The organism is Desulfosporosinus lacus DSM 15449 (genome assembly GCF_900129935.1).
GTDB lineage: Bacteria > Bacillota > Desulfitobacteriia > Desulfitobacteriales > Desulfitobacteriaceae > Desulfosporosinus > Desulfosporosinus lacus.
This window is the reverse complement of record NZ_FQXJ01000013.1, coordinates 1-57,671: the sequence shown is the minus strand read 5'-3', so window position 1 is coordinate 57,671 and position 57,671 is coordinate 1. Positions and strand designations below refer to the sequence as shown.

Annotated in this window: 54 protein-coding genes and 2 riboswitches (1 of these 56 running past the window's edge); of the genes, 37 read left to right on the top strand and 17 right to left on the bottom strand. The window is 40.4% G+C overall.

Going from position 1 to position 57,671, the window contains the following annotated elements:
• The 6 genes from BUB11_RS16880 to BUB11_RS16855 form a co-directional block, all read left to right on the top strand.
• Positions 1–243: the 3' end of an anaerobic carbon-monoxide dehydrogenase catalytic subunit gene (locus BUB11_RS16880; RefSeq protein ID WP_073030931.1), read on the top strand. 1,119 nt of this gene lie to the left of the window's left edge; only the last 243 of its 1,362 coding nucleotides appear in the window; its start codon lies off the left edge, out of view; the stop codon is at positions 241–243.
• A gap of 102 nt (positions 244–345) precedes the next feature.
• Positions 346–888, top strand: a complete 543-nt coding sequence (locus BUB11_RS16875; protein ID WP_073030930.1) for a hypothetical protein — start codon at positions 346–348, stop codon at positions 886–888.
• A gap of 15 nt (positions 889–903) precedes the next feature.
• On the top strand, positions 904–2,118 hold the full coding sequence (locus tag BUB11_RS16870) for an NAD(P)/FAD-dependent oxidoreductase (protein ID WP_073030929.1): 1,215 nt from the start codon (positions 904–906) through the stop codon (positions 2,116–2,118).
• Between the two features lie 54 nt (positions 2,119–2,172).
• Positions 2,173–3,843: a dihydroxy-acid dehydratase gene (gene ilvD, locus BUB11_RS16865; protein WP_084110349.1), complete on the top strand. Its 1,671-nt coding sequence runs from the start codon at positions 2,173–2,175 to the stop codon at positions 3,841–3,843.
• A 224-nt stretch (positions 3,844–4,067) separates the two neighbouring features.
• The gene (locus tag BUB11_RS16860) at positions 4,068–4,253 is read left to right on the top strand and encodes a 4Fe-4S binding protein (RefSeq protein WP_073030928.1); all 186 of its coding nucleotides are present in this window, start codon (positions 4,068–4,070) and stop codon (positions 4,251–4,253) included.
• 527 nt (positions 4,254–4,780) lie between these two features.
• Positions 4,781–5,839, top strand: a complete 1,059-nt coding sequence (locus BUB11_RS16855; protein WP_073030927.1) for an HD-GYP domain-containing protein — start codon at positions 4,781–4,783, stop codon at positions 5,837–5,839.
• Between the two features lie 118 nt (positions 5,840–5,957).
• On the opposite strand, the gene BUB11_RS16850 is transcribed toward BUB11_RS16855, so the two are convergent.
• The 7 genes from BUB11_RS16850 to BUB11_RS16825 form a co-directional block, all read right to left on the bottom strand.
• Positions 5,958–8,381: an HD domain-containing phosphohydrolase gene (locus tag BUB11_RS16850; RefSeq protein ID WP_143187642.1), complete on the bottom strand. Its 2,424-nt coding sequence runs from the start codon at positions 8,379–8,381 to the stop codon at positions 5,958–5,960.
• Between the two features lie 278 nt (positions 8,382–8,659).
• Entirely contained in the window at positions 8,660–8,845 is a 186-nt protein-coding gene (locus tag BUB11_RS16845; RefSeq protein ID WP_073030925.1) for a ferredoxin, read from the bottom strand.
• 265 nt (positions 8,846–9,110) lie between these two features.
• Complete coding sequence (aspD, locus tag BUB11_RS16840; RefSeq protein ID WP_073030924.1) at positions 9,111–10,769, bottom strand: aspartate 4-decarboxylase; 1,659 nt, start codon at positions 10,767–10,769, stop codon at positions 9,111–9,113.
• 306 nt (positions 10,770–11,075) lie between these two features.
• Positions 11,076–11,885, bottom strand: coding sequence for a GDSL-type esterase/lipase family protein (locus BUB11_RS16835; protein WP_084110348.1), 810 nt, complete (start codon positions 11,883–11,885; stop codon positions 11,076–11,078).
• A gap of 12 nt (positions 11,886–11,897) precedes the next feature.
• Positions 11,898–12,365 (bottom strand): hypothetical protein, encoded by a 468-nt coding sequence (locus BUB11_RS28335; RefSeq protein ID WP_242947582.1) that lies wholly within the window; start codon positions 12,363–12,365, stop codon positions 11,898–11,900.
• Positions 12,353–12,901: an ABC transporter permease gene (locus BUB11_RS28330; protein WP_242947581.1), complete on the bottom strand. Its 549-nt coding sequence runs from the start codon at positions 12,899–12,901 to the stop codon at positions 12,353–12,355. Before BUB11_RS28330 ends, BUB11_RS28335 begins: the two co-directional genes overlap by 13 nt.
• Positions 12,894–13,814, bottom strand: a complete 921-nt coding sequence (locus tag BUB11_RS16825; protein ID WP_073030923.1) for an ABC transporter ATP-binding protein — start codon at positions 13,812–13,814, stop codon at positions 12,894–12,896. Before BUB11_RS16825 ends, BUB11_RS28330 begins: the two co-directional genes overlap by 8 nt.
• 286 nt (positions 13,815–14,100) lie before the next feature.
• Between BUB11_RS16825 and BUB11_RS16820 the strand changes: the two genes are divergently transcribed.
• The 3 genes from BUB11_RS16820 to BUB11_RS16810 all read left to right on the top strand — a co-directional run bounded on the left by BUB11_RS16820 (position 14,101) and on the right by BUB11_RS16810 (position 15,827).
• Positions 14,101–14,427, top strand: coding sequence for a YnfA family protein (locus BUB11_RS16820; protein ID WP_073030922.1), 327 nt, complete (start codon positions 14,101–14,103; stop codon positions 14,425–14,427).
• A gap of 36 nt (positions 14,428–14,463) precedes the next feature.
• On the top strand, positions 14,464–15,411 hold the full coding sequence (locus BUB11_RS16815; RefSeq protein WP_073030921.1) for a ketopantoate reductase family protein: 948 nt from the start codon (positions 14,464–14,466) through the stop codon (positions 15,409–15,411).
• A gap of 230 nt (positions 15,412–15,641) precedes the next feature.
• Complete coding sequence (locus tag BUB11_RS16810) at positions 15,642–15,827, top strand: hypothetical protein (RefSeq protein ID WP_073030920.1); 186 nt, start codon at positions 15,642–15,644, stop codon at positions 15,825–15,827.
• Positions 15,828–15,954: 127 nt separating this feature from the next.
• Here BUB11_RS16810 and BUB11_RS16805 read toward each other — a convergent pair whose 3' ends face one another.
• Positions 15,955–16,761 (bottom strand): XdhC family protein, encoded by an 807-nt coding sequence (locus BUB11_RS16805; RefSeq protein ID WP_073030919.1) that lies wholly within the window; start codon positions 16,759–16,761, stop codon positions 15,955–15,957.
• A 313-nt stretch (positions 16,762–17,074) separates the two neighbouring features.
• On the opposite strand from BUB11_RS16805, the gene BUB11_RS16800 reads away from it, so the two are divergent.
• Positions 17,075–17,998: an arginine deiminase family protein gene (locus BUB11_RS16800; RefSeq protein ID WP_073031006.1), complete on the top strand. Its 924-nt coding sequence runs from the start codon at positions 17,075–17,077 to the stop codon at positions 17,996–17,998.
• A 360-nt stretch (positions 17,999–18,358) separates the two neighbouring features.
• The gene (locus BUB11_RS16795; RefSeq protein ID WP_073030918.1) at positions 18,359–19,378 is read left to right on the top strand and encodes a potassium channel family protein; all 1,020 of its coding nucleotides are present in this window, start codon (positions 18,359–18,361) and stop codon (positions 19,376–19,378) included.
• A 112-nt stretch (positions 19,379–19,490) separates the two neighbouring features.
• Here the strand turns inward: BUB11_RS16795 and BUB11_RS16790 are convergent, their stop codons facing one another.
• Positions 19,491–20,018, bottom strand: coding sequence for a gamma carbonic anhydrase family protein (locus tag BUB11_RS16790; RefSeq protein ID WP_073030917.1), 528 nt, complete (start codon positions 20,016–20,018; stop codon positions 19,491–19,493).
• 458 nt (positions 20,019–20,476) lie between these two features.
• On the opposite strand from BUB11_RS16790, the gene BUB11_RS16785 reads away from it, so the two are divergent.
• Positions 20,477–20,806, top strand: a complete 330-nt coding sequence (locus BUB11_RS16785; RefSeq protein ID WP_073030916.1) for a hypothetical protein — start codon at positions 20,477–20,479, stop codon at positions 20,804–20,806.
• Positions 20,807–20,933: 127 nt separating this feature from the next.
• On the opposite strand, the gene BUB11_RS16780 is transcribed toward BUB11_RS16785, so the two are convergent.
• Positions 20,934–21,260, bottom strand: coding sequence for a DUF1904 domain-containing protein (locus BUB11_RS16780; protein WP_073030915.1), 327 nt, complete (start codon positions 21,258–21,260; stop codon positions 20,934–20,936).
• Positions 21,261–21,502: 242 nt separating this feature from the next.
• Here BUB11_RS16780 and BUB11_RS16775 point away from each other — a divergent pair, with 242 nt between their 5' ends.
• From BUB11_RS16775 to BUB11_RS16740, 8 genes are all read left to right on the top strand, one after another.
• A complete protein-coding gene (locus BUB11_RS16775; RefSeq protein ID WP_073030914.1) occupies positions 21,503–21,910 on the top strand; it encodes a DUF2089 domain-containing protein in 408 nt (135 codons plus the stop codon).
• Between the two features lie 55 nt (positions 21,911–21,965).
• Complete coding sequence (locus tag BUB11_RS16770) at positions 21,966–22,397, top strand: SHOCT-like domain-containing protein (protein WP_073030913.1); 432 nt, start codon at positions 21,966–21,968, stop codon at positions 22,395–22,397.
• The gene (locus BUB11_RS16765) at positions 22,387–22,713 is read left to right on the top strand and encodes a hypothetical protein (protein ID WP_073030912.1); all 327 of its coding nucleotides are present in this window, start codon (positions 22,387–22,389) and stop codon (positions 22,711–22,713) included. The genes BUB11_RS16770 and BUB11_RS16765 overlap by 11 nt, the downstream gene beginning before the upstream one ends.
• A 14-nt stretch (positions 22,714–22,727) precedes the next feature.
• Positions 22,728–23,063, top strand: coding sequence for a phage holin family protein (locus tag BUB11_RS16760; RefSeq protein WP_073030911.1), 336 nt, complete (start codon positions 22,728–22,730; stop codon positions 23,061–23,063).
• A 207-nt stretch (positions 23,064–23,270) separates the two neighbouring features.
• Positions 23,271–24,581 (top strand): ABC1 kinase family protein, encoded by a 1,311-nt coding sequence (locus BUB11_RS16755; protein ID WP_073030910.1) that lies wholly within the window; start codon positions 23,271–23,273, stop codon positions 24,579–24,581.
• A 237-nt stretch (positions 24,582–24,818) separates the two neighbouring features.
• Positions 24,819–25,829, top strand: a complete 1,011-nt coding sequence (locus tag BUB11_RS16750) for a class I SAM-dependent methyltransferase (protein ID WP_073030909.1) — start codon at positions 24,819–24,821, stop codon at positions 25,827–25,829.
• Positions 25,807–26,772, top strand: coding sequence for an ABC transporter ATP-binding protein (locus tag BUB11_RS16745; RefSeq protein WP_345788586.1), 966 nt, complete (start codon positions 25,807–25,809; stop codon positions 26,770–26,772). Before BUB11_RS16750 ends, BUB11_RS16745 begins: the two co-directional genes overlap by 23 nt.
• Positions 26,773–26,823: 51 nt before the next feature.
• Positions 26,824–27,630: an ABC transporter permease subunit gene (locus BUB11_RS16740; RefSeq protein WP_073030907.1), complete on the top strand. Its 807-nt coding sequence runs from the start codon at positions 26,824–26,826 to the stop codon at positions 27,628–27,630.
• A gap of 94 nt (positions 27,631–27,724) precedes the next feature.
• On the opposite strand, the gene BUB11_RS16735 is transcribed toward BUB11_RS16740, so the two are convergent.
• Positions 27,725–28,906 (bottom strand): MFS transporter, encoded by a 1,182-nt coding sequence (locus tag BUB11_RS16735; RefSeq protein ID WP_073030906.1) that lies wholly within the window; start codon positions 28,904–28,906, stop codon positions 27,725–27,727.
• A 566-nt stretch (positions 28,907–29,472) separates the two neighbouring features.
• Here BUB11_RS16735 and BUB11_RS16730 point away from each other — a divergent pair.
• From BUB11_RS16730 to ilvN, 5 genes are all read left to right on the top strand, one after another.
• Positions 29,473–29,856 (top strand): (deoxy)nucleoside triphosphate pyrophosphohydrolase, encoded by a 384-nt coding sequence (locus BUB11_RS16730; RefSeq protein ID WP_073031005.1) that lies wholly within the window; start codon positions 29,473–29,475, stop codon positions 29,854–29,856.
• A 29-nt stretch (positions 29,857–29,885) separates the two neighbouring features.
• The gene (locus BUB11_RS16725; RefSeq protein WP_073030905.1) at positions 29,886–31,049 is read left to right on the top strand and encodes a benzoate/H(+) symporter BenE family transporter; all 1,164 of its coding nucleotides are present in this window, start codon (positions 29,886–29,888) and stop codon (positions 31,047–31,049) included.
• 80 nt (positions 31,050–31,129) lie between these two features.
• A complete protein-coding gene (locus BUB11_RS16720) occupies positions 31,130–31,684 on the top strand; it encodes a hypothetical protein (RefSeq protein ID WP_073030904.1) in 555 nt (184 codons plus the stop codon).
• Between the two features lie 99 nt (positions 31,685–31,783).
• Positions 31,784–33,484 carry a biosynthetic-type acetolactate synthase large subunit gene (gene ilvB / locus BUB11_RS16715; RefSeq protein WP_073030903.1) on the top strand — a complete coding sequence of 567 codons (1,701 nt, stop codon included), beginning with the start codon at positions 31,784–31,786 and terminating at the stop codon, positions 33,482–33,484.
• Positions 33,481–33,978 carry an acetolactate synthase small subunit gene (gene ilvN, locus BUB11_RS16710; protein WP_073030902.1) on the top strand — a complete coding sequence of 166 codons (498 nt, stop codon included), beginning with the start codon at positions 33,481–33,483 and terminating at the stop codon, positions 33,976–33,978. Before ilvB ends, ilvN begins: the two co-directional genes overlap by 4 nt.
• Before the next feature lie 221 nt (positions 33,979–34,199).
• On the opposite strand, the gene BUB11_RS16705 is transcribed toward ilvN, so the two are convergent.
• Together BUB11_RS16705 and BUB11_RS16700 are read right to left on the bottom strand one after the other, a co-directional pair.
• Positions 34,200–36,443 (bottom strand): N-acetylmuramoyl-L-alanine amidase, encoded by a 2,244-nt coding sequence (locus tag BUB11_RS16705; RefSeq protein WP_200797941.1) that lies wholly within the window; start codon positions 36,441–36,443, stop codon positions 34,200–34,202.
• Between the two features lie 227 nt (positions 36,444–36,670).
• On the bottom strand, positions 36,671–38,428 hold the full coding sequence (locus BUB11_RS16700; RefSeq protein WP_242947586.1) for an MASE3 domain-containing protein: 1,758 nt from the start codon (positions 38,426–38,428) through the stop codon (positions 36,671–36,673).
• A 307-nt stretch (positions 38,429–38,735) separates the two neighbouring features.
• A riboswitch (cobalamin riboswitch) is annotated at positions 38,736–38,911 on the top strand.
• 273 nt (positions 38,912–39,184) lie between these two features.
• Here BUB11_RS16700 and BUB11_RS16695 point away from each other — a divergent pair.
• The 3 genes from BUB11_RS16695 to BUB11_RS16685 all read left to right on the top strand — a co-directional run bounded on the left by BUB11_RS16695 (position 39,185) and on the right by BUB11_RS16685 (position 44,519).
• Positions 39,185–40,561 (top strand): UbiD family decarboxylase, encoded by a 1,377-nt coding sequence (locus BUB11_RS16695; RefSeq protein WP_242947580.1) that lies wholly within the window; start codon positions 39,185–39,187, stop codon positions 40,559–40,561.
• A 110-nt stretch (positions 40,562–40,671) separates the two neighbouring features.
• On the top strand, positions 40,672–42,774 hold the full coding sequence (locus BUB11_RS16690) for a hydantoinase/oxoprolinase family protein (RefSeq protein WP_073030900.1): 2,103 nt from the start codon (positions 40,672–40,674) through the stop codon (positions 42,772–42,774).
• A gap of 2 nt (positions 42,775–42,776) precedes the next feature.
• Positions 42,777–44,519 carry a hydantoinase B/oxoprolinase family protein gene (locus BUB11_RS16685; RefSeq protein WP_073030899.1) on the top strand — a complete coding sequence of 581 codons (1,743 nt, stop codon included), beginning with the start codon at positions 42,777–42,779 and terminating at the stop codon, positions 44,517–44,519.
• Here BUB11_RS16685 and BUB11_RS16680 read toward each other — a convergent pair.
• On the bottom strand, positions 44,507–45,352 hold the full coding sequence (locus BUB11_RS16680; protein ID WP_073030898.1) for a site-2 protease family protein: 846 nt from the start codon (positions 45,350–45,352) through the stop codon (positions 44,507–44,509). The two genes, BUB11_RS16685 and BUB11_RS16680, sit on opposite strands and share 13 nt — an antisense overlap.
• A gap of 683 nt (positions 45,353–46,035) precedes the next feature.
• Between BUB11_RS16680 and BUB11_RS16675 the strand changes: the two genes are divergently transcribed.
• The 4 genes from BUB11_RS16675 to aguB all read left to right on the top strand — a co-directional run bounded on the left by BUB11_RS16675 (position 46,036) and on the right by aguB (position 49,164).
• Entirely contained in the window at positions 46,036–46,323 is a 288-nt protein-coding gene (locus BUB11_RS16675) for a hypothetical protein (protein ID WP_073031002.1), read from the top strand.
• Positions 46,324–46,684: 361 nt separating this feature from the next.
• On the top strand, positions 46,685–46,819 hold the full coding sequence (locus BUB11_RS28820; RefSeq protein WP_282434015.1) for a hypothetical protein: 135 nt from the start codon (positions 46,685–46,687) through the stop codon (positions 46,817–46,819).
• 420 nt (positions 46,820–47,239) lie between these two features.
• The gene (locus BUB11_RS16670) at positions 47,240–48,283 is read left to right on the top strand and encodes an agmatine deiminase family protein (RefSeq protein ID WP_073030897.1); all 1,044 of its coding nucleotides are present in this window, start codon (positions 47,240–47,242) and stop codon (positions 48,281–48,283) included.
• Positions 48,280–49,164, top strand: coding sequence for an N-carbamoylputrescine amidase (gene aguB, locus BUB11_RS16665; protein ID WP_073030896.1), 885 nt, complete (start codon positions 48,280–48,282; stop codon positions 49,162–49,164). Before BUB11_RS16670 ends, aguB begins: the two co-directional genes overlap by 4 nt.
• Before the next feature lie 150 nt (positions 49,165–49,314).
• Here the strand turns inward: aguB and BUB11_RS16660 are convergent, their stop codons facing one another.
• Positions 49,315–49,653, bottom strand: coding sequence for a helix-turn-helix domain-containing protein (locus BUB11_RS16660; protein ID WP_073030895.1), 339 nt, complete (start codon positions 49,651–49,653; stop codon positions 49,315–49,317).
• A 183-nt stretch (positions 49,654–49,836) separates the two neighbouring features.
• Here BUB11_RS16660 and BUB11_RS16655 point away from each other — a divergent pair, with 183 nt between their 5' ends.
• The 3 genes from BUB11_RS16655 (at position 49,837) to mch (ending at position 52,462) form a co-directional block, all read left to right on the top strand.
• A complete protein-coding gene (locus BUB11_RS16655; RefSeq protein WP_073030894.1) occupies positions 49,837–50,214 on the top strand; it encodes a response regulator in 378 nt (125 codons plus the stop codon).
• An 89-nt stretch (positions 50,215–50,303) separates the two neighbouring features.
• Positions 50,304–51,389, top strand: coding sequence for an HD-GYP domain-containing protein (locus tag BUB11_RS16650; protein ID WP_073030893.1), 1,086 nt, complete (start codon positions 50,304–50,306; stop codon positions 51,387–51,389).
• 104 nt (positions 51,390–51,493) lie between these two features.
• Positions 51,494–52,462, top strand: coding sequence for a methenyltetrahydromethanopterin cyclohydrolase (gene mch / locus BUB11_RS16645; protein WP_073030892.1), 969 nt, complete (start codon positions 51,494–51,496; stop codon positions 52,460–52,462).
• Positions 52,463–52,565: 103 nt separating this feature from the next.
• Positions 52,566–52,713: riboswitch (cyclic di-AMP (ydaO/yuaA leader) on the top strand.
• 87 nt (positions 52,714–52,800) lie between these two features.
• Here mch and BUB11_RS16640 read toward each other — a convergent pair.
• On the bottom strand, positions 52,801–53,376 hold the full coding sequence (locus BUB11_RS16640; RefSeq protein WP_073030891.1) for a hypothetical protein: 576 nt from the start codon (positions 53,374–53,376) through the stop codon (positions 52,801–52,803).
• A gap of 267 nt (positions 53,377–53,643) precedes the next feature.
• Here BUB11_RS16640 and BUB11_RS16635 point away from each other — a divergent pair, with 267 nt between their 5' ends.
• Both BUB11_RS16635 and BUB11_RS16630 read left to right on the top strand, forming a co-directional pair.
• A complete protein-coding gene (locus BUB11_RS16635; protein WP_073030890.1) occupies positions 53,644–55,023 on the top strand; it encodes a citrate/2-methylcitrate synthase in 1,380 nt (459 codons plus the stop codon).
• A 219-nt stretch (positions 55,024–55,242) separates the two neighbouring features.
• Positions 55,243–56,982, top strand: a complete 1,740-nt coding sequence (locus BUB11_RS16630) for a methyl-accepting chemotaxis protein (RefSeq protein ID WP_073030889.1) — start codon at positions 55,243–55,245, stop codon at positions 56,980–56,982.
• Between the two features lie 550 nt (positions 56,983–57,532).
• Here the strand turns inward: BUB11_RS16630 and BUB11_RS29105 are convergent.
• The gene (locus BUB11_RS29105) at positions 57,533–57,655 is read right to left on the bottom strand and encodes a hypothetical protein (protein ID WP_282434017.1); all 123 of its coding nucleotides are present in this window, start codon (positions 57,653–57,655) and stop codon (positions 57,533–57,535) included.
• Positions 57,656–57,671: the final 16 nt, after the last annotated feature.

Sequence of the window (57,671 nt, the reverse complement as noted above, 5' to 3'; positions counted from 1 at the left end):
AAGCTAATTGACTTAGTAGAATCCATTGGGTCTCAAAAAATTGTTGCCCTTTTTCCAGAGCCAACCACCGCCCGGGATATTATAGCGGCTTTGACTTTGGCAGGAGCAGGGGTAAAGGTACTTACTGCGATTAATTTACCCTTAGAAGGCAGTGAAAATATGACAGAGGAAATAGGCAAGCTGATTACTTACTGCACTCCGTCAGATTATGTGAATCAGAGTTTGGCATTATTAGAATTATAATATGCCCTTCAACTTCGAATAGTGGTATAGCTAGGGTTCGATATCGCAGAGAAAGCTTAACCCATTGCAAGTCAAATCCAAGTGAAAGGAGCGGGTGATTAAATGCCGCATGCTGTGCATTGTCAAGGAACAAAGGGAAATTCGGCTCAGGCTTTGGTGAAATTTACTGTGACCGCTCAAGGTTTTAACGAGCAGGACTCCAAGCAAGCTTCATCTGAATTATTAAGGATACTCAGTAAGTACCGAACAAGTATGATTGGAGGAATAGATAATGATACCATCCAAGCTGATTTTACCGATAAGGAAGAGGTTGTCAAAGCAGTTAAAGAACTAAAGGTAGCAAACCTTGGGATAGCTGTCACGGTTACAGGGGTAGATGAACAAGAATACTCAGTTGGTGTCCGCGGTAAGCTCTCAAAACTTCCCGAAGCTGAAATCCTAGAAATAACCACGATGTGTGGACATGGAATGGTTTCTCAGCATTTGGCCCGACAGACGTTACTGGATATGAAGCGAGGGATTCTCAGTCCTCGCCAAGCGGCAGAACACCTGGCAACTCCCTGTATCTGCGGGGTATTCAATCCGAAGAGAGCCCAGCGATTACTTGAGGAACTGACTGAAATCTGGTACTACGATGAGTTCTAGGGGAGGGGGAGAGAATTGGTCTATCTAATAATCGGCAACGGTCCTGCCGGTGTAAGCGCTATTGAACGTATTAGACAGCTGGATGATCAGGGCAAGATTATTCTGGTCTCCAAGGAAAATAATCCGCCCTACAGCCGAATAATGACTCCGGAGTATATGACGGTTGAAGTTGAGGAAAAAGATCTTTTTTGGCGAGGGATTGATTTCTATACTGAGTATAATGTAGAGACATGTCTGGGCAGGGTGGTAAAAAGGATTCTGCCTGAGCAGAGTATGGTCGTGTTAGATAATCATGAAACGTTAATTTATGATCAGCTGTTGATTGCTCCAGGCTCCCGTCCTGTAGTTCCCTCATGGGTTAACTTCGATACTAAAGGGGTATTCACTCTCTGGGATAAACTCGATTCAGAAAAGATTAATTCTCACCTCTCGGAGGTTAAGAGAGCAGTCATTGTCGGGGGTGGATTGGTCGGTTTGCAGTCGGCTCGTGCTTTGACTGCCCAAGGAGTAAGTGTAACGATCATAGAAAAAATGGACCGTCTGATGCCGGTACAGCTTGATGAAACAGCAAGTTCGATGCTCGTAAGGTTAGTAGAACAAAATGGGATTGAAGTTCTGCTAAATACTGAAGTCATGTCTTTAGAAACAGCGAATGGAGGCATTGCTGCCGTTAGGACGAGAGAAAAAGAAATCCCTGCTGATATGGTCCTCTTTTGCATTGGCATAAGACCTAACCTGGAAATGGTTTCAAACACGTCCTTGGAATTAGAACAAGGACTTCTCGTCAATGAGTACATGCAAACTAATCTGGAAAATATCTATGCTGCAGGGGATGTCGCCCAAGCTTTTTGTCAGCAGAGCGGTAAGCAGAAGCTGAGAGCTTTGTGGCCGTGTGCTGTACAACAGGGTAAAGTCGCAGGAGCCAACATGGCTGGTGGTAGAGACAGCTATAAAGGAAGCATGGCCATGAATTCCTTCCAGTTGTTTGGGCTGTCAGTACTGTCATTGGGACAAATAGAAAGCACGGATGATGTAGAAGAAAAGATTCTTATGTATCCTGCTTCAGGGTCTTACCAAAAACTTTTGATTAAGGAAGGAAAGTTCCTAGGCTTGATCTTCGTGAGGGATATTCAGCAGGCTGGCATACTCTTTCCTAAAATAGGTCAGTTTTTGGAGCAGGGATATTGGGGGAGTATCTCTTTAGTCGAGGTAGAAAATATTCAAGTGTAGCAGGTAAAAAATTTAAATATTAAGTAAAATGAAAAGAGGATGTGGGGATCAAGTATGAAAGACTTCAGGAAAATGAGAACTTCGAAAGAGTTGTTCGACGGAATCAAAGGGGCCTATCCGCGAGCAATGTTTAAATCTGTCGGGTATACCAAGAAGGATTTAAGCAAACCGATTATCGGTGTAGTGAGTTCATTCTCAGAGTTTCATCCTGGAAGTTACCCTAACAAGGAATTGGCGCAATTTGTTAAAAGCGGTATCTGGGCGGCTGGTGGAACTCCAGTTGAATTTCATACGGTGGCAGTGTGTGATGCCATCGCTCAAGGAATGGGGATGCACTATTCCTTGGCGAGCAGAGAAGTTGTGGCAGCGGAAATCGAAGTCATGGTCGGCTCAAGCGGATTTGACGGATTAGTGTTCTTGCCTTCCTGTGACAAATCACCGGTTGGAATGCTTATGGCAGCTGCTCGTTTGAATATACCCACCATTTTCTTGCCTCCCGGTCCCATGCTTTCTCATCATGATGAGAAAGGTGAACAAAGGGTCATGTCAGATATCAAAGAGGCAATGGGAGCTTTCAAAAAAGGAATTATTGATGAAGCACTTTTCGAGTCGATTGAAACCGATACCTGTACCACAGTTGGTGTTTGTGGAATGATGGGTACAGGGAACACCATGGGTTGTTTAATTGAAGCCTTGGGTATGAGTCTGCCGGGAACTGCCACAACTCCCTCTGTCTATGCGGAAAAAAGGAGGCAGGCCAAAGAAACGGGCGAACGAATCGTAGAAATGGTCAAAGAAAATTTATTGCCTAAGCAGATACTCACCAAAGAAACCCTCGACAACGGAATACACTTCCTAATGGCGATTGGTGGCTCGACCAATCTGATTCTTCATCTGCCAGCCATTGCCCATGAAGCGGGTTTCGATTTAACTCTCGACCAAATAGACGCCATATCGGCAACGACACCGGTAGTTGCTAAATACAAACCATCAAGTAAATTTACACTTTGGGATTTTTATCAAGCGGGTGGTGTTGGAGCTATTCTTGGCATAATCTCAACATTGCTCCATCAAGAAGTTCTCACAGTGACTGGCCAATCGATTGCTTCCTATACTCGAGAAGTCAGGAATTGGGAGACGATCCGAACCTTAGATAACCCCTTTCAGCCTCAGGGCGGGATCGTCATTCTTAAAGGAAATCTGGCCCCTGACGGTGCAGTCATTAAAGTAAGTGGCATCAAAGATGCACCGAAGCATCAGATAGGTGTTGCTAAGGTGTTTGAATCTGAAGAAAACTTAATAGATCATATAATGAATAAGGAAATAAAACCGGGAGATGTCTTGGTGATTCGCTATGAAGGACCAGCCGGTGGTCCTGGAATGCGAGAAATGTCCATTCCAGCGGCTTTGCTGACGGGTATGGGTCTGGGTGACAGTGTGGCAATGATTACGGATGGACGGTTCTCAGGTGCGACGCGTGGATTCTGTATTGGTCACGTCTGTCCGGAGGCCTTTGTCGGTGGGCCGATTGCAATTGTCGAAGATGGCGACTTGATTGAGATTGATGTCGCTAACAAAATGCTTAATATCCAGTTAAGTGAGACTGCGATTGCTGAGCGACTGAGCAAACTTCCGTCCCCTAAACCCCCTGTAACTAAAGGGTATTTAGGATTATACAGTCGAAATGTAGGACAGGCTAATAAAGGAGCAATCTTAGAAAAATAGATATGTCAATTCACACCTATTTTATGAAAACTCTGCTTAAAACCAAGTTGATTTTTTTAGATTGATTAAAAAAGCCGTACATTTTTGTGCGGTTTTTCTTTTTCTGAATTGCAATTGCTCTTAGAGATTTCTGGGGTGCTATTGACAATTTGGGCCTGAAACTTTATACTTTCAATATACCCCATGGGGGTATGGTTAGTAATAATATAGAAGAAGGTGTATTTATGAATATCACAGTTAGAAAAAATAGATGTCCTCAAAACCATCCTTGTCCTTCGTTACGAGTTTGTCCAGCAGGTGCAATGAGTCAAAACGGATTTGAAGCCCCAATTATTGACCAGGAAAAATGCATTAGCTGCAAGAAATGTGTGAAATATTGTCCGATGGGAGCTATTCAAGCCACTGAATAAAGTAGCTCTATTTAACATGACAACGCCCGCAGAGATGTTCAGTTATTACTAAAGGGACTTATCGTTCCTGAACATCTCTGCCACTAATCTAGAAATTAGACCGTTTTGAGAAGGATTTCATGCCAAGAAGGTAGAAGATATATTATACCTATAGTTATCCTTACAAAGATTTACCTAAATGGAGGGCATATGTGGGGGAGATTGTTACCAAAGACAGTTATCAACTCATTGTCTCCACAGGATATGGAACTTGGGGTCCGCCGTAAAGAATTGGCACTAACCCCGAAATCATAGACTTAAACTCAAGTTCCAAAAAGCACGTTAGAAGTATTTTGCAATTACCAAAACCCGCAGGTGTGATAATGCGGTTTTTTTGTTAAGCGATAAAGAAACAATTAATATCAAAGTGGGTATAATTCTATCCAGAGTTAAAGGATATGAAGGATTTATGTCGAAATATTATAGGAATTAATATAACGTGTCGATAATTATAAATTAACATATAGTCAAAGAAGAGAGGCAACAAAGTGCGGGAAGTAAGTGTTCAGCGCCTTAAAGACGGGGATGTTCTAGCAAAAGAGATTTATTCCTCAAATGGTAAGATATTACTCGGTAAAGGCGTGGTACTCAAATCTCAGTTTATTAATCGACTGCGGCAATTGGATATTCATGGTATCTATATCGAGGATGATTTGACCAGTGACATTATTATTGAGGATGTTATTTCAGATCAGCACCGCTTTAATGCTATGTCAGCTATAGAAAAATCATGCAAAACTATTCAAACCGGAAAGAATCAAGAAATTAATATAAAAGAAGCAGTAAGTAATATCGTACAAGATATTCTCTTTCAAAAGGAAATAATGATTAGCCTTATGGACATGCGTAACATTGATAATCGAGTATACGCTCATTCCGTTAATGTCTGTGTATTATCTTGTGTTTTAGGCAAAGGACTGGGTTTGCCGGTAGACAAGCTTAATGATCTTGCTCAAGGTGCGTTGCTCCATGATGTAGGAATTGTGAATTTGCCTTCCGAGATTCTTAATAAAAGAGGTCCCCTAACGAATGACGAAAAAGAGCTGTATCAAAATCATACCACGGAGGGCTATGATATTGTCCGTAAAAAAGCACAAACTAGTATTATCATTGCGCATATGGCTTATCAACATCATGAATGGACAAATGGCAATGGCTATCCGCGAAAACTAAAGGGTGCCTCTATTCACCCTCTGGCAGAAATTGTTGCCGTAGCCGACTTCTATGATTGTCTTATCCATGGTTCACCTGGTATTCCTCGGGTTTTACCCCATGTAGCTTGTGAAATACTAATGGCTAATGCTGGGGTGCGTTTCCGCCATGAGTTGATTCACATCTTTTTACAATATATTGCGGCCTACCCTACAGGGTATACTGTTAAGCTTAATAATGGAGAAACCGGAGTCATTGTCGGTCAAAATAAAGGATTGCCTACTCGTCCAATCGTACGAGTTTTTGATGGGAAGGTAAATCTTAGTCAAGTAAAGGTTACCGAGTACAATCTTGTGCATGAGCGAACTCTTTTTATTGATTATATTATTGAATAGGATTTTCCAACTGCTGGTTTCGTTCTTAACTCTGAATACATGAAAAAAAGCCTAAAAGCTAACTCGAAGGAGTTAGCGTCTAGGCTTTTTTTTAGTTATTTGTATTTAGGATCAACTTTTAACATTCTGGCCTTGGTAAGGAATTCAATAGGTTCTGATCAACAGATGAATCCTCACTCAATATGGTCAAGAACTGTTCTACCATATCAGGATCGAACTGCTTTCCAGAACAGCTTTTGATTTCTAGTACGGCACTTTCAATGGTCATTGCCTCTTTGTATTGTCTGGCGTGAGTCATAACATCAAATGAATCTACAATTGCCAGAAGCCGAGATAATTTTGGGATTTCTTTGCCTTTCAGGCCTTGAGGATAACCGGTGCCATCATATCTTTCATGATGGGACAGAATTTCATTAGCTACGTGTGCTAAATCAGGTGTCGATACTGCGATGCGGTATCCAATTTCTGAATGAGTTTTCATTACTTCCCATTCGTCTGAGGTTAGTTTATCCGGTTTAAGCAGGATGTCTTCCGGTATTCCTATTTTACCGATATCATGAAGAAGACTTAGAAGAGCTACTTCATCAAGTTCATCTTGGGATAGGCCCATTCTTTTACCTATCTGGCTGCACATCTGTTCGATTCTCCTGGTATGTTCTTCAGTTTCGATGTGTTTTTCATGGAGGGATTGCTCAAGAGAACTCAATATTGAACTTTTCGCACTTCTGCTTTCCAGAAGCTTATTCCGATACATCCGTTCTTCCGCCAGCTTTATGACTGCTTTCATATCAGTGTGCAGACGATCTTTGTTAGCTCGCCCCCAGGAAAGACTGATTGGGGTCTGATAACCTGACATATTTGCACACTCTTTTTGTATTTTCTCAATTAAAATATCAACATAGTCAGAGTTGTTGTCTTTAATAAAAATAATAAATTCGTCCCCGCTCCACCTTGCAGGAATATCACCCGTGGAACAGCAATTCTTGAGAATCTCTCCGATCCCGCGCAAAAGGCGATCCCCTTCTTGGTGCCCAAACGTATCATTAATAAGTCTTAGTCCATTAATATCACCCATTATGATCCAACTGTTACATGAAGTACATTTATCTGCTTTTTCTAATAATACTTCTACAAAGGTTCTGTTTTTTAGAGTTGTCACCATATCCGTTTGGCTAAGGTAAAGGTTTTCTGCCTCATAGTTTTTGCGTTGGGTAATATCCGAGATGGTACCAATTAAGCGCTTTGGATTTTTGAAATCATCATATCGGACAATTTTCCCTCGACATTGAAGCCATAACCATTCTCCGGAGCTCTTTCTCACTCTGCATTCTACCATTAGTTTTTCATCGTTACCTTTAAAGCAATCACTCAAAGCAGCTCTAAAAAGAGTTTTGTCCTCTGGATGTATTATATTTATTACTTGATCATAATCCAGATAACCTTTATGGTTCATGTATCCTAAATATTTAAGCAAGTCAGGACTAATATTAAATTTATTCATTAATAGATCAGTGTCAAAATAGCCATCATTAGTTGCTTCCATGATTAATTTGAACCGTTCTTCATTAATTCTAATTTCTTTATAATGGTTGTCAAGCTCTTGCAACATTTCATTGGCACTCGAAGCGAGACTGGAGATTTCATCATTCCCTGGTAAAGAGATCGTTTTGGACATCAGTTTTTTGTTTCTTATACAATTCATAAATCCGTCAAGCTTTTCAATACGTCTAAAGACAGAGAACTCCAATATTCTTAAACATAAGATAGAAATAATTAAGAATGTCGCGATAAATGCAAAACTAGAGTAATTGATAATTGCCAATCCATCGCGATACATGATTCGATCAGTATCGAGCTTCAAAAAAATCTCGGTATTATTCTGGATATTATTTATTAGTGCATAACTAGTTACAGAATCTGTGGTCTTCTTGATGTACAGGATAGTATGATCAGAGGACAGCATAACATTGTCTTGTTGCAAAGCTTCCAGTATTTCGGGGTCTTGTGATGTATGAAAATTAATACCTACTTTTAAAACATCTTTAAGATAGTCAAGAAATTTTTGATCAATCAACTTGCAAAAAACGATTATCCCATTATTCGAGGCTTCTCGGTTAGACGAAGTAACAGGTGAAATAGAAATAAGTAAGGGTTGTCCAGAAACTATTAATAGTCCAGTCATAGGATCAGGGCTAAAGAGTAAATTTCTATAATAATCGGCATTTTTAAAAATCCTAAATAATTCTTTGTTAAATGAACTCTCTACCGATGCATCAATTCCATATGCCTTAGCAAAGACTGTATCCCCTGAAAGATTATAAAAACCCATATAATTTATATTCAAGGAAGTCAAAGTATTATCCTCTAGGTTAATATCAACATATTCGCTATTGGTGCCGTTAAGGAAGGAGTAGGTATCATCCCAATAGGCCCAGTCCATCACTGTACTTTCTAGGGAAGATTCTTCTCTTTGAATAACCGACATTGCTCGGTTGAAATTTTGGCTTACTATTGAGTTCTCGATTTTATCTGCATAATTCATAAAAAATAATCTAAGCAGAATGCCAGAACATAGAACTACAAGGAATAGACCTGAAATTGCAACCAGAGAAATTTTATGTCGGATCTTCAAATTGATCACCTCAAAACGCTTCTTATTTTTGCGATATTTGTCGGATAAATGATTAATGTTATGAATTATGTATATTATTTCTACATCTTGCTTTAAAAACCTCTTTTTCTAATACTCTATATTGCTCAAATTCAAGCAAAAGAAAAAACCCTGACTGAACTCAGGGTGAAGAGGTGGAGAATCATAGATTATTCTAAAATTATAGCTGTTGTTGGGCAACTTTTTAAGGCTGCTTTAGTCGATTCTTCAGCATCGTGAGGAACAGGATTTGTATAGGCTTCGGCAATCTCGTAGCTATTCATTCTAAATACTTGAGGACAAACAGCTTCACAGGCACCGCAGCCGATACAATCTGAATTTACAGAAGCAAACATTGATTTTGAACTCCTTTCCAGTACAGTTATTTGCTAATAAGGCTAGGATAACGTGCAACAGGCTCTGTCGTCAATCTGAATTTATCCAACTTTAAGACTTCCACCTCTAACCTAAGTCTCAAGAACAAGGGGGACACCCGGTCCATACGTTTCGCAAAGAAAATCAAGCTATCGAGCGGGTAGTCCAAGCAATTCGCCCTCTTCTGAAACGTTTAAAAAGTTTAAAACTTTTCTGAGCAAGATGTTGAGCGATTGTGATTCGGACCTAAGTTTTTGGCTTCTTTGAGTCCTTGGAAGCTCTCCAAGAAGTTGCATAGTCTTCAAATGTTTTTTGGACAGTTTCACCGATTATGCTATAAGCCTCGTTATTCAAATTGGCAAGAGATATACGAATGGACCACTTTGGACCGCCAAACCCGATGCCGTTAAGCAAAACAATTGAAGATTCCTTAGCCAAACGGAAAAGGAAGTCAGTGGGCTCATAGTTTTCTTCTAAATAGTCACAGAATTCCTTACCGTACTTAATTTTAGCCCACACCAATAAATCAATTTGACTGTAATAGGCAGCGTTGAATCTATCAGTGCTCAATTCAAGCCCAAAGCCCTCGTATAATAATTTTTGGCGATGGCGACAAATTTCCTGGGTCAACTCTTTGTAACGATTTTCATAGTCAAGCAACGCAAAAAGAGCAAATAGACCCATTTGCACTTGCTGGGGCGTGGATAAACCTGCTGTATGGTTTAGGGCGACTTGTCGACTGTCTGCAACCATACGATCAATAAAACGAAGTTTTTCAGGATGTAATGTGATAGTTCCATAACGTTCCGCTAATGCAGTTGCTTTATTGTGCGGGAGATCCTTTAACAATTGATCAAAGATATTGTCCTTATGAATAGCGATGACTCCAAGGCGCCAACCTGTAGCCCCAAAATACTTCGAGAATGAGTAAACCCCAAGGGTATTAAACGGTAATTCTGCCATCAGTGAACGGAAATTATCGACAAATGTTCCGTAAACATCATCTGTGATAATCATTAAGTTTGGATTGTGGTTTTTAACCATCTCTATGATATGCTTTTTCGAATCGTTTCGGATTGCCACTGAGGGGGGATTGCTTGGGTTAACAACATATAAGGCTTTTATACCTGGATTAGCAAGTTTATCGAGCTCTGATTTTGTATATTGCCAAGTGTGAACCCCTCTCTCGTCCATTTCCAGAGCATTAATTCGTATAATTTCAAAATTGTAGCGCGCTAAATGCGGAATCTCTAGATATGGGGTAAAGGTAGGTACCATGAGTGCAATCTTATCTCCAATTGACAGTAACTTATTGGCAAGCAGAGAGTCAAAAATATAACACATGGCAGCGGTCCCGCCTTCAACCGCGAAGAGGTCGTATTTTCCAGGTGGTGATTCGTTATTACACATTTCCTGAATGAGATAAGCGTGAATAATTTGTTCAAGGTGTGCCAGCATACGATCTGGAACCGGATAGTTATCGCCGATGATCCCATCCACTAGTTCATGAACCCAACCATCAGGGTCAAACCCCAGACTTATTGTTCCATAATCAATGCTTCTCTTGAGCAAATCGACTCCGGGAGCGTTGTGATGTTTTTCTAGGTAGTCTATAAGACGAGTTGCAATGCCTTTGTTATTTGGCATGCCAGCTAGGTCGATATCTTTCCATACGCAGCGGGTTTCCTCTATTGCAAATTGACCCAATGTAAAGAACGCTTCTCGCGGGGTTGCTGCAATCCAGTTTGGGTTGCCTCTCCCTGCATTTAACATTGACCAGATGCTTGTATCTCCGTGTTTATTAGCAAGGTTAATTAATTTGTCTTTGAGTTCAAAAGGACTTAGTTGCTCGTATGTGTGTTCCATCTCCGAATTGGGGTCACTATCGTTCTGAATAGTTATCATTCCTTCCAGATCTTAGTTTCAACCAGACAAGGTTGCTTGCGTATTCATTATTTATTCACTTTATGCTACTCTGTACTGTACTCAAAGGATTTATGCACATAAAAAATCATATCCCAGATGCATGGGTGCGTGAAATTCCCGAAAATACAAAGTGCAGTTATGAAGAGAGCTGGAGATGGGCAAGTGGTATGAAATGTTTTCCCTCATATTATAGTGTGAAACAGACATTTCAAGGAACTTAGCGACCATAAGTCAGGGAGGTAACAAACTTGTTTTTCAAGTCTGTCACCTCCCTTTGGTTTGAAACTATAATCCGGTGAGTATCGTTTCTACCGCTTTACTAATTCTATTGGAGAGCGCTTGATATCCTGCGGAATTTGGATGAAGACCATCCTGAGCGATATATTTCCCTACATTAAATTTCAGCAAGTCATGGGTTGGAATGAAGATTGCTTTTCCATCTTCATCAACGAGTTGTTGGGTATTATAGTTCCAGGTAGTTAAAAGTCTGGCATCTTCAAGACTGGTTGCTTTTTCATAAGGATTGTAAAGACCAAGAAAAATTATAATGGAATTTGGGTTGGTGTTTCTTAGTTCTTTAAACGTTAACTTTAAGCTGCTCTGGTAGTTGTCTAGTCTCACTTTGAATTCATCTTCTTTAGCAAGAGTGTTCAGGGATAGGATGCTTCGGATATCATTTCCGCCGATGGAGACTAAGATAATATCCGAATCTGCGATCAGTTTATCAAGTCGCTGGCTTTGGAGTTGCTCAAGAAGACCTATGCTTTCTAATCCGTCAATTCCTGCGTTATCCACGATGATTTCTTTGGAAGTGTTGTTTTTGAAATACTCCGGCAGATAACCAGAAAACCCTTTACTATTTTCATCTCCCGTCCCTTTAGCAACAGAGTCACCCAGGATCAGCAATTGAACGGAGTTGGGATTCTTGGACGAGAGCGTTGAACCCTCTGGTGTTTGAGTTCTTGGGGCTTCCGAAGATGGCTGAGGGCTGACCATAGTTGTGACGATGATTGCCTGATAGAAGCCGCTGGCTAAAACTATGAAACCTGCGCAGGCGATCACAAGAATAGAGTACCACATGCTTTTTTTAAACACCTTAATTTCTCCTTAGACCAGAATATCTTGTTTAGTAAAGTAGACAAAGCTGACGAGGATCGAAGCGATAGTCCATCCCAGCAGGACGGTGATTGAGAAAAGCATCGTCATCCCTTCGATGGGTTGGAACGATCCCGATAAATAATCCGTGAGCCGTAAATTGACCATGAACATGTAGCGTGTAATCTTCCAATCTGAGAGAAAGTAACTGATGAAATTACCCGCTACAAGGGTTGACATAATAATGCCAATCGAAGCAGCCGTACTTTTAACTAAGATTGAGATCATAAATGAGATACTGCCTACCACCACGGATACAAAATACGCTAAGGAATAAACCATAAGAGTATATCTCCACTGTGGGACATTAAGTACAGCGGAGGTATCTAATTTTCCTGCTACAAGTTTAAAACCTGTGGCCACCGGGGCTAGCCAACCTCCGAGACCAAAGAAGAGGCCTGAAATAATCACGGATAACACAAAAGCAAAAAAAGAACTACAATCTCCAAGATCATCAAGGTTAAATATTTGCTGAGCAGAATCTTCCACCTGGGAACGTTCCTGACGAGGAGAAGTTTTATCGTTCCGCTGGAGGATTCCCCAGACACCATATCTGCTGCCAACATAATAATCAGAAGAGGTAAGAACAAGAAAATCGATTGTTCCATGAATTTGGTTGTAAATTTTGCAGCAGATTGCTCCAGCGGGTTAATGTTATTGTCAAGGTTATACTGCAGTTGTTCAATTCTTACTCGGAGTGAAGATTTATCTTTCTCATCCCTGTAAGGGCTGTCAAGCCTGTTCTTCATATCGATTAACTGCTGGTCAGCCAGCTTGCGCCAGTCATCTGTTGCGCTAATTCCCATCCGTTGAGAGAGTTGGGCCTTTGTTCTTTCTGCAGTATGATTTTGCCCATAGGCAAAGATCGAGATCAGGACGACAAGAATTGCCATGACAAACATGAGTCGTTTCTTAGAAATCATTTTTAGGACTTCATTTTCAATTAGATTAAACAATTTGATCCCCCTCCGTAAGGCCTAAAAATAGATCTTCAAGGGTATTTTGTTTTGCTGTGCAATAGGTGAGTTCCAGACCTTCCCTAATGAAAAATCCATTAAGTTTTTCAAGGGGATGCCGACCAATTTTAGCGCTGATGGTATTCGTTTTTAACTGAGTCGCTTCGATCTGCCAATGGTCCCTAAGAATCGCGATTGCTTTCTCAGGATCATTTATCTGCCATTCGATCTTATCGTCATGTTGAATGATTTCCTGAATGGTAGCTGTTTTGATGACACTTCCTTGCTTAATAATAGAGACGATATCACACATTTGTTGGATTTCTAACAGTAAGTGACTTGATACAAAGACTGTCATACCTTCCTCATAGGCCAGTTTGCGGATCAAATTTCTGAACTCAGTGATTCCTGCGGGGTCGAGTCCATTGGTAGGTTCATCGAGAATCAGAAGCTTAGGCTTACCTATGATGGCCTGGGCGATCCCTAGACGTTGTCGCATACCCAAGGAATAGGTACTTACTTTATCATTGACTCGATGCTGGAGGCCTACCATTTCGACGACGTCTTTAATTCGTTGTTGACTGATCGTTTTATTCATGGCCGCAAATTGCAGCAAGTTTTCCATGCCAGTTAAGTATTTGTACATGTCAGGGCTCTCGATGATGCAGCCGACATTCGATAGGGCTTTCACAAAATCATGGGCTACGGAATAGCCGCAGATTCTTACTGATCCTTCCGTCGGTTTTATCAATCCGACAATCATGCGAATTGTTGTCGTTTTTCCCGCACCATTAGGACCTAGGAAACCATAAATTTGGGAGGGATAAAGAGTTAGGTTTACCCCTTTAACGATTTCCTTTCCTTTAATTGTTTTTCTCAAGTTAGTAAGTTCCAATACTGCAGTTTGCGGCATAAATTCTCCTTTTTTGATGCTGCTATTATTTGAAAGAAATCTTAGGTATGAACTATTTTCTTTTTATTATAAATAAAATCTTCTTAAATAGGAAGTTGAGGACTCTTATTCGAAAAATTAATTAAAATTGTGCACTGTGCCGAATGTATATGAGTGAATAGTGTTGTTGATTACTAATAAATAAAGCTATAATAATAAGAAACATGTTTCGGAAGCAGAAGCAGTCATTATAGCAAAGAACTTTAGTTTATATATGTGTCTGTGCAAAAGGGGGGATATTTGATTTATGCTTCAGGCTATTTTTTTGTTTATTCTAGCTGGTTTAGCCGAAATCGGAGGAGGCTATCTAGTATGGCTTTGGCTGAGAGAAGCTCGGCCCCTTTGGTATGGAATAGTGGGGGGACTCATCCTCGTTCTTTACGGTATCATCCCCACTTTACAAAAGTTCCCGAGCTTTGGGAGAGTTTATGCAGCCTATGGAGGGGTATTTATTATCTTAGCCGTTTTATGGGGATGGGGCGTTGATAAAAAAATTCCCGACAGCTATGATTGGTTAGGTGCTGCCATATGTATAGCAGGAGTCTCTGTCATGTTATGGGCTCCGCGACATTAATTATCCTGTTAAACAATGTAAGATTGGAGAAAAGAAATGAAAGTTTTAGTTATCGGTTTAGGGGCCTTGGGAACTGTGTATTCTTGCCTTTTGAGTTTAGCGGGCCACGAGGTGACGGGGCTAAGCAGACCAGCAAGTATTGAAAAGATCAAGTCAGATGGAGTGAAAGTTTCTGGAATCTGGGGAGAGCACAAGGCGAAGCTCTTTAACGCAGCATCTAAAGTCTCGGAACTTAAGCACCAGAAGTTTGATATTATAATTGTCACCGTAAAATCATTTGTTACAGAAGAGATAGCTCAAGAAATTGTTCCGCTAGTAGGAGATAACACCTACGTATTTCTCTTCCAGAATGGATATGGAAATTTTGAGACAGCCGCCAAATCTATTGCGGAGGACAAGCTTGTTTTAGGCCGAGTTATTTTTGGGGCAGAGACCTTAGCACTTGGAGAGTCTAAGGTGACTGTTATTGCCGATGATGTGATGATTGGTTCTCCCAAAAATCTCATTAACCCCGCGTTGCTTGAGGAGTTTGCCGAAATTTTTTGCAAAGCACTCATTCCTACAAAAGCATCTTTAGAAATCATGAACTATATTTGGGGAAAGATCATCTATAATTCAGCACTAAATTCCTTAGGAGCAATTTTTGAGGTGAGTTATGGAGAGTTAGCTGAAGAACCTGTTACTCAGGAACTCATGAATAAGATCATTAAAGAGATTTTTGATTTGCTTCAAGCAAGAAAGATTGCGATGTTTTGGCCTGATGCTCAAACTTATCTAACAAATTTTTATGACTACTTAATACCTCCAACCTATGCTCACCATTCCTCGATGCTTCAAGATATTCAGAGCGGTCGCCGAACTGAAATTGAGGCCCTGAATGGCGCAGTCGTAAAACTTGCTCATGAAGCAGGGGTCGAGGTTCCTGTAAACGAAGTCATAGTGGCTATGGTGAAAGCGAAAGAGTGCTTTAGTCTGCATTCTTGAGCTATACTTGCATCAAAACATCTTTATCCGTCCGTTCGAGAGAAAAAACAAAATTCCAGGCTTATCTAGATTTGAGCAATTATAAGAAGTAAAGTATAACCTAACATGTAAAGGGGAATATTTTCCAGACTAATTGTAAAAGCATCAATCGTATGGTATTAATAATGTAGTAACAAACAAGAGATAACAAGCCTCTGACTCGATAGAGAACTGAAGAAAGAGGGATTAAAATGACTTTTGTTTTAGTAGTACATGATGAAATTGCCAAAGATCACATTGGAGAATATGAATTTGAGACCTTGAAAGAAGCTAAAGAATTCGCAATTGATCTAATTACAATTGATGAGAGAAATAAAAAAAACTATAGCTATTCCATTATGGATATGGAAAATAATAACTACAAGATACGAGAATAATTGGATGGCGTTCTAAGTCCGGGCACAATGGGCTAATAATTGAGTAACAGTGTAAAACCCCTTTTATCCGTCTGTTTAGACGGATAAAAGGGGTTTTTTTTTCTTGCATCCCAAATTATTGTTTTGGTTAAGTACGAAGGAGATCTGGGTTACGAGCATATTTTATAGCCTGGATCTCAGCTAAGATAGCAAGGGCAATTTCTTCAGGCGTTTCTCCTCCAAGATTAAGCCCTATAGGGGTATGAATCTTGCTCAAGGCCTCCAGCGTCACTCCTTGCGCTTCAAGATGTTGGAAACAGTGGGCAACCTTTTTGCGGCTGCCGACCATTCCAAGATAACGGCTTGGTTTAGAGATGGTCGCAGCCAGAGCTGCTTCGTCTAACGCATGTTTATAGGTACAAATCACCATTGAAGTTTGTTCATTTGTTGAGTAGCGCTTGAGCTCAGTGACTATATCTCCAGATATTAACTCATCGGCATCTGGAAACCGTTCTCTAGTAAGCAGCTCGGGTCTGTCGTCTATGATCGTAATAAAATATCCTAAAACCTTAGCCAATTGATAAAGTGCGCGAGCAATATGGCCAGCCCCGGCAATCAGCAAGTGGTTGGCTTGTTTAAAAGCTCGAATGAATACTTCAATTTCACCGCCGCAAACCATTGCTAGCTGCTGGGGGTCACTGGAATTAATCTCAAGCTCATAACGTATTGTTTTTGAGACTCCTTGTTGAAGGCACTTGGCAGCTTCAATTGCTGCCTTGGATTCTGATACTCCGCCACCAATTGTGCCTCCGAGTAAGTGTCCATCACCATTGACCAGCATCATACTGCCAACTCCCCGTGGGCAGGAACCTTTTGTTTTAGTAATCATAACGAGAGCGACATCCTCACGCCGTTCAAGGGCCAGTGATAATCTTTGGATTACAAGGTTATTCAAATTCTACACCTCTCTAAAATCGATAGACGATTATTTATTACTATTGATTCCCTAGAATTTAAAAGTTGAGACTTTGTTGGTTAAAATTGTATGTATGATAAACGTTCTACTGTATAACCTTATGATGTATAATAGAAAGCTTCGTTAAAGGAGGTTTAGTTCTGAGTGAAATTATCGACTATTATAACTATTATATAGACATTTCAGAGAAACTATCAAGCATAACATGTCAGATCCAAAAGGTTAATAATAGGGTTAAAAAAGTAATTCTGAACCCTTACAACAGAAAGCTTAGGATAGGTGTTAAAGTATGATGAAAATAAATCCAGGGTTTGGAAATGAAAAATTGGCACGCTTAAAGAAAGTTTTACTGCATAACCCTGTCGAGTCACTATCTTCAATTACCCAATCGAATTATAAGTATCATTTGTTCAATAATGTTCCGCAGGTAGATCAGTATTTGAAGGAGCACGAACAATATACTCAATTGTTAAAAGTGCACGATGTAGAGGTGCTAGAAGTTAGGAACTTTGTCCGAGAAACAAAAGATTTATTGCCAAAACTTCCGAATTTAGCTTATCTCAATGATATTGCAGTGGTTACGAGCAAAGGGGCTATATTATCGAAAATGTGTCCAGGTACCAGAGCCGGCGAGGAAAGTGTAGTAAAGGAAGTCTTAACTAATCTTAATATCCCGATTTTCCATGAATTTGAAAATGAGGAAGAGTTTGAAGGTTGCTTGACTTTGTCTCCTCTAACATTGATCATTGTGGATACTGAACGACTTAAAGCTAGTACTATAGAAGGATTCTTTGCTAAAGCTTTGGAAATCTTCGAAGAAGTGATTTATATTAAGGCACCCCAGGTACGAAGATTCATGCATGCTGATATGATTTTTAATCGAATTAGTGAGGATTTAGCAATGTTTTTTCCTCCGGCTATTCTACAAACGTACCTGATTCGCAAACAAAAGCGTGTAGAAATTGATTTTCAGAAATATTTAGGTAAGAAGAATATCGAGCTTATAGAAATAACTGATGTCGAGCAACAAAATTGGGGTTGCAGTTTTGTTCCACTAGAACCAAAAGTCATTATTCATTATGATATAGCATTAAGTAATCAGACTAAAAAAAGATTGCAACAGTGTGGAGTCCAAATCATTGAATTTCACCCCCAAGCTCTATTAGCTGGAGGTGGAAGTTTGCGTTGTCTTACCTTAAGATTATGGCGTGCCTAGTTCAGGCTAAATTCTTAATAGTTTTGAGATGGTCATACAGGGGCGTGTACAGAAAAGAGGGGACAGTCGTGGCGTTTTAAAACATCACACCGATCCCCTCTTTTCTGTACCTGTTTCAGTAAATGGGTGGTTATTATATTAAACACTGGCAGTTAGCGCTGAATTAAAGGAGAAATAATAACTTGTGTAGAAGTTATAGTCCTAGTTTTTTGGGTTGAGAAATATCCACAGTACAAAGAGATGCAGATTTAATAAGATTGAGGCTTATCAATCTTTCGGTCTTTCTTAGATTGTAATAAAAAATAAGAAATTTCACCAACAGAATTGCAATCACAATTTATCTGAAAGGAGGAAAGCTCTTTGCACTTCGTTTTACTTCGCTTATCAATAAAATTATTGAAAATGAAGAATACAGCACTTGCGTTTGGATTTCTTGCTTTTGTACTGATGGTATCAACTTTTGCTTATTTAATTGAGCCTGAGACATTTGAGACTTGGTTTAATTCTCTGTATTTTGTTTTAACAACGATGTCGACTGTTGGTTATGGTGATTATTCTCCAAGTACATTTTCAGGAAAAGTGCTTACTATCTTTATTTATGTATTTGGCATTGGTTTGTTAAGTTTAGTAATTGGTAAGATTATTGATGCTGTTGCAGATTTTCATAGGAGAAGGGAGGCAGGCCAATTGAAGTTTCAAGGTAAGAACCACATTATCGTAATTAATTGGAGCAAAAAGGCACAATATGCCATAGAAGAAATTTTATCCACAGACTCGAATATTGAGGTAGTAATTATTGATGAGATTAACAAACATCCTTATGATAAACCCAAAGTCTATTTTATTAGTGGTGACCCAAGTTCCCTCGATATACTTGAACAAGCAGACATTAAGAATGCTCGTTCAGCAATCATTTTTGCCGATGCAAGAATTGATGAGCCTTCTCTTGTTGATGGAAAATCGTTACTTTTAGCTTCAACTATCGAGAGTTTAGCTCCGAATGTTCATACAACTGTTGAAATTATGATGGAAAAACATATTCAAAACTTCAAACATGTGAAGGTTAATGATTTCGTTCTCTCCCACGATGCTGTGTCAAGATTGGCTGTAAGGTCAGCACTTAATGAAGGAAGCTTGGATATTTTTACGCAATTATTAAGTAGTCAAAGAGGTGCTGATGTATATCAAACAACTGTAAGACCCGAGTGGAAAACATATGAGGATGCTTTTTTAGCACTTATTAAGCAAGGGGCCACCTTAATATCAAACAAGGGTGATATGACAATAAATACTAAGCTAAATGAACCCATTCCAACAGATGCGAAATTATTTGTGATATGTGACGATGAAGTATCCCAAAAGATTAACAACATGTTATGAAATTTTCCCAAGTATTAGATTGCGTCCGGAAGATATTGGCCGAAATTACTACAAGCCTTGCTATCAGGGTGAGTGGTCATTTAGCCCGTTCCTTCAGAGCCCTCAGAGCCAACTAATCCGGTATTCTCTGCATTCCAATTTTTAAGTATTTTGCAGCTAGATCGACATAAACCTGTTTTCCCCATGTCCACATTTTTATGTCTTTATCTTCTAGTTCTCTAACCACTTTGGCTGGATTACCGGCAACTACGACGTTTTCAGGGATAACCTGATTCTGTTTTACGACTGAACCCTCTGCTACAATAGATTTTGCACCAACTTTCGCTCCAAGACTGACAATTGCCCCCATTCCTATCACAGCCCAATCAGCTATGTCGTCAGAATGAATGATCGCTCCATGGCCAAACGTAACTCTGTTTCCAATTTTGCTTAACCCTTCGGGCCGAATGTGGATTATGACACCTTCTTCGACAGCAGTCTCTGAGCCAATTTCTATCCGGCCATAATCCCCGCGCAGAATTGCACCATGCCCAATATAACAGTTGTCTCCAATCTTTACATTTCCGATTACTATTGCAGTTTCGCTTACATATGTTCCCGTCCCTATTTTGGGAGTATGACCATCAAAAGCATAAATCAATTAATCCGCTCCTTATCAACGCGGCCTGCAGTTTTTTTCCAGGTCGCCTCTTTTTATACTAGACCTTCATGCCGCTAACGGCATCTTTACCGCATCATTGCCACTGTAAGGGTTCCCAGCCTGCCTGACGCCAAGCATTAGTAGTAATCATTTTGAATGAGCCAAATTTTAGGAATAATCTGACGCAATAATATTTTATCAAACTACTCATATTTTTTATGTCGTTTTATGGTGAAGCTGTTGCAGAGGTTTGTGTTACGAAAATATTGTGAGGACTGGAAAGAGAAGAAGAATTTTGCCAAAATTAGAAACGTGTTATAATAATAGAAAGGCATTCTAAATGAAGTTAGACATTTAGCGATGTTACTGGTAATACGTGTCTCTGGATTGGTATTAAAAAGAGTGAGAATTTGCCTTATTGATTAATCAACGTGACAAAGGAAGAGGAGATGACTGGAATGGGGTTATCGAAAGTCCAAGAGAAGTTTGAACAGCATAAAATCGACAAGAAATTGGCCAAAAGGCGATTGTGGATTGAGTACATAAAAGGAGCTGTGACGGCATTCATATTTTTAGTAGGATTAGCGCTCGTTACGAGTTTCATAAATGGTCATTTCGCTGTAAAGTATGGTTATATTTTCGATGAGCACCCTGGATACCGAAATCTAGTGCTTTTTCTTTGTATAGTTGCTTATATTATTATGTTTGTTTCCGGGTTCAAAAAGCTCGGACTGAGGATCATGGATAAAATTGATGAGCTTAAGGCAATTGTTGATGGCTTGGATTAAATGAATGAAATTACAACGCTAATCCCTTGGAAGAATCTAGAGTCGGCTTGCAAATCACATATAAGTCGACTTTTTTCGTTTTCTCGTTCCGAATGCAGGGTTCATTGTATACCTTTAACCTTAAAAATCAGTAATGCTTTCCATTTTCATAGTAGCGGGGTTTCTCCAAGATCGTGAACATAATATCGACGCTGGGGCAACCAGCTTCATTCATTAATTTGCTGATGGTTTGAGCCACTTGATCTTGAATCTCTTGCCCTCGGTCAAACCAAGCGATCTCGACAAAAGGATAACTCGTTGCAACTTCCCCATCTAGGACAAAGGTTGAGTGAATCATTTCAAGGGTAAAGTCGTTCCTTGGAGATTGTGTCACTATTGTCAGTTCATCGATTAGTCGAGTGCTTAGTTTCCGTATCATGTCTATCACGATTCCACGGATCTTAATTTGAGGCATCATAATCTCTCCATAATATTTGATGATTCATCGTAATGCAGCTAGTCTCTCCGGAGGCCAGCTGCATTATGATTACTCGAACGGTATGGTTAATTATACTGCATAGAGGACAAATCATCTATATATTAATAATGTTAATATACATATTAAATATATTGAATAAATAATTGACATAATTAATATATTGATTTATTATTTAATTGCAGAGAAGTGCAATAATACATGACGCAGAGGTGATATCTTTGTCTTATCAGATGCCCCATCAGTGTCCAGTGTGCAATCATGAAATGAAGATTAGTAAGCTTACTTGTACATACTGTCCTACTAAAATTGAAGGGGAGTTCAGTTCGTGTAAGTTTTGTCGGTTGCCTGCAGAACAGTTAGTTTTCATGGAGGCATTTATTAAGTGCCGAGGGAATATCAAAGAGGTGGAAAAAGAGTTGGGTATTTCTTATCCGACGGTACGCAGTCGCTTGGACAGTGTTATTGAGGCGCTTGGATACGGAGTGGATAAGGAAAAAGACACTGAGAATGGAAAAGGGAACTCCCCTGAGGAAAGTTTGCGCCGTCAGGAGATACTAGAGGCTCTTGAGCGGGGAGAAATATCGGCTCAAGAAGCTACACGACAGATGAGGGAAAGTAATAAGTAACACTTGAGTTATAGTTAGTTTTGAAAGTCCAATTGCGTTGAAAGGAGAGTTGTATATGAGTAGTGAAAAGATGAAAATTCTCGAGATGATTCAAGAAGGGAAGCTGACAGCCGCAGAAGGTATGGATTTACTTAAGGCAATTGAGGAGGGAAATTCCCATAAGGAGGCCTCGCATATCAAAAAAGACATATTGTCGGGAGGAGAACGCTTCTTGCGGGTTCGAGTAGTTGGTGAGAAAACATTGAAGGTGAATGTGAATGTCCCTTTAAGTCTGATACATTCTGCTTCCAAACTTGTGGTTTATGCAATGAGTTTTATTCCAGCAGACAAGCGCGCGGAGTTGGAGATGAAGGGCCTTGATTTACATGACATAGATGTGGAGGGACTTGCAAGTATAATTGAAGAAAGCCTAGATGGTAAAATCGTAGACGTGGAAGTTGCTGATCCAGTAGAGGGAAGAATCAAGGTGGAAGTGTATGTGGACTAAAACAGCCATGCTGTTAATAGTCCAAGTTAAAACTCAAAAGCATAGGGGATTAAGATTGCCGATACCTGTCTGGGTTGTAGATGAAGTCTTCATGGCTCTTACCAACTTAGCTTGGGTTGGGGAAATAGCTTTAAAACATATTCCACTTCCTCGAGATGAGAAGGATCGAAAACATTTGAATTGGGTTAAAACATTTTCTCCAAGTGGAATTATCTCTGTGGCGCATGCCGTCAGCAAAGATTTACGGAAATATAAAGGGCTGGATGTCGTCGATGTTAAGTCAGGAGATATTCAGGTCAAAATTAGCTTAAGGTGAACGGAGGGAAGAGATTGAAACTACAAATCTATCGTCTTCTGGTCAATGCACTTGTGTTTTTTGTTGCAGCCCGGTTTTTGCCTATAGAAGCGGCAACCCTGCTCCATTTTATCGGAGCGGGAATGGTCCTGGGTCTTGTCAATTTAATCATTCGTCCATTGTTGATCATATTGACTATTCCGCTGAATCTATTAACCTTAGGAGTTTTCACACTTGTGATTAATACTTGGATGATCTTGCTTACCAGTGCGCTATTCCCAGGATTTGCAGTGCATGGGTTTGGTGTCGCCTTTCTTGTGTCAATTATGGTATCCTTAGCCAACTGGGGTTTTATAAAGATAACTCGTTAAAAATCCCAATAGTCTCTCAAGAATTTAGAAGCAATTACAAAACCTGATTAAGAGCTGGAGAATAAATTGATAACATCAATTTGTTCTCCAGTTTTTCATTTAGACTATTAAAGTTGAGTTAAAGACTCTAGGGCGCGGAATCGTTGTCACGTTATGCTAATAGTTCCATTACTATATAAGTAGCCTAAAGAAACGGGGAGTTTCAGTATGTTTGGAATACCGGAGAGACATTTTGCACGTTACTACGAGATCCTTTCCGTACTCGTCAGACATGGATTCGGATATTTGCTTATCCCTGGAAATTTAAACACAATGCAGGAGAAAAACTTAGGAATTGTTGGAGTTCATCTGAGAAAGGCCTTCGAGGAACTGGGCGCGGCTTTTATTAAGATTGGACAAATAGCGTGTACTCGGTCCGATTTACTTCCGCAACCTATAATTCGCGAATTAGAGAAACTCCAAGACCGTGTTCCCCCGCTTTCCTTTGGAATAGTATGCAGAGTAGTCGAGGATTCTTTAGAGTCCAGTATGGAGTCAGTCTTTAAAGAATTTGATCCTATTCCGCTTGCAGCGGCGTCGATTGGTCAAGTACATCGGGCAGTATTGCATAATGGGGAAAGGGTGGCAGTAAAAGTACTGCGACCATTTCTTCGCGAGACCGTTAAAATAGATTTGGAAATTTTCCAAGTCCTTATCAGCCGAATTGAACAAAGAACTCAGTGGGGAAAACGCTATCCTATTCGCTTGATATTTGAGGAGTTTTCCGAGACGATCAAAGGGGAATTGAATTTTCTTAATGAAGGGAAAAATGCCGAAAAAATTTCAAAATCTTGTAAGGGAAATTCTGATTTAGTAATTCCGAAGATTTATTGGGAATTGACTTATCCTTCAGTTTTAACAATGGAGTATATTTCAGGGATTCCATTGCTAAAAGTTACACGGGAAACCACTTATAATACTCAACGAATCGGCGATCGATTAAGTAAAGCGCTTCTTCATCAAATTTTTCTGGATGGGAGTTACCATGGTGATCCTCATCCTGGTAATATTCTTATTTTGCCCAACGATAAAATTGCCTTGATCGATTTCGGGATTTCCGGACATCTATCCCGTTCTATGAGAAATGAAATGTTGTCATTAGTTTCTGGACTCGTTCGAGGAAATGATGCATTGATTTTAAAGACTCTCTCGCAAATGGGGATAGTTGCTGATACAGTGGACCGAAAAATATTCCAAGCAGATATTGTTGCTTTACGCCATAAACATATGGACGTTACTCATAAGAGAGTTGAAATGGGGGAATCAATTCAGGACTTTTTTGATATTATTTTTCGGCATGGAATTCACATTCCTTCTGAATTTGTTCTCTTAGGTAAAACCTTGCTGACTCTGGAGAAAACTTTAAAAGAGATAGACCCTTCTATAAGCTTGCTTGAACAAGTTAAACCGATTAGTCAAAAATTCATTTGGAAGAAGTTGTTGATTGGAAATATATGGAGGTTTTTTCGGAGGGGCTAGAGAGACAGACACTACTGTTTAGTAATAAACATAAAGTAAAGTATAGATAGGTTGCAAAACAGGCAACTTAAGCGCACCACTGATCAAACAAGAATAAGCTTTAAGGCATAAAGTATAAAGTGACTTTGCCAGTCAAAATACGATTTTTAGAAGTATATTAGAACTTTACTAGCGCTGGCGCCTGAAGGACTGGCGCTAGCCGAATTTTCTAACGAATATTTTAGATGAGGTGGACCCATGCAAATAGGAATGTTGGCGCTTCTCGGAAAAACAGTTTCGCTCATGGAAAATTTAGGGTTTCTATGGCTTGTTCATACTGGGTATGAACTTAATCTTTGGGAACGCCTTCTGAAAGAAGAGACTAAAGAGAATATACTGGCAGAAAACCCAAATTGGGACGCGCTTTTACTGGATCATTGGCTGGAACAGGCTAAGAGTCAAGAACTCATAGTTTTCACTAATGGAAGATATCAACTGAGTAAAACAGGCAGAGCCATTCATGATTACCGTGACTATGGCCTAGAAGCGATGTATAAAGAGTTTGCCCTTCATTGGGGGCCTTGTTTTGCGCAATTGCCTGATTTAATTAAGAGTAAAATTCCTCGGGGACAGATGGATAGTGAAATGGAAAATGAGCTCATCTCCAGAGCCTCTAAATCTTCAGAACTATTTGTCTGGCCGGTGCTTAAGGGGAAATGTGAAAAGGATCGTTGGTATAACGTTTTAGATGCAGGCTGCGGGGAAGCAGTGTTGCTACAAAGATTGGCCGAAGAATTTCCGAGATTAAGAGGAGTGGGTCTTGAGATTAATCCCTCCATAGCTAATCGGGCTGGAGTTGCAACGGAATCTTATCAAGGGCGAATTCGAATCGAGTCGATGGATGTTTTTGAGTTCAAAGATACTCCGGGAACGTATGATTGTTGTCTGCTTAATAACAATATCTACTATTTCGACGGTGAAAAACGCAGGGAACTTTTAAATTCGCTGATGCAACTATTAAGACCAGGCGGACAAATCGGGATTTTGACAGCTCTGCGCGGAGGAGCTCCTGCTTTTCAAATATTCAAGACCCATATTCCACAAAATTTAATGAGCTTTTTTCTGGCCTGTCATGAGGGTTTTGAGGGATTACCTTTGGAAGAAGAGATGTTGGATCTCTTAGAACGAACTGGTTTTAGTCAGATTGAAGTGATTCCGTTACCTTTTAAAGTCTCTCATTATTTCTTTGCCAGAAAGCCGTTGGAGTGAAAAATCAACTCAGTATCTTGAAATTCAAGTTCTTAAAGAAGAGGTTTTACTAAGGAAGAGTGAAGAAATGATTGAGGTTAAAGAACTCAACAAATTGTATTCTGAAGGACGAGGAGTAAGGAATCTTAATTTTCAAGTTGATGCTGGAAAAGCGTTTGGGTTTCTTGGACCGAATGGGGCAGGGAAGACAACGACCATTCGTCTTCTAATGGGATTTTTAAAGCCGGATTCAGGACGAGTAACTATAAATGAAATTGATTGCTGGAAAGAAAAAGCAGAAGTTAAAAAGATCATCAGCTACCTGCCGGGCGAACTTCATTTTATGGAGAGCTTAACAGCCCTTGACTTCTTAGATCTCATTGCCAGAATGCATGGCAATAAACGGCAAATAAAGAGGAATCGAGATTATTTAGCAAGTGCCCTGGAATTGGATCTAAAAATTCTCATTCGGAAGATGTCTAAGGGGATGAAGCAGAAGTTAGGGATAATTGCGGCCTTAATGTTGGATAAGAAAGTTCTTATTTTTGACGAACCGACTTCCGGATTAGACCCTTTAATGCAAAAAGTATTTATTGATTTAATCCTGGGGGAAAAGAAAAGAGGAAAGACTTTGTTTATGTCTTCCCACCAATTTGTGGAGATTGATCGCACATGTGAACACGTTGGAATAATTCGTGAGGGAGAACTTTTAACCATTCAGAGTATCTCTCAGCTTAGAGATGCGGAGCATCAAACGTTTGAAATTGAAGTCGAGAAAGAAGAGGAATTAGAGTTTCTTAAACAAAGGCAACTAAATCTAGTCAATATTCAGGAGAAATCCTGTATGATCCGTGTTACGGGTGAAATGGATAAACTATGGCTGGCTCTGACTCAGGTTCATGTAATAAGCTTTAGGCAACGTTCTTTGGAGTTAGAAGAGGCCTTTATGGATTTTTATCGGTAGTTCTCGCGGTTTTAACGAGAGACTAAAGTTACAACTTAAGGTGGGGTGACTATGAATAGAGCATTGTTTCGGGCAATGTTTAAACAACACCGCAAGAAAATAGCCGCGATTTCCACAGGGATTTTTCTCTACGAGGGACTTCTGACATGGGTTTACCCTGTAGTTGCTAAGAATCCGGCGGTAGCACAGGTGGCAGAGTCTATTCCATCTGCTGTAAAGACGGTGTTCGGAGTTCCTGAAAATGCACGTACAGATACATTTGAAGCCTTTATTTCAGGCCAGTTTTTTTCAAGGATCTGGGTTATGCTCATGGCCTTTCATGGAATTCAAACTGCAAATGCCCTGTTAGCCAAAATGATCGATGATTGCTCTTTGGCACTTCTTCTATCTACACCAGTATCTCGAGGTGAGATTCTATCAACTCAGGCTGGAGTGTTAGTGAGCTCAGGAGCTGTTTTAGTTGCTGTCACAATCGGGGGACTCTTTTTCGGTACTTCTCGTTTTGGAATTCCAATCAACCATGGAAATTATATCCTCTTAGGAATCTTAGGGCTTGCATTATTCACGCTGATTGAACTCTATAGTCTATTCTTCTCAGCGTGGTTAGTTGAAGAAGAACGTGCTGTAACTTATGCAGCGGGGTTAACCCTGTTATTTTACAGTCTGGATATCGCAGGTGGACTCAGTGATAAATATTCTTGGCTGAGAAACCTCTCTCTCTTCCGGTGGTATCAGCCCCAATCTATATTAGAAGGAACTACAAACCCAACAGGGCCGATTATAGGGCTTAATGTCTGTTCAGCAGTCCTCTGGTATTACGCAAAAAGAGTGTTTGAGAGACAGGATCTTGCAATTTAGTTTATGCTAGTGAAAATACTCCCCTTGAGAAGATAGTATTTTATAATCTTGCTTCCTTGGGGATTATAGATAAGGTCAGGTTCTTATTTCTTGGTTATAAGGGCAATTTTTTGCGGAGTAAGGCATAGTACATAACTAGTGCAAACAGTGCAAAAATCGCAGAGCTGCCGTACATGTATACGTAGCTCGTTTTTTGTGCTAAGAATCCGAGAGCGACAGCACCTAACCCAATACCCAAGTCCATTGCTACAGCAAATGTTGCATTCGCGGCGCCTCTGCGTTCGGGTGGAGATAAGGATATAACCAAGGCGTTTAAAATTGGCTGTACGGTTCCAAAGCCAAGGCCGTAAACAACAGCTACCAGTAGAAACATTGGCAAGGAAGATGCTTTAACTAACAAAAGCAAAGCGATACCTATCAATAATATTCCGGGAACCAGAAATTTACGAACACCATACCGGTCTGCCAGTTTTCCGATGAGTGGGCGGCTAAATAATAAGACCAAGGCATAGACAGTAAAGAAGATGCCAATGTTCTTTACTCCGCGGGAGTCTGCGTATAAAGGCAAAAAGGTTATTATACCACCGTAGGTAAGGGTGATAAAGAACAAAACCAAGGCTGGTGGCAAGGCGGTTTTCTCTAAGATTACACCTTTTACAACGGGTGATTTATTTTCTGTCTGAGTTTTTATTCGTGGTATTTCATAATTAATAAAAAAGGAACCTACTAATCCGAGGCTGGCCAAAATCGCTGAGCTTGTGAACAAAACAGAGTAATTGCTGTACTTGATTAAGTATAGTCCTAAAGCTGGCCCGAGAGACATCGCGATTGTGGCAGCAATTCCATAATAACCCATTCCTTCAGCTCGTCTGGAAGCCGGTATAACATCTGATGCCATTGTTCCAGTGGCGGTAGTGGATGCACCCCATCCAATACCGTGAACTATTCTTAGCGCCAGTAAGCTAAGAATAGTAAAGGCAAAGTTGTAGGCAAGTACTGAAACTAGAAAAATACTAACCCCAATGATAAGAATTATTCTTCTACCCTTCCGGTCAAGCAAATTTCCAAACCATGGGCGTACTAAGACTGCAGAAAGCGTAAAGATTCCAACGATTGTTCCTGCTATTGTTTCATTACCTCCAAGGGTTTGAGCATATAAAGGGAGCGTCGGCAACAGCATATACATCGACAGAAACATCAGAAATGACACAGATAGAATTAGAAAGAAAGTTTTATTCCATATACGATCATTTGCCAGGGAATTAGCTCTAGACATCAGGACCCCTCCTCATGGTTATTATATTCCAGAAATAACTTAACAATTAGCAGCAATTTTAAATGGTTTTACTGACAAAATAAATATACTATTAAAAGGTTGCTACGACAACTATTTATTTACTAGAATAAAGTTTCACTCGATGGGAGAATTTATCCGATCCTTAGACTCTCTCTTATTCAAGTGGGAGTCGGTCCTCGTGCTCTGCTTCGGTGGGAAAAGAGTCCCTCACTTAAGACTCGATGTTCAGCTTTAGCTGGACGAGTTCACTAAGGAAAACTCTATAATACATGCAATAAATGTAAAGATTTGTGTAGTTGATGCAGGATTTTTATATTTTATGATGAAAAATACAAATGGAGGTCTATGACTTTCGCTGAGTTAGTTAAGTTGTTTCAAACTTAACTCTGAAATTTATTTAGAAAGCAGGATCGTCGCTGTATTGGATGCAGATGTTTATTTCGCTTTTTGATACTGTCAGATAGTATAATTGATCTGTTACTAGTCAAGTATCTTAAGAATTAGATGACAATTGTCAGATGTTGGGAAAGGTTGAGACGACTATTATGAGAGAAGTAACAGCAGCAATTATCGTGAAGAACGATCAGGTCCTGATTGCTCAACGGGCAGATAATGATAAATTAGCAGGCAAATGGGAGTTCCCGGGTGGTAAGATTGAACCTGGTGAGAGTCTGCAAGAATGCTTAAAACGTGAGATTAACGAAGAATTAGACGTTGAGATAGACGTTTTGGATTTCTTTGGTGAGAGTATTTATACGTATCAAACTGGAAGCATCAAACTAATGGCTTTTTGGTGTAAGTGGATTTCTGGAAACTTCACGCTAAAAGTGCACAGCAAAATCGCCTGGGCTCATTCGTATGAATTAGACTTATATGAGTTTGCTCCTGCGGATATTCCCCTAGTGGAGAAATTAAAACAATCCTTATGATTGTCGGAAAAACAATAGGAGATTAATACATGAGAACTTTAGGAGATTTGAATTATAAAAATTTTGTTGCAGGAATTGCATCTGGTCTCTTAGCCATAACTGGTCCACCAGTCATTATTTTAGAAGCCGCATCTAAGGGTAACTTTACAATGAACCAGACTATTCTTTGGATGTTCTCTGTCTATGTCTTCGGTGGGCTTTATAGTATTCTGATCCCCCTGTATTATCGTATGCCGATTGTTGGTGCCCACTCTATTACTGGGGTTGCATTTCTAGCAACCGTAACAACCCAATTTACATATCATCAGCTTATCGGGTCCTATATTTTTGCAGGGCTGTTGATGCTAATGATTGGCTGTCTGGGTGTTTTTTCTAAACTGCTCGAATATGTCCCCAAACAAATCATTTCTGTGATGCTAGCGGGAATGATTACAAAGTACATGGTGACTTTCGCAACTTCTATCCACCAACTACCACTGGTTGGTGGAGTATCTCTTGTCGCATTCCTTATTTTTAGCAAATGGAATAAGCGGATTCCGCCAATGGTTGCGGCTATTATGACAGGATTTACATTGTTACTTATAACACAACCGTTAAATAGTGGTGCATTGGTATCATCATTTATCTTTCCAACGCCTCAATATCCGGTTTTTAACCCACTAAGCTTCCTTTCTGTTTCAATCCCCCTTGCTCTGCTTATTTTGAGTAATGATGCTGCGGTTGGGATTGGGGCTTTAGAACAAAACCATTATCGCCCTCCCGTAAATCGGATTATAGCTTTAAGTGGTATTTTTTCGATTATTACCAGTTTCTTTGGAGGACAATCGGCTAATGTAGCAGGAATGATGACAGCGATTTGTTCGGATGAAGAGGCCGGTCCGCAGAAGAAACGTTATATGGGAGCGGTCGTTTCAGGGGTTATCATCCTATTATTCGGTCTGTTTGCCTGGAAGCTGGTTCCCTGGATTCAAGCCTTGCCTTCGGCGTTTGTTTCAATACTTGTAGGCTTCGCCCTAATAGGTGTGTTTGGAAATAGTTTATCCGTAGGTTTCTCCAAGCCAACAATGAAATTGAGTGCGGCATTTACGTTTGTCATTGCCGTATCGAATATTACGATCTTTAATATTAGCGCTCCGGTATGGGCTTTGGTTATGGGCACCGTAATCGCACGTTATGTTGAAACGGATTTATGAATGCGGCTGTCCTCTCTATGGTGCACCTTTTTATGCTATAATTGTTAATAGGAATAAAGTGAATTTTGGGGAGTGTATATATGTTTTTTCTAAAAAAAAGGGTCACACTAGATGCCTTTATTAGAATGATCGCAAGCGAAGTTTTAAGCGTACCTCAGCATAATTATGAAAATTATCTAACTATCGATCCGGATTCCATATTGTCCCAAAGGGAATACGAGGAGTTTACTAAAAACTTGTATTCTTTAAGACTCCTTCTGCTTTATGCCTGGTTAATTGACAGTAAGAATAGAGGACTAATTAAATTTAGATTGGAAGACTTAAGGCAAACATTTGTCCAAACTTTGCAATTATCCTACCAAGATAATGCTTTAGACCAAGATGAGGCTCTGAAACGTTCAGAAGTTTTCAGTAGTGAGTTAAATGATTTCTCAAGTTATCTTGAAACAATACCAGAAAAGGACTTGGTAAAGGATGGGTTCATAGCTTATGCCTGTTTATATTTTACGTCTAAGTTTACAGAACCTTTAGAGAAAAGCGTAAAGAATGGAATGCTGGTCTCGCTTATTAATTCGCAACGGATGCTGATGAAAGGATATCTCGGGCAAGCCGTTAAAAAAGTCAAGATTATTTGATATATTCCAAGGTAAGGTTGTTCTAAGTCATTGTGGATTTAGAATATTCGGTTCGCAATAATAGGTTGTTATAGAGAAAAGAAAGTGAGGGTTACTGATTTGATAATGACAGGAGCAGAGGCAATTATACAATCCCTAAAAAATGAAAACGTTGATGTGGTGTTCGGCTATCCCGGCGGGGCAGTGCTGACGCTTTATGATGCTTTGTACCAAGCTGACTTTAGGCATATACTCACTAAACATGAGCAAGGATCGGTCCATGCGGCTGACGGTTATGCAAGAGCTACGGGTAAAGTCGGAGTTGTTATCGCAACCTCCGGACCGGGGGCAACAAATCTCATAACCGGAATTGCAACAGCCTATATGGATTCTATTCCTTTAGTGGCTATTACGGGTCAAGTTTCAGTTCCTCTGATTGGCAGAGATTCCTTTCAAGAAGCAGACATTCGGGGCATCACAACCCCTATTACTAAACACAATTATTTGGTAAAGAAGGTTGAGGATTTACCAGGAGCACTTAAAGAAGCCTTTCATATTGCGCGAACAGGAAGACCGGGCCCTGTGGTTGTTGATATTGCTAAAGATGTCTTTGCAGCTTCTTTTGATTACCAATATCCCAATGAGGTTAAGTTGCGTGGCTATCGCCCTGTGTGTGAAGGCGATTCTGAAATGATCGATAAGGTCTTTGCTGAAATGAAGTTAGCACGGAAGCCTCTAATTTTTGTTGGAGGCGGGGTCAATCTATCTGATTCATCTGAGGAGTTAAAAGCTTTAATCGAACAGAGCGGGTTTCCGGTTATTTCAACATTGATGGGCTTAGGATGTGTACCCAATGAACATCCTCAATTCTTAGGCATGGTTGGAATGCATGGAACTTATGCAGCGAATATGGCTACAACGGAATGTGATTTGCTTATTGGAATTGGGGTTCGTTTTGATGACAGAGTGACTGGGCTCCTGAGTGAGTTTGCTGCGAAAGCTAAAATTATCCATTTTGACATCGATCCGGCCGAAATCAATAAAAATGTTTTAGCACACTTGCGCATAGTCGGGGATATGAGATGGTCAATTCCAGCCCTGTCTCAACGAGTTAAGGATGTCTCTGCCGAGCTAACAGAGCAAGTTCGACCTTGGCTGGAGAAAGTGCGTAACTGGCATCAAGAAAAGCCTTTGACCTACGAACAAGGCCCAGATGTTGTTATGCCGCAAGCAGTTGTCGAAAAAGTTAGTCGGTTGACTCAAGGTGATGCTGTAATTGTTACGGACGTAGGCCAACACCAGATGTGGGTTGCACAATTCTACGGCTTTAAAAATCCCCGCTCATTGCTCACGTCAGGAGGGCTTGGGACGATGGGCTATGGTCTGCCGGCTGCTTTAGGTGCCCAATGTGGTTTGCCGGATAGACCAGTTATCCTCTTCGTCGGTGATGGTGGAATCATGATGAATTGTCAGGAGTTAGCAGCTGTTGCAGAGTATAATTTCCCGGTTAAAGTCCTTATCTTTAATAATCAGTGTTTAGGAATGGTTGCTCAATGGCAGAGAATGTTTTACGGCGGACGCTATTCCCATACGAGTTTAAAAGGCTCAACGACTGATTTTGTTAAATTGGCTGAAGCGATGGGTGTAGCTGGTTTGAGAGTGACTAAGCCTGAGGAGCTGGAAAAAGTTCTGGAACAAGCGTTGGCGATTCCTGGTCCGGTGGTCGTGGACATTCGGATCCCGGAAGTGTTAGATGTATTGCCTATGGTTCCGGCAGGTGCATGTCTAGATCAGATGATGATGGGAGGAGCAGAGGAATGAAGCATACACTTGCTGTATTAGTAGAAAATAAACCTGGAGTTTTAACCCATATTTCCGGACTTATTAGCCGAAGAGCTTTTAATATTGAAAGTATCGCGGCTGGTTACACTGAAGAACCAGATACCACCAGAATTACGATTGTGGTTGAGGGGAATGAAATCGAACAGGAACAAGTTGTTAATCAGTTGTCAAAATTAATAGATGTTATAAAAATCAGTGATCTTACTGCAGTAGAGTCAATTCAACGAGAATTAGCCTTGATTAAGGTCAAGGCAAGTGCTGCTACACGTTCAGATATCATTAATATAGTGGAGATTTTTCGAGCAAGTATCGTTGATGTTAACAGAGAAACGATGGTTATCGAACTTTCAGGGGATGAGACAAAGATTGATGCCCTCTGCCAAGTCTTAGAAGATGATCATGGCATTATTGAAATAGTCCGCACTGGTAAGATTGCTCTTTCGCGAGGGCCTGTCCCGGCAAAAGATCAGTAAGTAATGCGGTGCATTGAAGCGGAAGATCTAGGGAGTAACCCCAAAATAATAGTCATAAAAATAGCGCCTACTCATGAAGAATAAAAAGAACGTGGTGTTACGCAAGTTAATGCGAGACACCACGTTCTTTTTATAAGGGATATACGAAATTGGGAAGCTCTCGTCATCGTAGCCTCGAGGCGGGAAATTTGCTTGAAAGAGTCTATAAACTGTTTAACAGCTTAAGCTTCAGGCAGGGGGTTTTTATAATAGTTATAGATACCAATAAAGATGGCACCGGCAACATTCTTTTGGAAGGTCGGATTTTGTAATCTTGCTTCTTCATAGGGATTAGATATGAAGGCTGTTTCAAGCAAGATTGAAGGCATAGTCGTATTGCGCAAAACATAAAAACCTGATTGTTTCGGTCCGCGGTTGTTCGTTTTGATAGTGTCGATAACAGCAGATTGAATGCTAACTGCAAGATGTTGACTCTCATATTGCTTAGGATTATCTTCAGAATAATAGGTTGAAGTGCCTTGTACATTTGTGTTAAGACTCGCATCATTATGAATGCTTATAAACAAGTCTGCCTTCGATTGATTGGCTAAATTTACTCGTCCTTGGAGGTCCTCAACTTCTGAGTAGGGTGTGTTTGTACAGAGGGAGACATCCCTGTCTCGAGTAAAGATAACGGTTGCTCCAGCCTGTTTTAAGGTATCGTTTAAGGCCATGGCGATAGCTAAGGTGTTGTTTTTTTCATAAGTTGGGGTTGGGCCGCTTGCTCCCTTATCCGGTCCGCCGTGTCCGGGGTCTATCATGATCGTTTTACCCGATAACGCTTGGGCGGGGATTCCCTCAAAAGGATTGATGAGAACTTCCTTTGAAGGATCATAGGTTGTCACAGGGGGAGGATTATCAGCAGGAGGGGTGATGTCATCGTCCCCTCTTGAGGGATCAGTTGGTTGTTTGATTTCTGAGGGGAGAGAAGGGAAAGTTTTAAGATTGTCCGTATATTTTGATGAAACTTTTCCTTCAATAATAGTTTGAGCGTAAGAGCCAATAATACCGGTTCCACCTAAAATGTAAACTTGGCCATTGACACTTAAATTTATGGGCGTAGCAGGTGTCGTAGGTTTTTCGGCATTTGTCTGTGAAAGTGTTACATAATCAGCAGAAATCCATCCTGTTTTAGATTGATAGGTTGTCTTGTACCATTGACCTTGTTGATCAATAAGCTCAACGGATGTATCTTTCGGTATGGTAACAAGCATGCTTCCGCTGGAAGAGGGCGTGTCTCTTAGGTTTAAGCCTCCTGAGGCGCTGATGACTCCCATTTTTGATGTTACGGTTAGATAATCAGCAGAAACCCAACCCGTTTTCGATTGATAAGTCGTTTTATACCATTGGTCCTGCTTTTCGATTAGGTCGATAGTCGCCGCTGCTGGAATGGTGATAAGCACGTTCCCCGTGGAGGAGGGAGTCTCTCTAAGGTTTAAGCCCCCAGAAGCAGTGACTTTTCCTTGATTTAGAGAACTATTAGTACCATTGCTTGGGTTTGAGTCCTGGGTTGGGGGTTCAACTTTCATATGTTCGCGCATGATGCTATAAACCGCGGGTGGAATATCGTCTTTTTCTGTAAGTAAAAGGGGTGCATTAGACTTTGAAGCAAGAACGGTTCCGGCTACAGCGTCTGGAAATGTGATGCCAGATGCTAAGAAAAGGTCATTGGAATGGTAGGTATCTTTCATAAACGAAACGACTTTGGCGTTTGTCTCGTAACGATCGTAGCCCCCTAAACGGGTTTCAATGGTAAAGTTATTCTTGGTTAATTCTTTAGTAGGAACAACGACTTCGCCTCCAATAACAAACAAGTGCTTTGGTGCAGTTTCTTGATAGTATTGAATGACAGAAGCAGGAAGAGTGGTTGATGTAAGGATGATAGGGATTTGCTTTATACCAGCAAAAGTTGCTGCTGATAAAGCATCAGGGAAATTATCGCCATTGGCAAGAATCATAGAATCACTAAATAATTGCTTGGCAAGAAGAACCGACGTTTCATAACGATCTATTCCTCCAATTCGATCCCATTGCAGTGACAGACCTTCAAGTTCCTTTTCAATTGCAGGCTGTAGACAAGCAGTACCGCCCAGAAGAATGACTTTATCCGGTGATAATCGTTGTAGTTCTTTGACAACGCGTGGGTCAATCGAGTCTCCTTTAGTAAGTAAGATGGGTGCATTTAAGTTTACAGCAAAGGGGGTTGCTGCGATAGAATCTGGATAGTCGTTGTATTCACATAAAATAACCGTTAGAGCTGAGTCCCATCCTTTTTGAGATATTTTAAGAGCAGTTTCAACTCTGTCTTGTCCGGCAATACGTTCAGTTGAGAAAGCCAAGGGGCTTGCTTGGGTTATAAAAGGCGTGCATAAGGCAAATGCAAGCGAAGTTATGACAGATAAAATGAGCTTTTTCAGAAGGGCCACCCTTTCTTTTATGAAGTTATGTAGATTATACCATAAAAATCAACAGCATTTGATGAATTTAGCTTTAGTTCATCATAAATAGGACTAAAGGCCTTGTGAATTTTATAGGACAGTACAAGCAGGTTTCAAACCTTTTTCGACTGTCCTATGAAAAAAATATGAAATTTTACAATCATTTTATTTTAATTAATATGCCGGGGAAATTTATATGGGAAGTAAGATACTTATTATGCCTCACTTACTGTTTTAAATCTAACAAAGAATGTTGTTCCAGCAGAGCTGGTATTAAGATCTATCCTTGCGTTATTTCTTTCTGCGATACTATAACATGTTGCTAACCCTAGGCCTGTCCCTTGTTCCTTTGTGGTTAAGAAAGGAGTCCCAATTTTATCGAGAATTTCTGGTCCTATTCCTGTGCCTTCATCTTTAATGGCTAGGACGGTTTCATCACCATCTGAAAAAGTCCGGATTGTAACTCGTCCCCCCATTTTCATAGCTTCAATTCCGTTTCGCACTAAGTTAATAATTAGTTGGTGGATTTCATTTCTGTCAATTTTCAGATCACTGACAGGCAACTTCTCCCACAGAATACTATGATCCGCGTTTAAGGCATCCGCTTGAAGTAACGGAAAGAGGTCGTCAATAATCTTGTTTAAGTTATAAAACTGAGCATTGGAGGGTTTATTACTAGATAAGGAAAGAAAGTCTGTGATGATTGAATTAGCACGATCGAGTTCTTCGATCATCATGGCATAATAGTCCTGATACTTACTGCATTCTATTTTTTCGCTTAGGATTTGAAGGAAGCCCCTAACTGTAGTCATAGGGTTACGTACCTCATGTCCTATACCTGCCGCCATTTGTCCAATAAGATTCAGTCTGTCGAGTCTCAGCAGTTCGTTTTCATTGCGTACTTGATCTGTTATGTCGATCATAACTATCAGTATGCAGGGTTCTTCTTGAAGCATAATCTTTTGTGTAGAGAACAATCCTTCTCTAATGATACCATTCTTGGTTTGAAAAAGATATTTTTGATTTGTGAGAACTTCATTTCCTCGTTGAAGTTCTACGTGGCTTTTTTTTATAACATCGCCCAGATATAAACCCAATTCGTTCACTGTAAAACCGATAATTTCCTCTCTAGTATAGCCTGTTGTTTGAAGCCACATGTCATTGACATCAATGTACAATCCATCTTTGATCGTTAGAATCGACTTTGAGACGGGGCTATACCGAAAAACTTTATGGAATCGTTCATTAGACAGCTGAAGTTCCTTGTAAGGAAATAGAATATAACCGGCGAAGATCGCTTGTAAAAAAAAGCAATAATAAACCACTTTTAAGACATGTCCAAGTACATTATAGAAATTTGTAATTGTTGTAAACACGGTGAAACATAATTCCGCAGGAATAGCTACAAGAATTGCAAGCAACAAATATTTTTTGGTTACGATATCCTCTTGAAGGTGGCCCGTTAATAATCTGTATAAAAAGCAAATAAACATAATTATTATTATATACTCAATCACGATTTTAAGGGGCGTTACCCCTTCGGGTGTAATCAATGTTGGAAACGTGTGAGGGGTATATAAAAAAATGAATCCTATAAAAAATGAGAGAAAAAGTGTAAAAGTGACTCCTTTATATCTGCTTATTGACCTGCTAATTGAAGTCGTACTTAGAATTAAGGAGAGTGCTTCAAAAAATCGACCAGCTAACCAATATTTTGCAGATAGATCGTAATAACCAGTCGGATAGAATCCTAGACCTTGCCAGTAAAAGGTATGGAAGGCATCGAGAATTCCAACCCCTAAAAAACCGAATCCTAGTATTAGATTTAATTTCTGAATTTTGCTAACAAACCAAATGATAAAAAAAGATGAAAATGCAATTAGTATGCAAAAAACTTCAAATACTGTATGAATTATTGCAAAGGATGTCTCCCATTTTGGGGTAATAATTAATGAAATGATTAAAGAAAACACGAGTATTAATATAAGTCGGATCACAGTTGAAACAGCAGTTTGATTGATTGATCTCGAGCCAATGTAGAGCAATGTTTTTATCAATCCTTTCAGGCGAAAAGATATTCTACTTATACACAATTCTTCATTTTACGAAATTTTCCTCTATTCTTATGTGTATACTGTTCGATTACTTTACAACAGTTATTACATCGGTAAACAAACATCGACATTAACATGGAATATAACAAAAAATTTGTTGATTAGCAGGAAATAAAGATTAGACGTCGAAACGGTTATAAATGTTGCAACCCGATAATTACTGGGTTGGTCAATAACGATTACAGGTGCCCAATAGGGAGAATAGGGAATCAGGTTTTAATCCTGAGCGGACCCACCACTGTAAGAAGGGAGTTCCGTACACTGGCCACTGGTTTCGGCTGGGAAGGCGTACGGTAATGATGATCTTTGAGCCAGAAGACCTGCCTGTAATTAAGGTGAGCCTGTTTTGATCAGGCTTTGGTGGACGATGGCAAAGCCCCCAGTCTATATGACTGTGGGCTTTTTCTATCGTCTTTTTTCTTTATAAGCAGTTGCAAAGATTAGAACTAATTTTTTGAACTATGTTTCGGAGGTGTTATCGATTCAGAAGACAGATCCTCAGATGTCCGATAAGCTTGCATTATTTACTGAAGTGCTTGTTGATGGATTGCGAAAAAGTGGATTAACTCAATAGGGCCGTGAAATTAAGGGGCAATTATTTTTTAGGAGGCGTAAATGTTGGAGCAAGATTTGAGGTCGTTTATTGAACGAGTCAAGCAGCAAAATCCCTTGGAGGTTGTTCATGTCAAAAAAGAGATTGACCCGAGATATGAAATTAGTACCTTGATTATGGAATTAGAGAAGGCCCGACGTTATCCGTTAACTATTTTTGAGAATGTTAAAGGGCATGATATTTCGGTTGTGACAAATGTTCTAGCTCCTCGCGAGCGTTTGGCTTTAGCGATGGGTGTTCATCCTAACGATCTGGCTGCTGAATTTTCCAAACGAATTAATCAGCGGATTGAACCAGTGGAGGTGGATGAAGCTCCGTTTCGAGAGAATGCTTTTGTAGGCTCAGAAGTTGATTTGTATAAACTTCCTATCTTGACGCACTTTCCTATTGATGCTGGACCCTACATTACTGCGGGATTGGTCATTGCCAAAGATCCCTTGACAGGTGCAGATACTGCAGGTTATCACCGGATGCAACTTAAAGGGAAAGATAAGTTGGGGATTAGTCTCCACTCTCGCCAACGCTTATGGGAGTATTTTCGCCGCTCAGAAGAACTGGGAAAATCGCTGGAAGCGACTATTGTCCTGGGTATTCATCCGAATATTTCTATGGGGTCGATGGCCTTAATTCCCTACGATCTTGGTAAATTCGCAGCCATGGGGGGGTTATTCGGGGCTCCTCTGGAGGTTGCTCGCTGTAAGACCGTGGATCTGATGGTTCCGGCCTATGCTGAGGTGGTCATTGAAGGGGAAATTGTAGCAGGAGAACGAGAATCCGAAGGTCCCTTTGCAGAGTTCACTAATTATGCGTGTTATCGCAGTACAGAAAACGTGTTTAAAGTTAAGGGGATTCAATATCGTACAAAACCCTTGTTTCAGGACATTACACCCGGTATGAGTTCGGAACATATTACAATTGTGGGAGTGCAACGTGAGGGGGATGTACTAAATGCCTTGAACAGAACCCTTCCAAATGTTAAGGGTGTTCATGCGCCAATCTCTGCCTGTGGATTATTTCACTGTTATATTTCTATGAAGAAGATTGCAGAGGGGCAGGCTCAGCAAGCTATCTTTACTGCTTTTTCAGTAGACCATAATCTTAAAATGGTGGTCGTGGTGGATGAAGACGTAGACGTCTTCGATGAACGGCAGGTTCTATGGGCCATGGCAACCCGACTTCAAGCAGACAGGGGCGTGACCATCATACCTCAGCATATGGGTATGGGATGCACTCTTGATCCCTCAAGTGATAACTTAAGCCGCACTGCTAAGATGGGGATTGATGCAACTAAGCCACTTGAAGGGTTTGCACCTACAGTAGAAATGTCGGCTGAAGTGCAACAGCAAATTCGACGTTTCATGGGAACTTTCGGACTATAGAGAAGGTATAAAGATGAAGAGGTCCTTTCTAAGAACAATCATTTATGAGAGGGATATTGACACTTTTACCCTAATAATAAGCTTTAAGTTATTGAAAGAAGAGGGATACCATGTTCGAAATTGCAGTTGACGTAGGCGGAACGTTTGCAGATTTTATTGTTCGGGATCGACAGGGAGCTACTTTCACAGCGAAAGTTTCTTCAAGTCATGAAAATCCTCTGGAACCAATTATACGGGGCTTGACTGAGCTGGGGAAGGGGTTTGACTTATCTCTAGAAGAATTTCTTGGGCTAACTGATAAATTCATTCTTGGAACCACGGTTGGGATTAACGCCTTGCTTCAGGGGCAGGGAGCAAAAACTGCTCTAATAACTACGGAGGGGTTTAGAGATGCTTTAGAATTGCGGCGTTCTCGTTTGGCGGAGCAATGGGATTTTCGTGTTGCGTTGCCTCCAGTTCTTGTCCCCCGTCATCTGCGTATTGGCTTACGAGAAAGAATGGATTACCAGGGTGTGTCGATCAAAACAGCAGATAGAGCACAAATAAAGGAAATTGCCGAGTTTTTGCGTCAAGAAGGAGTAGAATCTGTGGCAGTTTGTTTGCTCTTTGCTTGTCGTAATCCAGAGCATGAATTAGTGTTTAAGGAGCATTTGCAAGCGTTTTTACCTGAAGTTTTCGTTACACTTTCATCCGAACTCTCTTCTCAACTGGGAGAATACGAACGGACCACGACGACGGTATTAAATGCACGTTTAAGCCCTGTCTTGAGTAACTATTTACAAGATCTAAGGTCTTATTTGCGTGATAAGGGTCTTCAAGTACCCATTTTAATTGCCCAAAATAATGGTGGTCTAACTGATCTGATACAAGCTAGTAAGCGAGGCGTGCACACTCTTTTTTCCGGTCCGGCCGGAGGAGTAAAGGGAGGGTGGGCTCTGGCCCGTGAACAGGAATTTTCTGAATTAGTGGTGGGAGATATGGGAGGGACCAGCTTTGATGTTTCCTTAATCAGGCAAGGTAAAATGGAGGTGACTTCTCAGGCGGAGATCGCTGGATACCCTGTCCAAATTCCGATGTTAGATATCCATACTGTTGGGGCAGGCGGGGGAAGTATTGCTTGGTTGGACAAGGGCGGAATGCTTCGGGTTGGTCCGCATTCAGCAGGTGCTAATCCGGGGCCGGCTTGTTACGGACTAGGAGGTCAAGAGCCGACGATTACGGATGCAGCTTTAATCATGGGGTTACTGGATGGTTCGAATTTTTTAGGCGGACGCATGCCATTGGATATAGAATTAGCCTGTGAGGCTGTTGAAAAGAAGGTTGCTCTCCCTTTAGGTTTATCTGTTCCAGAAGCAGCCTATGCTATTTATCAAGTCGCACTTTCATTAATGGCGGATGCGGTGTATTTAATGACTGTTAAAAAGGGGTATGATCCTCGTTCCTTTGTTTTAGCGGCTGTTGGTGGAGCGCTGCCTCTGTTTGCGACTGCCTTAGCAGAGAGAGTTGGGATACAACAAGTTGTGGTTCCGGAACTGGCACCTGTTTTTTGTGCTCAAGGATTACATCACGCTCGTTTTCAGGTTGAAGTCTTGCGCAGCCTCTATGAAGTGTTAGGAGAAGTGCCTGGTCCAAGTTGGAACCAAGTCATACTAGAGTTGCAATCTCAGGCGAATCGAGAGTTGTCTCGGTTAGGGGTGTGTGCAGATCAACGCGAATATGTTTGGTCGGCTGATTTAAAGTACCCCGATCAACATCATGAAATTAACGTTGCCATAGTGGGCGATGCAACTGATCAAGAAGTTTGGCAACAGTTAGATAAGGGGTTTCATGAAGCTCACCAGAGACTATATGGTTATAGTCAGCTGGAGAAGTCTCTGATACTGGTTAATCTTCGGTTGTTGGCTCAGGAGAAGGAGAGATCACTTCAGAGCAGATTAGGACTAAGAGCTGGTTGGGGCAACACTAAGGATATTCAAAGATATGAAAAGAGTTCAACCTTATCAAAAGCAAATGAAGTACGCTTAGTCTATTTACAGGGGGCTTTTCAGGAAGTTAAGATTTTCCGTTGGCAAGATTTAGAGATGGGAATGCATTTGCAGGGTCCCGCTTTAATAATAAAAGAGTTCACAACGATTTTAATAGAAGAAAATTGGCAGGCTGAACTTGATCAGGTAAGAAATTTGATTATTAAGATAGGAAAGGATGGACGTTAACTATGAATGCCAAGTTGGATGAAGTTATTGAACGGGCAGTGATTGCTAACCGTTTGGATACGATTACTAAAGAAATGGGCTATGCCTTAGAGCGGTCGTCTCGTTCACCTATCTTTGCGGAGGCCTGTGATTTTGCCTGTGGCATATGTAACGGGGATGGAGATTTAGTCTCTCAGATTAATGGCATACCGATTTTAGCTGCCGCTGGCACGTTTAGCATTAAAGAAGTGATTCGTAAATACTCGGGGCAAGTTGAAGAGGGAGATGTCTTTATCATCAATGATCCTTATCAAGGAGGAAACCATCTCCCGGATATCGGTATTATCACCCCGTTAGTTGTGGAGGGAAAGGTCCTTTTCTACTGTGTCAGCAGGGCCCATCACGGAGATATTGGAGGATCTGTTGCTGGTAGTTATAACGCCAAAGCAACTGAGATTTTTCAGGAAGGACTGCGCATTCCGCCGATTAAACTTGTAAGCAAAGGGCAGGTCTTTAATGAGGTTATGGATCTGATCACTCAAAATGTCAGAAATCCGCACATGCTTCAAAATGATTTATGGGCCCAAATAGGTGCTAACAAGATTGGAGTTGTTCGTTTAAGAGAGTTGCTCTATAACTACTCTCCGACTAGGATAAAAGGGGCAGTGGGATATCTTCTGGATCATGCCGAAAGACTCACGCGTCAAGCAATTAGGGGTATGCCAGATGGTGATTATACGGGCGTAGAGTGGGTAGATGATGATGGATTTCAAACAAATCCCATTAAAATCAAGGTGACAGTTAAGATTAAAGGAGAGGAAATGATGCTGGATTTTGAGGGCACTGATCCTCAAGTCAAAGGCTTTGTCAACTCAGCATTGGTAACAAGTACTACTGCTGCTTGGATTGGTGCGCTTTGGGCGCTTGGTCCTGATATTCCTCGAAATAGTGGAGCTTTTCGAGCGATTAAGGTTCTTTTACCTAAGGGCAGTTTAGTTAATCCACATGAACCGGCGCCAGTAACGTTAAGTACACTGACTCCGGCAAGTGAAATCATTAGTGCTATATTCCAAGCATTAGACTCCGTAGCAGGTGAGCGATTGCCTGCTGGTTTTGGACGTTATTGCGGTCCATCGTTTTATGGAATCGACCCTCGCAATCAAGAATTTTATGTGGGATTTGCTTTTTGTGCCTTGGGTTCAGGCGGGGGGATAGCGGGAAGGGATGGTTATCCTTATATGGCTCCATTGTCGAACTATGGAGGAGTTCGTGCACCAAACATAGAAGCTAATGAAATCCAATACCCACATTTAACCTTGTGCCATGAAATCGAAATGGATAGCGCAGGAGCCGGAATGTGGCGCGGGGGACCAGGAATTCGTTATAGCATACAGTTTAATGGTGAACCCACAAATATTGTGATGTTTGGGGATGGGATGAAGGTTCCTCCGTTCGGTACAGCTTCAGGGCAGCCTGGAAGTTTAAACCGTGTTGAATTGGCAACAGTAGATGGAGAAAAAATTTCTCTGGCGAGTAAAGAAAGTGCGCGTTTGTTGCCGAAGGGGACAGTACTTACAGTAGTTTCCTCAGGTGGAGGAGGGTGGGGAGATCCTTGGCGGAGAGCCACTGAGAGTGTATGGCAAGACTTCTTAAATGGAGTTATTTCTGCGAGCAAGGCTAAGCAGGATTATGGAGTCGCCCTATCCAAGGAAGGAGTGGATTGGGCAGCAACTGATGAGCTTCGGTTAATGGGTTATCGGATGTGAAGCGAGTCAGTAAATGTCTTAGAGATATCTAACGAATACATCATTAAAAAAGCTAAAACAGCGATCAGCATAAGATAGGAGAACCCAATCTTTAACCTGAAACTAGGCGCCACGCTCAAATATTGAGTAGTCACTGATTTTTGCCGATACATGGTGATGACTTCGTAAACCCCAAAGAATAAGATAATCAGCAGTATATAGGCATGCAGTTTCCAAATGAGAAAGAGAGCCATAACTAGTCCTATCAACCAAATAAAGGGGGAAATCGCCTTTGAAATTCTACCCCCGTCTAAGGAGCCGAAGGGGAGGAGATTAAAGAGATTTATGAAAGCGCTAAGATAGGCTAATCCTGCCCAATAGGGATTACTCATTAGATAATATAGCCCCAAGCAAACAAACGTGATAAACGCCCCCGCTACTGGACCGCCAATAGCTGTTATTGCCTCTTCACGGACACTTTTGGGCATACTCTTCATTTTTATGAAAGCACCAAGAAAAGGAATGAACGTTGGAGCAGATACGTCTAGCCCAAGTTTTTTACTCGTAATGTAATGACCCATCTCGTGAACGAAAATGACGGCAACAAAACCCACTGCAAATAACCAACCATATATTTGGGCATACAGAACGACTGTCAATCCCATACTTATAAAGGTTCCTGCAAATTTAGACGCCTTTAGAAGCCCAAAGAGGAGCTTGGCAATTACAGCAAGTTTACTGAAATTTAGCAGGCCCAAGAAAGCTGTGATAACGATACTAAAGATGGTTTTATTATTTCTCTTAGTTGGTTTTTCTCCGAAGTCGCCATCACGTCCGTTTTCGCCGTGAAGCATATAATAGTCTCCCTTCATTATTTGATTTTCTAGTTTAATGAGAACCAGTGTTTTCGTTCTTAACGAAGTGTAGGTTGGGGATTTCAAAAGAGCAAGGCATGTTTTTCCGAGGTACGCAGTTGTATGTCGGAAGATCGACTCAATTTGTGTTGAAATAGAGTTGGAAGCGGCTAAAAATTTTGTTATTATATAATTAGGGTTTGCAAACGAACCCCCTTTTTCCTACTTAGGCAACTAGAATATTACACAATTTTTCCGCCCCAATATCCAACTCTGACTTTGGGCTATCCCGACAAGGGTGGGAGGCTTCTCCTCGGCTTGTACCAAGAATCTTACGCGCGTAAGATTCTTGGTACAAGCCCGGCCGAGTCTGACTGTAACATTTGGTTTACGCTACATCGTTTTTAACTCCCTGTGCACGGTTTTTGACGCCAAAGGATGTTTTTCCATGCACATATTACGCAAAACTACCCGTAAACCCTTGAAAAATCTAGGCTTTTCGATAAATTAGCAAGTTCTAATTAATTATGTCAGCCTGACTTAGTATAACGTGTTATGATAAATGGTCTTAGCTAAGCTTAGCATAGAAACCTGGGATATTGAAAGACATGGTTGTTTCTGTTAGTGATTTGATTTTTCGAAATTACCTTAGGAATCGAATTGTAAATGAAAGGGTTGTTTTTATGTTCAAAATTACTGAAAATTGCCTTGAAAAGAAGAATTTCACTGAGTACTTCAGCTCAGAGGCTAAAAAGGGTACAGAGGAATTCAATCAGCTTATTAAGAAGTTTGAATCTGAACCGCAGTATATATTCCGTATGCGAGACCACGATCAAGAAGTCTACTATATCGGATATTCAGATGATTGTACTCGCAAGAGTGGATTTGATCCGCTTGATATGTATGGGGAGTACTATGGATGTATTGATATCCAATATCTAAATGCAAATGGTGAGTATGAAAGATTATAAGTCGTTTGAGCAAAGAAATCCTCAATTGAGGTTTGTGCAGTGCATGAATCAATTGGGGATTTCTTTGCTATATATAGGAGACAAATGTAACATTGATTAGGAGAAAATAGTTTATAATTTGTTAATAAATTGTTTATATATATTCAAGACAATTAGTTTAGAATATATATAGAGAACTTCCTTAAAAGGGGGAGTTGTTCCAACGAGTCTGGTATCAAGGCCTGATCCATGACGGTAGTTGGATAACTGAGCGGTAAGTCTAGACGTGGACGTTGCCGCTCAGTGGTACATGCTGTTGCTCAAAGTTATCAAACATTTCGTTACCGTTTTAAATATGGTTAATTGAAAGGGAGGGGCTCGTATGGAAGGATTAGATTTTTTGCTAACTGCTATCTGTTTTTCGGTTTTAGGGTATGGATTATGCTATATGACTCTTTCAGTTAATCATAAATCTGAAACTCAAAACGTTAAACCGGAAAATTCATTGCAAAGATAAGAATGACTGATTCACAAGAGACTCGGTAAATAAACGATCAATACACTTGAATCAAAAGCGTACGTAAGAAAATTAATCGGTGCCTATAGACTGGACACTTCAAAAGAGTGTTTAGCCTGTAGGTGCTTTTTTGATATGAGTCTGGCATTTGTATCAAAAGGTGTATTAGATTAGCATTTATAATGCTTGATAGTTTTTAAGTGCGGATAAATTGCCTAATATGAGTGAAAATATGTATAAAGCTCTATGCGTAATTTTGACCGGAAACTTCATTATATTTGTGATACCTGAGACGGCAGGAGGAATTATGTATTATGATTCTGAAAATAGTATTGCCAAAACCGGGTTGTAAAGGCTATATTCAGTATAGTGTTGAGGCAGAATGCTAAAGTTACAAATTTAGAATATGAGGGATTATAAATGTATCCAATTAAATCAAACTATAAGATGCCGCCGGAGTGGATCAAGCATGCGCGTACCTTTATTTCATGGCCAATAAAGGCTTCTATGTGTTACCCTGAGGATTATGATGCTGTTTGCAAGGGCTATACAGAGATTATTCAAGCAATAGCTGAATTTGAGCCGGTAACGGTGGTGGTGAGTTCAGAGGATTTGGGGAAGCTTTCAAGCTTATTTCATGGTGAACAGATTGAACTCTTGGCTATTGAGCATAATGATGCGTGGCTGAGGGATAATGGACCTACATTTCTTGTCCGTGATGGCGGGGATGTGGCGGGGGTCAATTGGAAGTTTAATGCTTGGGGCGGCAAATACTCCCCGTGGGATTTAGACGATCTTGTAGCCTCGAAAATCTTAAATCATGTCGGAGTAAAACGATTTGATGCCCCTCTGGTTATGGAAGGAGGCTCCTTCCATGTGGACGGAGAAGGTACACTGCTGACTACGGAGCAGTGCCTCTTAAATCTTAATCGAAACCCTGATTTAACAAGAGAACAGATTGAAGTTGAGTTAAAGAGATTTCTCAATATCCAGAAAGTGATCTGGTTAAAAAAAGGCCTAGATGGGGATGAGACTGATGGTCATGTAGATAATCTTGCCTGTTTTGCAGCTCCGGGTAAAATCCTGCTTCAGATTTGTGAAGATCCTAAGGATGAAAATTATAGGATTACCAAAGAGAATGTTGAAATTTTAAAAAAGGAGACAGACGCCAAAGGAAGGTCCTTTGAAATTATACCTATTCAACAACCTCCTAAAATGTATGATCCAGTTTCTAATGAACGATTAACCTTGAGTTATTTAAACTTTTACTTTGTTAATGAAGGAATTATTTTGCCGATTTTTGGGGGAAAGGCAAAAGAGGCTGATGAGTTAGCGGTACAAATGTTGAGCCAAACATTTCCTCAGAGGCGGATCCGTCCAGTTAATGGAATGGGGCTTATTCGAGAGGGTGGAAATGTTCATTGTGCAACTCAACAGATGCCAGTGAGGAGGAATCAAATGTGAGAAACGTCAAAGTTGCGGCTACTCAGATGAGTTGTACTGAGAGTATCGAAGAAAACATTGCTAAGGCGGACGTCTTAGTAAGGGAAGCCGCTGCAAAGGGTGCTCAGATTATCTTGTTGCAAGAGTTGTTTGAAACCCCATATTTCTGTCAAAAAGAAAAATCTAAGTATTATACGTACGCCACAGAACTAGAGCAGAATCAAGCGGTAAAGCACTTTAAAAAGGTAGCTGAAGAGCTTCAGCTTGTGTTGCCGATCAGCTTCTATGAGAAAAAAAACTATGCGCGTTATAACTCTCTGGCTGTCATTGATGCTAATGGAGAGGTGCTGGGAAAGTATCGCAAGAGTCATATTCCAGATGGCCCGGGGTATGAAGAAAAGTTCTATTTTAATCCAGGAGATACAGGTTTTAAAGTCTGGAATACGCGTTTTGGCAAAATTGGTGTCGGAGTCTGCTGGGATCAATGGTATCCCGAAGCTGCCCGATGTATGGCTCTGATGGGTGCCGAGTTGCTTTTTTATCCAACAGCTATTGGTTCAGAGCCTCAAGATGGATTGATTGACTCCAAAGAACATTGGCAGACCTGTATGCTTGGGCATGCAGCAGCAAACCTAATTCCCGTGATTGCTTCTAACAGAATCGGAGTTGAGGAGGACGATGATTCCAATATCACGTTCTATGGATCTTCCTTCATTGCGGGTCCGCAAGGGAATAAAGTTATTGAAGCTGGCCGTACAGAAGAAACCGTGCTTGTTGCTGATTTTGACTTGGAACAGCTAGAAACGCAGCGACTTGAGTGGGGAATTTTTCGAGATCGTCGACCTGATTTATACGGAATTATTTCAACGTCTGATGGTGAATTGAACCCTAAATGGGACTAGTCATGATATTGGAGGCCCCGGTTAAAAAACCGGGGTTTTTTGTTTGCCGGTTAGAAAGTAACATCTTGTCAGATACTTTCCGGAAGCATAAGTTGTAAAGTGACTTCGCTTAAGATAATAAGAATTATAACAAAAGGGAAGCATAAGTGCTCAAGCCGACTCACTGGTAGAAACGAAATAGGCCATAGCAACTTCATAGAGGAAATTAATTGATTTAGAATTTTTTCCAGCCAAGAGAGCATTGAGCTTTTTGAGTGTTGGGTCGGAATCTTCTGAAGCAGTATAGAGCAAAACGGTAGGTTCAACTTCTAGGGCGGTGCCTATTCTTGCTAATAGGTCTAGTGAAGGAGCCCTAAGGCCACGTTCCAGATAACCTATATAGGAACTACTGACGTTAACCAGTTCAGCAAGTTTTTCTTGTGTGAGGCCCCTTGTCTGGCGGAATAAGCGTATATTTTTTCCAGCAACCTCTTGTATGTTGTTAGACACACTATCACCTCTCCATCCAATTTTATGTTAGTCATCAGAAACATCTTACCGACTGTGTGTACTTAATTATGTTGAAAAAGGCGACATATAGTTATACAATATGAAATTAGTAGTCTGTAATATATTGCGATAATGAGTCTAGAAGTTAAATAATGAATATTTGATAGATAGGAGGAAGCAAAATTGTCGGGATATATTTTAGTTGTCGATGACCAATTCGGGGTCAGACTTCTTATTCATAAGGTTTTAGAGGAATCAGGCTATAACGTAAAAGCAGTGGCAAGCGGGTCGGAATGTTTGAATCATGCCATCTCATTAAACCGCCCATCTCTTATTCTATTAGATCAAAGAATGCCGGCAATGACAGGGCTTCAAGTATTGTCTCGACTTAGTCAGGATGATCATGCTAAGGATATTCCAGTAATTATGATAAGTGCAGAAACTGATTTGGAGGACCTCGCGCGATGTTTTGGTGTGCAAAATTTCTTAAGCAAACCTCTGGACTTAAATATTTTGCTTAAAACTGTTCAGGAAACTTTAGCAGGAGCGAGCTTGGGATAAAGCACAATGCAGGGACTAATAGCTTGTTGTAGCAGAAAATAAATTTTAAGTATTATAATGTACGCTTTGCATGGATCTGGAGGTATTCGATGAATGTAGTTCTTGAAAAATTACCACCAGGATTGTTTTTACAAAAACTAGCACCCGTGGACTTGTTTGATACCAGTGGTCTTCTTTTATTAACAAGAGGGCAGCTAATAACAGATAGGATTAGGGAACGATTGGTAAGAAGCGAGGTTTACACTTTAATATCTGAGAAAGATCATGTCAATTCATCTGGTACTGAGTTAAAGACTTTTTCCAGAGATCTTTATTTGGACATTGTAGGTTCAATATGGAGTATCTATCATGATACAGGGCTAATTACATCGGAGCAAATAGCCCAAACGATGGTTCTTATAGAGTTGATTATTGAGGAGATTAACGGTAAATGGATGTACATAGATAATGACTCTCTGCGAGTAGATTTGGCTAGTTTAAAAGAGCATGACTACTGTACTTTTGTACATGCAGTTAATGTTGCTATTCTCTCTACAATAATTGCAAGAGGATTAGGCTATCGAGGGCAACGTTTAAGGTATCTGGCAATGGGGGCAATCCTCCATGATATTGGGAAGATTAAAGTACCCTGTGAAATTTTAAATAAGCCTGGTTTATTGAGTGAAAAAGAATTAATCATTATTAAGCGGCACCCTATTGAGGGAGAGAAAATGCTGCATAATACAGATCTTTCACCAATTATATTAAATTCGGTAAGACTGCATCATGAACGTTGGAGTGGTGATGGATATCCCGATGGACTTAGTGGATCCCGAATCCTCCTTGATGCCCAAATTATTGCAATAGCAGATGTTTATGATGCCCTAACGGCAGATCGACCTTATCGTAAAGCACTTCCACCTTATCATGCTCTTGAAGTGATTTTAACCATGGAAAAGGATTTTAATCCAATAGTTGTCACTGCATTTCGTAATTCCTTAAATCTATATCCTAAAGATACCTTAGTAACCTTAAATACTGGGGAAATAGGTGTAGTTGTTGCCGTGCCGACTAATTTCCCGACGCGTCCACTTGTGAGACTTGTGTTTGATTGCAATGGGCAATATTTAGATAAAGAAATTTATATAGATTTAATGAATGAGTTAACGTATTTTATTAAGAGTCCTTCAGTATAATTCGAGAACAACTGATAATTTGGAGAGGGTAAATTTATATAAGACATACTGAAAAAGGATAAGATAAAGACATGTTAAGAGAATGATAGAAAAGGAAGAATAGCATGTCTTTTCCAAATGCACAACAATCCAAACTAAGTCCAAACCGCCAAGCATTTCCTTTAGTTAACGAATTTATCCTAAAGAGCAAACTTCTGAGGGTTGGAGTAAAAAAGCAAAATGAGGTAACTGTAATAGACTGCGGAGTTCAAGTGCAAGGCAGCTGGGAAGCTGGCGTCTTGTTTGCTGCAGTCTGCCTCGGCGGGTTGGCACAGGTTAAAATACATTGGTTAGACTTTAGCGGGTTTCGCTGGCCCACGGTAGAGGTTGTTACAGCTCATCCAGTTCAAGCTTGCTTGGCGTCTCAATATGCTGGCTGGCCTATCAAAAATGGCGATTTAACCGCAATGGGTTCCGGACCAGGGCGTGCCATTATTCATCAGGGCAGTCTGTATGACAGGAATGGCTACGAAGATTATTCGAAGACGGCTGTTATATGTCTGGAAAGTGAGGAGCTCCCAACTGTGGCGGCAGTCCAATACTTAGTAGAAGAATTAGGGTGTGAGCCTAAGGATCTCTATATTTTGGCAGCCCCAACCGCGTCTCTGGCGGGTTCAGTCCAGATAGCTGCACGGGCCTTGGAAACGGGTTTATCTAAGCTTGCTGTACTGGGTTATGATTTAGAAAGGATAGATTCTGGCTGGGGAACTTGTCCGCTTCCGCCTGTTGCAGGCAGTAACCTCAATGCTTTAGGAAGGTCAAATGATGGGATCCTTTATGGTTCTACAGTACTTTATAATCTTAAAGATAATGATGAAACTTTAGATTCGTTAGTAAATCAAATTCCGTTCTGTTTTTCTCGGGAATATGAACGGCCTTTTATAGAAATCTTTGAGGAATATGGGGATTTCTATAACATTGATCCCTTAGTATTTAGCCCTGCCGAGGTGTGGTTATGTAACTTGAATAGCGGTCGTTCTTTTCATGCTGGGGTCTTACGTCCGGATCTTTTACGCAATTCATTTGGGATATAAGATCTTCTGCCTAAAGATAGACAGAAGATCTAAATCTCGAAATTGACTAGATCGAATAAAGTATGGTAAAATTTAATTTATTCTAAGAAAATCAAAACTATATAGTTCTCTATCGCTTAATTCAATTTTTGAAGCGGAGAAACCAATTTCGGGGTGAATCCTTCGCAATGTGTTTTCAGATTTGCGAGGGTAGGGTTACTTTTCAATCCGAATCCGTCAGCTAACTTCGTAAGCGTTGAAAGGGAGGAACCAATGGCATGATCTAGCTTTGCTTTGCAATCTATAGGCTTAATTGGCTGAAACCTTTGACAATAGTCGGGGTTTTTCTTAATTTAAGGTCACTTAAGTAAGTGGTGGGTATCTAAATACTTCAAAATGTTTTCTTTCTCACTGATTTCGACGTGAATTAGAGGTTGTTGTCTTCCTGCAATAACACCACCCCATTTAAGATAAATTGTTTGGCTATAGGATTTATGAACAATAGGATCAGCGTAGCTTAAGCTAATGATGATAAAATGGGGAGGGATATTGGCTTCGTCTAATACTTTGTCTTTGAGGTTGAGAAGTAAACTTGTGGTTGTATCCCTGGGAATATCATTTACAACGGTATAATCGTCAATAAGAATGGGGTTTTCTAACAACTGTTGCTCAAAAACTATGGTCCTGCTTGAAAGCGTTGTTGCTGGATGGGTTCCAACGTTCTTAAATTTGAATTCAAATTCAAAACTTGATTCCTTTGTAAAATGGAGTGAAGGAGATTCGATAAAAGTCAAATATGGACGTGCCGCTTCACGCTGTATTTTCCAGGTAGTAACAGAAATATATACAGAAATTAGAGAAACGAAGGCAAAGATCAGAGTGGATATTGTGACGACGGAGCCTGACCAATTCCAATTTTTAAAGTTCCAAGACATGCTTGCCCCCTTAGTTTGAATATCTTATTTTGTTAATATATATTAATTAATTAAGGGAAAAATTCATTTGCTTTCCAATTAAGAAAGCTGTCTGAACCTGAAGAGTTTACGCGGAAGTATAAGTTGATTATATTTCAAGCGGCATAGGGTATGATTTAAGAATAGGCATTGCGAACAACCTTGTATACTATAATACAGAATCTACTATAACAATGACATATTACGATAGGCACTTAAGATATAAAAAAGTTTAGAAAGGGAGATTATATGAATTATGTTAATATGAATTTGTCTGAAGAGAATACATTGACCAAGTTGAGCAGAATGGCTGAAGAAAGTGGCTTTATTAAACCTGAATTATATCGGAAATATGAAGTAAAGCGGGGGTTGCGTGATTTAGATGGAAAAGGGGTACTTGTTGGATTAACAGAGATCGGTGAGGTCCATTCGTACATTATGGATGAAGGGGAAAAGGTTTCTGTCCCAGGACGTTTAATATATCGAGGTATAGACATCAGAGATATCGTAAAAGGTTTTATTGAAGATAATCGCTATGGGTTTGAAGAGACAGCCTACTTGCTGCTTTTTGGAAATCTGCCAGATCCGAACGCACAAAAGGAATTTGAGCAACTTCTTTCACTTTATCAAAGACTCCCGGAAGATTTCACTCGCGATGTTATCTTAAAGGCACCAAGCAAAGATATTATGAACACGCTGGCAAGAAGTGTTTTAGCATTATATTCCTTTGACGAAAATCCAGATGATACATCTATGCAAAATGTTTTAAAGCAATGTCTAAGGCTGGTTGCTTGTTTTCCATCCTTGGCAGTTTACGGATATCACGCCTTAAGCCATTACCATGGAAGCCAAAGCCTTTATATCCATAGTCCCCGGGCCGATTTAAGCATTGCTGAGAACATCTTAGCTATGTTGAGACCGGATAGCAGTTATACTCAGTTAGAGGCAACACTGCTGGATCTGGCTCTCGTTCTTCATGCTGAGCATGGAGGAGGGAATAACTCATCATTTGTTACTCATGTTGTTACTTCTACTGGTACGGATACCTATTCTGCTATGGCGGCAGCAATTGGAGCGCTCAAAGGGCCGCGACATGGAGGAGCCAATATTAAAGTTGTTCAAATGTTTGAAGATATTAAAGAAAAATTAAAGGATTGGGAGGATGACGAGGAGATAGAGCAATACCTTACCCGCATCCTCTCCAAGGACGCCTTTGATCGTACTGGCTTAATCTATGGGATTGGGCATGCAGTATACTCAATATCGGATCCGAGGACAGTTATTCTCAAAGGTTATGTTTCTCAACTGGCTCAAGAAAAGGGACTGGAAGATGAATTTAATCTCTATGCCAAAGTTGAGACCTTAGCGCCTCAGGTTATCGCCAAGTTTAATACAATGTATAAGACTGTAAGTGCCAATGTCGATTTCTACTCTGGTTTTGTATATAAAATGCTTAATATCCCAATGGAAATGTTTACACCGATTTTTGCAATTTCTAGAATTGTTGGTTGGAGTGCTCATCGCATCGAAGAAATCGCTAACAGTGGAAAGATTATTAGACCAGCCTACAAAAGTGTAGCTCCAAGACGAAGTTACCTTAGGATGAATGAGAGATCGAGGGATATGTAGCGACAATCATAATGTGGCAGGTGGTTCCCTAGGGAATCACCTTTTTAATGTTAAGGTACAAATGCGAAAGAAGGAACTAGTGTCTTAATTATTTGTTTTAATTGTGAATTTAATTAAGCAAGTAAAAACACTGTTTTTACTTGCTTAAGAATAGAGGATATTATCCTTTTTTGTTGAAATGTAATTTAATCTAGAATAAAAGGAAAATGAGGCGATGATATGGAAACTAAGCTTGTGAAACAAAAGTCTAATATAAGCTATGGAGTTCGAACCAAATTATTGTCAGGTTTTTTTGCAGTCTTACTTTTAACCTTACTTGTAGGGGGCGTGGGTTACTATGGTGTTTATAAGATCAATCTTGAAGCAGAAGATTTAGGGGGGCACTGGCTGAAAGCAACTAGTGCCTTGTCAGTAGTAATAGAAGATACGGAAGATACTCGACGCTATCTTATGGGGGGATTTCTGATGCGTTCAGATGCCCAAGCTTTTCTAGACTATAAAAACCAATTTGTAACAGCAAAAGCGAAATGGGAGTTGGATTTTGCTGAGTATAATAACTATGTAACATCTGCTGATGGAATAGCAAGCAGTGAGGAAATGAGAAAATCATTTAATGCCTACATAGAGGATGCTGAGAAGGTTTGGCTGTTAACTCAAGAAGGTAAAGATGTTGAGGCTAGACCCATATTGACTCAAACAAGCAAGGCCAGTTTTGATCAGTTGCTTAAAGATATGGAAGCGCAGATGGTCTATATGGAGGATGGGGGGGCAGAAGCTACTCATCATGCTCAGACTACGAAAAACTCTGTAATTAGGCTTCTTATCATTTTCGTGATACTTGCTTTGATTGTTGGGGCAGTTTTAGCAATTATGCTTGCCCGACATATAAGCCGCCCTCTTGTTGCAGTGACACAGGTTGCACAATCTGTAGCAGATGGGGACTTGAACGTTGAAGTACCGGAGATTAAGAATAAAGACGAAATCGGTATATTGTCTATTGCTGTCAGTGAGATGGTGCAATCTTTAAGAGCAGTTATCGGAGAAGTTCTAACACAGTCAGAGAGTGTGGCTGCAACCAGTCAGGAATTGTCGGCTGCCTCAGAACAAGCTACTGCATCAAGTGAGCAAGTTGCTGAAACGCTTGGTCAAGTTGCAGCGGGTTCAACGAATACAGCGGTTTCAATAGGAGATATTGTGAGAGTCATTGACCAATTGTCGGCTAATGCTCAACAAGTCGCAGAAAATGCTGAGACGGTTAGTCAAAGTAGCGAAAAGACAGCTCAGGCGGCAGAATTGGGAGCACTTCAATCGGAAAATGCAGTGCAAAAAATAGAAGCAGTTCGGGAGGTTTCAGCTCAGTCAGCTGAAGTAATTTCTCGGTTGGGTGATGAATCAAAACAAATTGGGCAAATTGTTGACGTGATCAGAGGAATTGCTGATCAGACTAATTTATTAGCTCTTAATGCAGCGATTGAGGCCGCTAGGGCGGGAGACCAAGGACGAGGCTTTGCAGTTGTCGCTGAAGAAGTACGAAAATTGGCGGAACAGTCCTCAGCTTCCACTGTGGAGATCGCAACTCTCATTGAAAATATCCAACGGGAGGCGGAACATGCTGTTGGAGTAATGGATAAAGGAAAGGTTGAAGTTGCTGCAGGGGTTGAAGCAGTTAATTTAGCCGGAAATTCCTTCCGAACCATTGTAGAAGAAGTTAACAAAGTTGTTGAACAAATTCAGCTAATTACAGAAGCCTCACAGCAAATGGCAAGTGGGACCTCTGCAGCGGCCAAATCAGCCGAAAATATTGGTGTTACTGCTCAGCAAGCCGCTGCCAGTACACAAGAGGTTGCTGCAACTTCAGAGGAACAAGCTGCCACAATGGTATCAGTAAGTCAATCTGCAGAAGCCTTAGCTCAGCTTGGAGAAAGACTGATGAGTGCTGTTGTGAAATTTAAGCTTTAACAAAACTTAGTTATTTATAACAGCAAATCCGACCCCTTAATATAAAAAAGGGTCGGATTTTTAGCGTTATTTTTACATTAATAACCAAGCATCGTTTATTCAATTAAGGCAATACCATATGAGGCGATAAAACTTTTGGGAGGTATTTGTAATGAGTAATAGTAAAGAAGGTATCAAAGAATTAAAATCTCCAGCCGCTGAAGATGTTCGGGCTGATATATGATATGGAGGTAGCCATGGAATTAGGGCAGTTGAAAGATCAATTTTATCGGATGGAGCAAGTCTTTTCCACCTTCAAGAACCAGACTCAACAGAATTCACAGACTCAAACACAACAATCTCAAGATTAGGGTGCGAATGTCAAGAAAATAGTGAGCCACTCGCCAGAAAAAAGTTGATCCACTAACGCCAGTAAAATAGTGAGCCATGTTGGTGAAAACGCTGGAAGAATATTGAGCCACTTATTGGTATAGATATGCGCCTGTAAAATCGGAAGGAGGGCGTAGCCCGAATGGAGATTTTACAGGCGCGCACGGCAAGGTTCCATCACTTAAGTTGCTTTTGCTAGTGTCTGTTCTAATCGATAGGAATCCTTCACATTCATATTCAATACGTGCGATCGGAACGTTACTCTGTCAATTAAGGCTGCAACCATGATTTCGTTTTCAAACAATTCCGTCCAACGTGAG

Coding starts and splice junctions, on each gene's coding strand:
- BUB11_RS16735 (WP_073030906.1), bottom strand. CDS start 28,906: ATGTCTAGAGCTAATTCCCTGGCAAATGATCGTATATGGAATAAAACT.
- BUB11_RS16820 (WP_073030922.1), top strand. CDS start 14,101: ATGCTTCAGGCTATTTTTTTGTTTATTCTAGCTGGTTTAGCCGAAATC.
- BUB11_RS16695 (WP_242947580.1), top strand. CDS start 39,185: ATGTTGGAGCAAGATTTGAGGTCGTTTATTGAACGAGTCAAGCAGCAA.
- BUB11_RS16800 (WP_073031006.1), top strand. CDS start 17,075: ATGAAAATAAATCCAGGGTTTGGAAATGAAAAATTGGCACGCTTAAAG.
- BUB11_RS16770 (WP_073030913.1), top strand. CDS start 21,966: ATGAGTAGTGAAAAGATGAAAATTCTCGAGATGATTCAAGAAGGGAAG.
- BUB11_RS16875 (WP_073030930.1), top strand. CDS start 346: ATGCCGCATGCTGTGCATTGTCAAGGAACAAAGGGAAATTCGGCTCAG.
- BUB11_RS16670 (WP_073030897.1), top strand. CDS start 47,240: ATGTATCCAATTAAATCAAACTATAAGATGCCGCCGGAGTGGATCAAG.
- BUB11_RS16780 (WP_073030915.1), bottom strand. CDS start 21,260: ATGCCTCAAATTAAGATCCGTGGAATCGTGATAGACATGATACGGAAA.
- BUB11_RS16815 (WP_073030921.1), top strand. CDS start 14,464: ATGAAAGTTTTAGTTATCGGTTTAGGGGCCTTGGGAACTGTGTATTCT.
- ilvD (WP_084110349.1), top strand. CDS start 2,173: ATGAAAGACTTCAGGAAAATGAGAACTTCGAAAGAGTTGTTCGACGGA.
- BUB11_RS16730 (WP_073031005.1), top strand. CDS start 29,473: ATGAGAGAAGTAACAGCAGCAATTATCGTGAAGAACGATCAGGTCCTG.
- BUB11_RS16785 (WP_073030916.1), top strand. CDS start 20,477: ATGGGGTTATCGAAAGTCCAAGAGAAGTTTGAACAGCATAAAATCGAC.
- BUB11_RS16825 (WP_073030923.1), bottom strand. CDS start 13,814: ATGCCGCAAACTGCAGTATTGGAACTTACTAACTTGAGAAAAACAATT.
- BUB11_RS16845 (WP_073030925.1), bottom strand. CDS start 8,845: ATGTTTGCTTCTGTAAATTCAGATTGTATCGGCTGCGGTGCCTGTGAA.
- BUB11_RS16860 (WP_073030928.1), top strand. CDS start 4,068: ATGAATATCACAGTTAGAAAAAATAGATGTCCTCAAAACCATCCTTGT.
- BUB11_RS16720 (WP_073030904.1), top strand. CDS start 31,130: ATGTTTTTTCTAAAAAAAAGGGTCACACTAGATGCCTTTATTAGAATG.
- BUB11_RS16630 (WP_073030889.1), top strand. CDS start 55,243: ATGGAAACTAAGCTTGTGAAACAAAAGTCTAATATAAGCTATGGAGTT.
- BUB11_RS16765 (WP_073030912.1), top strand. CDS start 22,387: ATGTGGACTAAAACAGCCATGCTGTTAATAGTCCAAGTTAAAACTCAA.
- BUB11_RS16750 (WP_073030909.1), top strand. CDS start 24,819: ATGCAAATAGGAATGTTGGCGCTTCTCGGAAAAACAGTTTCGCTCATG.
- BUB11_RS16755 (WP_073030910.1), top strand. CDS start 23,271: ATGTTTGGAATACCGGAGAGACATTTTGCACGTTACTACGAGATCCTT.
- ilvN (WP_073030902.1), top strand. CDS start 33,481: ATGAAGCATACACTTGCTGTATTAGTAGAAAATAAACCTGGAGTTTTA.
- BUB11_RS28820 (WP_282434015.1), top strand. CDS start 46,685: ATGGAAGGATTAGATTTTTTGCTAACTGCTATCTGTTTTTCGGTTTTA.
- BUB11_RS16650 (WP_073030893.1), top strand. CDS start 50,304: ATGAATGTAGTTCTTGAAAAATTACCACCAGGATTGTTTTTACAAAAA.
- BUB11_RS16640 (WP_073030891.1), bottom strand. CDS start 53,376: ATGTCTTGGAACTTTAAAAATTGGAATTGGTCAGGCTCCGTCGTCACA.
- aspD (WP_073030924.1), bottom strand. CDS start 10,769: ATGATAACTATTCAGAACGATAGTGACCCCAATTCGGAGATGGAACAC.
- BUB11_RS16810 (WP_073030920.1), top strand. CDS start 15,642: ATGACTTTTGTTTTAGTAGTACATGATGAAATTGCCAAAGATCACATT.
- BUB11_RS16690 (WP_073030900.1), top strand. CDS start 40,672: ATGTTCGAAATTGCAGTTGACGTAGGCGGAACGTTTGCAGATTTTATT.
- BUB11_RS16675 (WP_073031002.1), top strand. CDS start 46,036: ATGTTCAAAATTACTGAAAATTGCCTTGAAAAGAAGAATTTCACTGAG.
- mch (WP_073030892.1), top strand. CDS start 51,494: ATGTCTTTTCCAAATGCACAACAATCCAAACTAAGTCCAAACCGCCAA.
- BUB11_RS16850 (WP_143187642.1), bottom strand. CDS start 8,381: ATGAATTATGCAGATAAAATCGAGAACTCAATAGTAAGCCAAAATTTC.
- BUB11_RS16680 (WP_073030898.1), bottom strand. CDS start 45,352: ATGCTTCACGGCGAAAACGGACGTGATGGCGACTTCGGAGAAAAACCA.
- BUB11_RS16725 (WP_073030905.1), top strand. CDS start 29,886: ATGAGAACTTTAGGAGATTTGAATTATAAAAATTTTGTTGCAGGAATT.
- BUB11_RS16740 (WP_073030907.1), top strand. CDS start 26,824: ATGAATAGAGCATTGTTTCGGGCAATGTTTAAACAACACCGCAAGAAA.
- BUB11_RS16635 (WP_073030890.1), top strand. CDS start 53,644: ATGAATTATGTTAATATGAATTTGTCTGAAGAGAATACATTGACCAAG.
- BUB11_RS16685 (WP_073030899.1), top strand. CDS start 42,777: ATGAATGCCAAGTTGGATGAAGTTATTGAACGGGCAGTGATTGCTAAC.